This window comes from Janthinobacterium sp. FW305-128, assembly GCF_020858135.1.
GTDB lineage: Bacteria > Pseudomonadota > Gammaproteobacteria > Burkholderiales > Burkholderiaceae_D > Janthinobacterium.
The window spans coordinates 1-57,671 of record NZ_JACYMK010000015.1 but is presented as its reverse complement, the minus strand read 5'-3'; the positions used below and the strand labels follow the sequence as shown (position 1 = coordinate 57,671).

The following is a 57,671-nucleotide window of genomic DNA, read 5'->3' as shown; positions in this document are numbered from 1 at the left end:
GCATCAACGTGACGGTGGGCGCCAACAATGTCTTCGACCAGAAGCCGAACCAGGTGCCGCGCGCAGCGCGCAGCGCCGCCAGCCTGGCGCAGTACGCGGGCGCGTATGACAACTCGGGACCACTGGGCGTGCTGGGCGGCTATTACTACGCCCGCGCCACCGTCTCGTTCTGATTTTCCCATCCCTCTACCGATCATCAAGAACAGGAAATCCTATGTCTGAACACAATCAACACGCCGCCATCGATCTGGAATGGGCGAATCTCCTTTCGCCGCAGCGCCGCACGCTCTTGCGCGGCGGCGGCCTGGTGGCGGCGCTGGCCGCTTCCGGCCTGGCGGGGTCGGCCCTGGCGCAGGATGGCGCGGTAAAACGAGTCAATCCGCCACCCGGTAAAAGCCCATGGGGCGAGCATACGGATACGGCGCCCACGCCGCGCCCCGTCAGCGTGCGCCCCGGCGAGGAAACCTTGCCGAGCAAGCCGCGCGCCTACACGGATATCGAGAGTTATCACGCGCATATCTACTTTGACGAAGACAGTTACCAGAAGGCGGCGCTGATACGCAAGTGGGCGGCCGAGCGCTTCCAGATCGAGCTGGGCGACTGGAATCTGGAGCCGCGCGGCCCGCACGTGACGCCGTCGTTTTACTTTGGCTTTACGAATGACCTGTTACCGGTGATCGTGCCGTGGCTGCAGCTCAACAGCCTGGGCTTGACGATATTGATCCACCCGAATACGGAAGATCCGCGCGCCGACCACCTGTATTACGCGCTGTGGGTGAACCGTTCGCAGCCCGTGAACGGCTATGCGATGAAGAAGCCGGGACCGGGCGAGCCAAGGGTCGAGCAAATCTTTGTCAATACGCGCCCGACGGTGAAAATCGAACGGGCATGAGCGAGACATAAAAGAAAACGCCACGCCAGTATGAACTGGCGTGGCGTTTCGATGGGTATGCCGTGTATCAGCCGTGTTTCTGGATGAATTCGCCGATCTTCGGGCAAATGATCTCGCGCCAGCGGCGGCCCGAGAAGATACCGTAGTGGCCGCATTTCGGCGCCACGAAGTCTTGCTGCATGTCGGCAGGGATGCCGGAACACAAGTCGTGTGCGGCTTGCGTCTGGCCGGCACCGGAAATGTCGTCCAGTTCGCCTTCCACGGTGAACAGGGCCACGTTCGTGATGTCTTGCGGACGCACCAGCTGGCCGCCCACTTTCCAGGTGCCCATCGGCAGGCTGAATTCCTGGAAAACCGTTTTAATGGTTTCCAGGTAGTACTCGGCCGGCATGTCCAGTACGGCGTTGTACTCGTTGTAGAACTGGCGGTGGCCTTCCGCCGGCTCGTCATCGCCCGTCACCAGGTGCATGTAGAACTCGCGGTGGCTTTGCGCGTGGCGGCCAGGGTTCATGGCGATGAAGCCGGCGTGCTGCAGGAAGCCCGGATACACCTTGCGGCCAAAGCCCGGGTAGTTCGGCGGCACCGCGTAGATCACGGTGTTTTCAAACCACGAGAACTTCTTTTCCGTCGCCAGGTTGTTTACTTGCGTGGGCGAGCGGCGCGGGTCGATCGGGCCGCCCATCATCGTCATGGTTTTCGGCATGTGCGGATCTTTTGCCGTCGCCATCAGCGAGATGGCGGCCAGCACGGGCACGGTCGGTTGACAGACGGAAATCACGTGCAAATCAGGCGCCAGCAGGCGGATGAATTCTTGCACATAATAAATGTAGTCATCGAGGTGGAACGGGCCTTCCGTCAGCGGTACCATGCGCGCGTCCGTCCAGTCGGTGATGTAGACATCGTGCTCGGCCAGCAAGCCGCGCACGGTATCGCGCAGCAGGGTCGAGTGGTGACCGGACAGGGGGGCAACCAGCAAAACTTTGGGCTGTTGCAAGCCAGTGGCTTCTTTTTTGAAGTGAATCAGGCGGCAAAACGGTTTTGTCACGACAACGTGTTCGCGGATGTCGACGCTCTCGCCCTGGACGAGAACGGATTTGATGTCGAATTGTGGTTTTTCGTAGTCTTTGCCAAGGCGGTACATCAGCTCGTAGCCGGCTGCGATGCGTTGCGAAAACGGGGTGTGGGCCAGAGGGGAAACCGGGTTGGTAAATAACTTGGAGGACATGTCTGCCCATTGCATCACCGGAGTGAGGAAAGAGCGTTGCAGTTCGTGCAGTTGGTAAAGCATATAGAGTCCTTGTTTGATTCCAAGCGCCAATATCGGCTCAAATATCATAATCCAATTTTACGATATTTGTTGAGGACAAAATGTGCTTTACCGCGCATAGGTCCACTGTTTGCGCATAGTTGTGACAGCGCGCCACAGTTACGTGGATAGAGCTGCAACGATGCTTTAAAAGCAAAAAAAGCAGCGTTTCCGCTGCTTTTTGTCTGTTTTTTGCCGCCACGCCCCTGCGGGGAAGAATATCCATCCCCGCCGGAATTGCCGCCGCAGCTGCCGTGCGCTTAGCGCACCAGCATGTCGAGCTTGTCCTTGACGTCCTTGTATTGCTCCGCTTCCGGCAAGGCAGCCTTCGTCTTGGTGATCGAAGGCCAGTTACGGGCCAGATCGACGTTGATCTTGATGAAGGCTTGCTGGTCGCCCGGCACGTCCTCTTCCGCGAAAATCGCGTTCACCGGGCACTCTGCCACGCAGACGGCGCAGTCAATACATTCGTCCGGATCGATTGCCAGGAAGTTCGGGCCTTCCCGGAAACAATCTACCGGGCAGACATCGACGCAGTCGGTATAGCGACAGGCGATGCAGGATTCGGTGACAACGTGGGTCATAACAGTCCTATCAATTTGGGGGAGGTGCTGTAGCGCCTGCAGGAACCTCGGCGGCGCATACTAAAGCAAAGCATTGTATTTTAAGGCAATTCGCTATTTCTCACAAATCCCGCTTATATACAATACATATAAGCAAATTCATTTTTTGGCAGTGTCATTGCCGCGCAGAGCGGGCAATTCAGCGACTATCCGGGACGTTGCCATGAAGAACGCGGCAAGAACGCGACAGTCGCCCGATGCGGCAGGGAGCAGGGCGGGGGATGTGCTGGCTTGACGTGTGGTGTTTTTGTTTTACTCAAATCAAGATCGGCACAAATAAGTGCCGGAACACTCAGGCGCTGGCGCGTATTTGCGCCAGCAATTGCTGCCATCGTGCATTTTCAGCGCTGCCATCCTCGGCAAACGTGATGGTGCGCCGCGCGGTGGGCGCGTCGACGGTGATCTGCCAGCGGGGAATATCGGCGCCCACGTGTTCATCCGTGGCCTGCGGCTGCGTGAAAAAGCCGCTGCTGGCCAGTGCCGCTTCCAGCCTGGGGCCAGCGGGATGGGCTTGCGTATCGATCTCATACTGTTCGCTCAGGCCGGCAAAGCCGCCGCTGCTGCGGGCTGAAATTTTCATGCTGCTCCTTGCTGTTGTGGGTGGTGTGGGCCGCGTCATGGCCTGCCGCTGCTGCGGCTGGCCTGAAGCGGACGCGCCGGTGCGCTGCCTCGCATGGGACTGTTTACCGGGGACCGTAACTGCGGCACCAGGCGGCCAGCGCTTCGCGCTCCGCTTCGAGCAACTGGTCCGATTCGCTGTATTCCGCATGGTTCATGGTACCGCAGCAGGCGCGCCGGTCTTGCACGGCGCCGTCTTCGTCGACGATATCGGGGGCAAACGTCATTTGCCCCTCCTCCGTCATGGCATTGGCCTTGAGCACTTCGCGCACGGTAAAGCTGTTGCGGATAAAGTCCAGGTAGGCGCCATTGCCATCGGCCTGGGCGATCGTCAGCATGTGGCCGGCCACATCGGCATAGGTGGCGGCCTGGTCCGGCGATGCCACCAGCGCGCGCAGGACCAGGCTGCGCAGGTAGTCGCCGCAGCGGTGCAGCACGGCCGCGTCGTCTTCCAGCTGGGGCTGGCGTTCGTGGGCAAAGATGTCGGCCAGGATGTCGTAGATGGCGCCCGTAAACACTTGCGAGATGGCGTGCACTTCCGTGCCCGCTTCCGACAATTTGATGTCATTGTCGGCATTGCGCAAGCCATTCGGCCGGCCCAGGGCCAGGCCGAACTGCTCCGCCAGGTCGGCCAGGAAGGTTTTATCGTGCAGGTCGGACTTCGTTTGCGCGATCACCGCTTCCACCTGGTCCAGCTGCGACAGGGCCAGGAAGATGGCCGTCAGGTCGCCGAACGATTCGTGCAAGCCGCCCGTTTGCGGCGGATTGTTGCTGAGCAGCCAATTCGGCTTGAGGCCATCGAGCACGGCGTGCCCCGTTTCATGCGAGACGATGTCGAGCGAGCGGCAGGTGTAGACGCGCTCGGTGGCGCCGCTGGGGATGAAGTCGCCGAACTTGAGCGCCTTGTCGCTGCGGCTGTAATACGCATTCATGACGTTGGGCAAGCCATGCGGGAACACGCGCAGCGGTGCCGTATTGCTGGCGCTGTTCCATTGCCAGGGTAGGGGCGGCGCCGTGTCGTTGCTGGCCAGCGCGCGCTGGTACATGGTGAGTGTCATGCGCACGATGGCAAACGTGTGCACGGCGTCGAACTGGTCGGTATTGGGCGAGACGATGAAGTCGCCGAAGGCATTCGGGCTGACTTGCGCGATGCCCGGTTCGCCAAACGTGATGCGCGCGTCGCGCGGGCCTTGCAGGATCAGCCCGGGCAAAAAGGCTTTACGGGTGCCCAGGTCGCTGACGGACGGATCTTGCTTCCAGATCAGCACGCGTGAACCGACGGGCACGGCGGCCAGGTTGCGCACCGTTGCCTCCGTCAGGCGGGGCGGGCCCGGCTGTAAGGTCAGTTGCGCATTCTTGCGGTGCTGGCGGTAGGGCGCCGAGGGTGTAGGGACATAGCCGACGGGCAGGGACACGCATTTGGTCAGTACGGCTTCGACCGGCACGATGACTTTCTGGTCCATGGTAGTTCTCCAAGACACGCGCAACTGGAACTGGAATAGTCTTCCCGCTTGGGCGCATCCGGTTTGATTCCGCGCAAACGATGCGCGGGAAGGACGGGCTTTTTTGGCCGTCCGGCGCCCGCTGCGGCCGTGCCCGCCGCATGGCGGCTGGTATGATGCTGGCCGTATTGCCCCCGTTTTTATAATAAAAGGATCGTTTGATGGCGGATATAAATATAGTTCAGCAACATAAGCTGACAGCAGCAAAGGCGCGCGAAGCGGCGCAGCAAGTGGCCGACAAGCTGGCCCAGGAATATGACCTGGCGTGCGCCTGGGATGGCGATGTGCTGCGCTTCGAGCGCAGCGGCGTCGATGGTTCGCTGACCCTGGAAAAAGAGCAGGCGCAACTGCAAATCAAGTTGGGTTTCATGCTCAGCGCCTTCGCCTCCACGATTGAAGGCAAGATTGCCGAGAAAATGCGCAAGGTGTTTACCGAAGCAGTTTGATGGCATTTGGCCCGCTTGTCTGGCGCCCTGTTTGGTGCTAGGGAGCATGTCGCGGCGATGGGCGAAAAGACGATGAAAACATGTCGCTTTTCGCCTTTTTTACGTCCGACTGTACGCTGGCGAACATTGCTAGCACATTTCTATTTGGAAAGCCATTGGACTTTGATGGCTTTTTGCGTTATACTTGAGTCATATTTACAACAGCTACACCGCGTTTCACCTTCTGCTTCGCAGTACTCTCCGCTCGCTGAGTGGTGAATAATTCTTCGGGTTTTACACCCGCATCCAGTTTAAAAGTAGCTTGGTCGATTTTTTTCGGTCAAATACATTTGGTGCCATGTATTTGCATGGCGCTAGCGTTGTTAAAAGTCCTGAACCACAGCCTCTTTTAGCACGCACACGGCACCCCGGCACCGGCTTTGGCCATCCGCTGGTCACACGCGTGTCACCCCCTGTTTCCTGTCGCTCCCGTGCGCATTGTGCGCCGTGGCGTAGCCGACGCAACAGGGTTTGCTGATTCCCGCCGCAAGCTAGCAGGCTTGCTGGGTTTCATTCCATTCGTCAAATCGAGGGAGAACCACATCGTGGCAAAACAAATCATTATCGACCATGTGTTCAAAGTGTTCGGCGACAAGCCAGAAGAAGCACTTGAACTCGTCCGTCAGGGCGCCAGCAAGCAGGACATCCTGGCCAAGACCGACTGCACCATCGGCGTCTTCGACGCCACCTTTACCATTGAAGCGGGCGAGATTTTCGTCATCATGGGCCTGTCCGGTTCGGGCAAGTCGACCCTGGTGCGCATGCTGAACCGCCTGATCGAGCCCACCGCCGGCCGCATCCTGATCGACGGCAACGACATCAATACCTTGCCGGACGCCCAGCTGCGCGCCCTGCGCCGCAAGGACATCAGCATGGTGTTCCAGTCGTTCGCGCTGCTGCCGCAAATTACCGTGCTCGACAACACTGCCTTCGGCATGGAACTGGCCGGCATGCCCAAGGCCGAGCGCCATGCGCTGGCCCAGCAAGCACTGGAGCAAGTGGGCCTGGATGGCTACGGCGCCAGCTATCCCGACGAATTGTCGGGCGGCATGCAGCAGCGCGTGGGCCTGGCCCGTGCGCTGGCCTGCGATCCATCGATTTTGCTGATGGATGAAGCGTTTTCCGCGCTCGATCCGATTATCCGTACGGAAATGCAATCGGAACTGCTGCGTTTGCAGCAAATCAAGCGCCGCACCATCGTCTTCATTTCGCATGATCTCGACGAAGCCATGCGCATCGGCGACCGCGTCGCCATCATGAAAGATGGCCACGTGGTGCAGGTGGGCACGCCGGAAGAAATCCTGCGCAAGCCGGCCAACGATTACGTGCGCAACTTCGTGCGCGGCGTTGATGCGGCGGCCGTCTTCAAGGCCAGCGATATTGCCCGCAAGAGCCAGATCGTCGTGTCGGAATCGCCGAGCCGCGGTTCGCGCGCCGCGCTGTCAATGCTGGAAGAGCAGGATCGCGCATTTGCCTATGTCGTCAATCCGCAGCGCAAGTTCCTCGGCGTCGTCTCGGCCGATTCGCTGCGCAGTGCGCTCGACGGCCATGTGGGCCCGCTGGGCCTGGCCCATGCCTATCTGCCCGACGTGCAGACCATCGATGCAGACGAGCCCGTCGCCGGCCTGTTCGGCCAGGTGGCGCAACTGCCTTACGCCGTCCCTGTGGTGGCCAATGACGGCAGCTTCCGCGGCGCCATCAGCAAGACGACCTTGCTGAAGTTCCTCGACCGCGACACGCCAGCCATAGCCGAACAACAACAGAAAGGACAAGCATGAACCCAAGCACCGTTTCCACAGTAGAACCTGTTGTTGAACAGGCCGCCCAGATCAATCCCTGGGCGCTGACGCCCCCCACCGACGCCAGCACCGCGTGGCTCGACGCCGCCGCGCCCGCCGTACAGCCGGAACATGCGGCCGGCTTTCACCTGACGCAGATTTTCGACGGCTCGCTGCCGCTGGAAAGCTGGATCAACCAGGGCCTGGGCTGGGTCGTGGCCCATTTCCGTCCGTTCTTCCAGGCCGTGCGTGCGCCCATCGACAGCGTGCTTTCCGGTGTGGAAGGCGTGCTGCTGGCGGCCCCGTCGCTGACGGTGATCGCCATCATCGGCTTGCTGGCGTGGCAGTTCACGAGCCGCACCCTGGCCATCGGCACCGTGCTGGCGCTGCTGCTCGTGTCGATGCTGGGCATCTGGCCGGAAGCCATGACGACCCTGTCGCTGGTGTTGACGTCGCTGGCCTTCTGCCTGGCCATCGGCTTGCCGCTCGGTATTTTCCTTGCCAGCAGCGACCGCGCACAGAATATCCTGCGCCCCTTGCTCGATGCCATGCAGACGACGCCCGCCTTCGTTTACCTGGTGCCGGTGGTGATGCTGTTCGGTATCGGTAATGCGCCGGGCGTGATCGTGACGATCATCTTTGCCCTGCCGCCGCTGGTGCGTTTGACCAACCTCGGTATCCGCCAGGTGCGTCCGGACCTGATCGAAGCGGCCCGCGCGTATGGCGCCTCGCCGTGGCAGTTGCTGACCCGCGTGCAGTTTCCGCTGGCCATGCCGTCCATCATGGCCGGTATCAACCAGTCGCTGATGCTGTCGCTGTCGATGGTCGTGATCGCCTCGATGATCGCCGTCGGTGGTCTGGGCCAGATGGTATTGCGCGGCATCGGCCGCCTGGACATGGGTCTGGCAACGGTGGGTGGCCTCGGTATCGTGCTGCTGGCCATCACCCTGGACCGCCTGACGCAAGCGATGGGCCAGCCACGCCGCGGCGTGCGCCACTGGTACCAGACGGGTCCCGCCGGTTTCGTGCTGCGCCTGGTGCGCGGCAACACGGAGAAAAATAATGTTGAACAGCAAGCAACGCTGGCCAACGCACAATAAGAAAGGATTTACATGCATCAAATTGACAATTTTAAAGTGACGCAAAAATCGCAACGCAAGTTCCAGCTGTTTTCCGCCCTGGCCATCGCCGCCATGGCCCTGACCACCAGCCTGGCCATGGCGCAGACGCCGGCCGCAGCTGCCGATGCGCTGCCCGGCAAGGGCGTCAAGGTGCAGCCGCTGCAAAGCTCGATTGCGGAAGAAACCTTCCAGACCATGCTGGTCGACAAGGCGCTGGAAAAGCTCGGCTACGAAGTGCAGCCGATCAAGGAAGTGGAATACCCGACCGCGCATATCGCCATCGCCAACGGCGACGCCACCTTCATGGCCGTGCACTGGGACCCGATGCACAAGGATTTCTATAACAATGCGGGCGGCGACGCCAAGCTGCTGCGCACGGGCCAGTATGCGGGGCCTGCCGCGCAAGGTTATTTGATCGACAAGGCGACGGCTGTGAAGTACAACATCACGAATATCGACCAGTTGCGCGATCCCACCCTGGCCAAGCTGTTCGACCACGATGGCGATGGCAAGGCCGATTTGACGGGTTGTAACCCCGGCTGGGGCTGCGAAGCGCTGATCGAGAACCACATGGATGCGTACAAATTGCGCGAAACGGTAACGCACGTGCAGGGCAGCTATGCGGCTCTGATCGCCGATACCCTGGGCCGTTACAAGCGTGGCGAACCGATCCTGTACTACACGTGGACGCCATACTGGGTCAGCGGCGTGCTGGTGCCGGGCAAGGACGTGGTCTGGCTGAAAGTGCCGTTCTCGGCCAATCCCGACAAGGTGAACACCCGCCTCGACGATGGCAGCGACTACGGTTTTGCCGTCAACACGGCGCGCATCGTATCGAACAAGGCCTGGGCGGAGAAAAATCCGGCCGCGGCCAAGCTGTTCGAAGTGATGCAATTGCCCGTGGCCGACATCAATGCGCAGAATGAGCGCATGCGCCGCGGCGAAAACACGCAAGCCGATATCGCCCGCCATACGGCCGGCTGGATCAAGTACCACCAGCAAAAGTTTGACGGCTGGATCGCGCAAGCGCTGGCGGCGGCAAAAAAGTAAATTACGGCTGATACAGGCGTAAAAAAAGTGGCTACCGATTTGGTAGCCACTTTTGCGTTAACGGCCTGTTTTGGTGGTTTTTGGTGAGTTTTCAGCCTTTTTCGGCCAGTTTCAGGTGCAAAATGGGGAAAGGCTTGCCAAAGGGGTCGCATTCCGAGCGGCTTTCCTCGATAAATCCCAGGTGGCGGTAAAAGCCGTGCGCTTGCGGGTTGTGCTCGTTGACGTCGACGGCCGTGGCTTGCAGGCTGGCGATGGCGTGCTGGACCAGCGTGCGGCCGGCGCCGCTGCCGCGTTGATCGGGATGCACGAACAGCATCTCGATCTTGGCGTGCTCGACGCACAGGAAGGCGTACGGGACACTGTTGGCATCGCGCAGCACGTGAAGCCGATGGTCCGCCGTCACCCTGGCCAGCTCATCGCGAACGAAGGGCATGAGGAAAGCGATATCGCTGTCGGCGAGGAAATCGTGGGTGGCGCGTACGGACAGGTGCCAGACGTCGAACAAACGGGGCAGGTCGGCGGCATGGGCCAGGGAAATCGGTGATGGTGTCATGCGGAAATAATAACATTGCCCCGGGCTGTGCCGGGGCAGGGGGATGATCAGTCCTTCAAGTCTTCGATCAGGTCGATGTATTGTTGCTGTGCATCTTCCTTCGACGTGCCGGCCAGGGCCGCCCAGGCGTCGAACTTGGCGCGGTTGACGAAGTCGGTCATGCCAGGGCGCTCACCCGTGGCGTCGCCGCTCGAGGCTTGCTTGAACAAGGCGTAGATTTTCAGCAAGGTCATATTGTCCGGACGCTCGGACAGGGTCTTGGAATCGAGCTGCGCTTGGTCGAATTGCTCTTGTAAACTCATGATGGCTCCTGTGTGCTGATGGAATCGCTGGAAAAGTGCGGCAGGCGCGGCGGAGTGGCCACCGTGTGTGCTGCAGTGCCTGACATCATAGTGAAAAAAGCGCGCCGTGCATTAGAGGACACACTCAAAACAAAAGCGCCGCCGCTGAATGAACAGGGGCGGCGCCAGGGACAGTCGCTCGAGCGCTGCGGAGTCTGTTCTTATACGCCCAGCAGTTCGACGTCGAAAATCAGGGTGGCGTTCGGTGGAATTACGCCGCCGGCGCCGCGTGCGCCATAGCCCAGTGCTGCCGGGATGATCAGCTGGCGCTTGCCGCCCACTTTCATGCCTTGCACGCCTTCGTCCCAGCCCTGGATGACGCGGCCTGCGCCCAGCGGGAATTCGAACGGGTCGTTGCGGTCCTTGCTCGAATCGAATTTCGAACCGGCGCTGCCGTCGTCGTTCTGCAGCCAGCCCGTGTAATGCACGACAACATTGTTGCCGGCTTGCGCTTCAGCGCCTTCGCCGACGACGGTATCGATGTATTGCAGGCCGGAAGCGGTAGTGGTGGTGGTCATGATAATCCTTGTGTTGGCGATGAAAGCTTCAGATTGTAGAGCAATGAGTTGCAAAGCGCCATTCCAGGCCCGCTGCAGGGAAAATGGGGAAGTTACGACGAGGTTTGGCGACGGCTTGTATTTAAGGGGGGATTTCACACAATAAATACGGTGTTCCACGTAAAATGCATGTTTTGTATTTAACAGTGATTTCTTCCATGTTCCGCAGTCTACGCCGCCTTGTTTTTTCCTCGCTGTGCCTGGTTTCCGCAATATCGACGGCGCAAGCCGAAGTGGTGGTGGTACTCAATTCCCGTGATGCTACGGTGCAACTGCTGGACCAGAAAACCTACGCCCCCCTGTCCACCTTTGCCGTCGGCAAGGAACCGCACCACCTGATGGAGACGCCGGACGGCAAGTCGCTGATCGTCGCCAGCTCCGTCGGCAACGAACTGATCTTCCTCGACCCCGTGTCGGGCCAGATCCAGCGCCGCATCAGCAACATCCTCGACCCTTACCAGATCGGCTTTTCGCCGGACCAGAAGTGGTTCATCTCGAATTCGCTGCGCCTGGACCGCATCGACCTGTACCGCTACGACGGCAAGAACCTGACCCTGGCCAAGCGCATCGCGCTGCCGAAGCTGCCCAGCCACATGGCCTTCACCGCCGACAGCACCATGGCTTTCATTACGCAGCAGGGCAGCAACCAGGTCAGCGCCATCGACCTGGCCACGCAGACGGTGAAATGGACCATGCCCGTCGGCCCCGCGCCGGCCGGCATCACGATGACGCCCGACGGTAAATATTTGCTGGTCGGCATCATGGGCAGCGATTACGTGGAAGTGATCGACTGGCGCACGCAAAAGACCGTCAAGCGCATCAAGGCGGGCGCCGGCACGCATAATTTCCGCGCGCTCGGCGACAACCGCATGACGTTCGTGTCGAATCGCGTGTCGAACACGATCAACATCATCGACCAGCAAACCCTGGAAAACGTGGGCACCATCAACGTGCCTGGCGGCCCGGACTGCATGGAAATCACGCCAGATGGCAAGACCATGTGGGTCACCCTGCGCTGGATCAAGAAAGTGGCCGTGATCGATTTGACCACGCGCAAGGTGATCAAGACGATCCCCGTGGGCCGCTCGCCCCATGGCGTGTATTTCGCCACGCACTCGCCGCGCATGTGATGACGGGTGTGATGATGAAACGCCTGATTTCCGCGGGCCGTGTGCCCGCCGTGCTGCTGTGCGCCGGCACCATGCTGACGCCCGCGCATGCCGCCGCACCTGCCGCCGCTGCACCAGCCGCAGCATCAGCGCCGGCCGCCTGCAAGGGTACGATCTACATGACGTTCGACACGGGCAGCCAGTCGCAAGCGCAACTGATCGCCGACGTGCTGAACAAGCGCCAGATCAAAGCCACGTTCTTCCTGGCCAACGAAAAGACCACGCGCGGCGACTATTCGCTCGATCCGTCGTGGGCGCCGTACTGGAAAGCCCGGGTCGCCGAAGGCCATGCGTTCGGCACGCATACGTTTGACCACGTGTACTGGAAGAAGGATCTGGCCAACGGCTTGATCCAGGTTAAGCCCCAGTTCGGCAAGGATGGCGGCAAGCTGGCGTCGGTGACGGATAAGCAGTTCTGCGAGGAATTGCGCCGTGTCGATACGCGCTTTCAGGAACTGACCGGACACAAGCTCGACCCGTTCTGGCGTGCGCCGGGCGGCTACACATCGCCGCGCACCCTGGCGGCCGGCAGCGCCTGCGGCTACCAGCATGCGGGCTGGGCGCCGGCAGGGTATTCCGGCGATGAGCTGCCCAGCGACAAGTATCCAAACGCCATGCTGCTGAAGAAAGCGCTGGCGAACTTGCGCAGCGGCGACATTTTTATTGCGCACATGGGCATCTGGTCGCGCAAAGATGCATGGGCGCCCGCCAATCTCGATGCCTTGATCTCCGGCCTGCAAGACAAGGGTTTCTGTTTTGCCACCCTGCGCGAGCATCCTGCCTACGCGCGGAAGAAGGGCCAGCCATGATCGCCGCCGACATCGTCAGTTTCGTCACCCCGGCGATCGATGCCGTGGTCGATGCGTTTGGCGTGGCGCAAGGCTGGCTGTTCCAGACTGTGGTGAATCCCCTCGTCTATCACCTGGGCTTTGGCGAATTTACGGAAGAAGCATTCGAGGGCACGGAATGGCTGCTGATCGGCCTGTGCGAACTGGTGCTGCTGTTTCTCGTGCTGCGCCCGCTCGAAGCCCTGATTCCCGCGCAAAAGATCACGGACCCGCGCGCCCGCTGGAACGACTTCATCTATACGGTGCTGCACCGCATCGGCCTGTTTTCCGTGCTGGTCTTCTTCACGCTTGATCCGCTGATGGATGCCTTGGCAGGCGCCTTGCGTTTCGACAATATCCATCCATTGAATCTGGAGTCGCTGTTGCCCGGCATCAGTCCCTTAGTCAGTTTTATCATTTATTTTGTGATACTGGACTTCGTCGACTATTGCTACCACCGTGCCTCGCACCATTTCGGCTGGTGGTGGGGCTTGCACAGCCTGCATCATAGCCAGCAAAACATGAATTTGTGGAGCGATGACCGCAATCACCTGCTCGACGACTTCCTGCGCGACGTGGTGATGGCGCTGGTGGCGCTCGGCATCGGCGTGCCGCCGGGCCAGTACGTGCTGCTGGTGTCGGTTTCGCGCATTCTGCAAAGCTTGCAGCATGCGAATGTGAGGATACACTTCGGCCGCATCGGCGAGCGGCTGCTGATCTCGCCCCGTTTCCACCGCACACACCATGCGATCGGCGTGGGGCACGAGTCGAAAGGCAAAGGCAGCATGGGGGGCTGCAACTTCGGCGTGGTGCTGCCGATTTGGGATATGCTGCTGGGCACCGCGAATTTCTCGGCCGGCTATGCGCGCACGGGCGTGCGCGACCAGCTGGCCCGTATCGACAGCCAGGGCGTGGGCCGGCCCGGGCGCAACTATGGCCGCGGCTTCTGGCAGCAGCAATGGCTGGGCCTGCGCCGCATGGTGGAATTTGCAAGAATCAAACGAAAAGGACGCCGTTGATGCGTAATGTGCTGAATTCGTATGGCCGTGCTTTCCTGTCGCAATTGCACGGCAGGATATTGCTGCTGAGCATAGCGCCGTTCATCCTGTCGCTGATCCTGTGGGGCGCCCTGCTGTATGTGGGCTTGCAGCCGCTGATCGACAGCCTGCATGCGCTGTTTACGCAATATGACTTCTTCCGCACCAGCGGCCAGGTGTTGGCCACCTTTGGCCTGGGCATGCTGAAAGCGGTGATCGTGCCGTTGATCGCCATGTTCATGCTGTTGCCGCTGATGATCTTGACGGCGCTGATCTTCATGGGCCTGTTCGCCATGCCGGCCATCGGCCGGCATATCGGCGGGCGGCATTTTCCGCAGCTGGAAAAGAAGCATGGCGGCAGCCTGCTGGGCAGCGTCGCCACCTCGCTGGCGACGTTCCTGCTGTTCATCATCGTCTGGGTGCTCATGCTGCCCCTGTACGCGTTTCCGCCGGCCGCACTGGTGGGGCAGGCCGTGCTGTGGGGCTGGCTGACCTACCGCGTGATGGCGTATGACGCCATGGCCGATTACGCCAGCGTGGAAGAGCGCCACGCCATCATGCGCACGCAGCGCTGGCCGCTGCTGGCCATCGGCATGGTCTCCGGCGCGGCCGGCGCCGTGCCGGGCATGCTGTGGATGGGCGGCGTGATGTCGGTGGTGTTCTTCCCCTTCCTGGCGGCGTTCGCCATCTGGCTGTATGTCTTGATCTTTATCTTTACGGGTCTGTGGTTCCAGTATTACTGCCTGGAAGCACTGGCGCGTTTGCGGGGCGTACGCGGCATGACCGACGTGGCGCCGGCGGACGCTTGAGTATTTTTATTGCATTCTACGAGGGAGTTTCATGGCTATCGGATTGATCATCATTGGCGACGAAATCCTGTCGGGCAAGCGCACGGACCAGCATTTTCCGAAAGTCGTGAGCATGCTCAAGCAGCGCGGCTTGCAGCTGAGTTGGGCGGAATACGTGGGCGACGAGCCGGCCCGCCTGGTCGCCTTGCTCAAGCGCAGCTTTGCCAGCGGCGACATCGTCTTCAGCTTTGGCGGCATCGGCGCCACGCCGGACGACCATACGCGCCAGGCGGCGGCCGATGCGCTGGGCTTGCCGCTGGTGCTGCATCCGCAGGGCAAGCTCAATATCCAGCAGCGGATCACGGAAATGGGCGAGGAGGCGGGCGTGCCGGCCGATTTGAACTCGCCGGAAAACCTGCACCGCCTGAAAATGGCGGAATTCGTGCAGGGCGCCGAGCTGATTCCGAATCCGTACAACAAGATTGCCGGCTTTGCCGTGCGCGAACATTATTTCGTGCCGGGCTTTCCCGTCATGTCCTGGCCCATGATCGAATGGGTGCTCGATACGCATTACGCCCACCTGTTCAACCAGGTGCCGCACGCGGAACATGCCTTGCTCGTGTATGAAACGGCCGAATCCTTGCTCACGCCGCTGATGGTGCGCCTGGAAGCGGAGTTTCCGCTGATTAAGGTGTTCAGCCTGCCCAGCGTGGGCGATGCGCAGACGCGCCGGCATATCGAACTGGGCGTCAAGGGCGAGCCCGCGCAAGCGGCGGCTGCCTTTGCCGAGATGCGCGCCGCACTCGATACCTTGCAGGCGGAATACACCACCATTTGAGATGCCGCCAGCCCGGCGCCGGCGGCTTTTTCGCTGGCGTCCAGCCCGCCATGCATCTATGTACGCCAGCGTACGTTCCAAGACGTTGTTTTTTTGCGAAAATCTTCAATGAAGCAAGATTTTTGTGCGCGCTCGTCAGTCGTTTTCATGCCGATGTGGTGGAATGGTGAACAGGGGCCTTGCGTGTCGAACGCGCGGTCGCCTGCCTGTGCAGTAGCGTGTTTTTTTGATTCACCGGTATGGACATCATGTTAAGCAAGTTTTGTTGTGACCGGCCTTGGCTGGCCCTCGTCTTATCCTGCGCGGAGCGGCATCGCTGCCGCCTTTTCCGTGCCGTCCAAACCCAACCTTACCCCAGCATCCCATGAAAGACACAGGCGTCAATCTGGCCGCGCAAGAGCGGCCCCCCTCTGATCCAGCTCCCGAGGCGCCGCCGCCGGCGAGCCCGCCGAAGAAGCGCCGTTCGCGCATCTGGCCGATCTTTGCCATCATCTTGCTGGCGCTGATCGCCGGCGTGGCGTGGTTCGTCATGCGCGAAGTGCGCACGTCGGCCCTGCAGGCCGAGTTTTTCACGCGCCTGGACCGCCAGCTGGCGTTCAAGGTCGAGCCTGGCCCTGCACCGGCGGGCGCCATCCGCTATCCGCAACATGGCCCGTATGACGAGCGGCTTGGCTATGCCAGCCTGCCGGATTTTATTAGCAAGCTGAATGCGCGCGACTATGCCGTCACGGCACAGGCGCGCATGTCGCCGAAAATGGTGCAGCTGGTCGACCGTGGCATCTTTGCCACCTATCACGAGAAAAATCGCGCGGGCCTGACCATCCTCGATTGCCGCGCCGCACCGCTGTTCGCGGCCAGCTATCCCGAGCGCATGTTCGACGGCTTTGCCGAAGCGCCTCCCGCGCTCGTGCAAAGCCTGCTGTTCATCGAAAACCGCGAATTGCTCGACCCGGGCACGCCCAAGCGCAATCCCGCCGTGGAATGGGACCGTCTGAGCAAGGCGATCCTCGACAAGGCGCTGAACCTGTTCGGCGGCCACCGCGGTGGCGGCGGCAGTACGCTGGCCACGCAGATCGAAAAATACCGGCATTCGGAAGACGGGCGCACCAGTTCCATGCAGGACAAGCTGCTGCAGATGATTTCGGCCAGCCTGCGCTCGTACCAGGATGGCGAAAACACCATGGAAGCGCGGCGCAAGATCGTCGTCAATTACCTCAATACCGTGCCGCTGTCGGCAAAGAGCGGCTTTGGCGAAGTCAACGGCATCGGCGACGGCATGTGGGTCTGGTATGGCCGTCCGTTTGCCGAAGTGAAAACCTTGCTTAGTGGAAAAATGGACCAGCCGGGCAGCGCGCTGGCCTACAAGCAGGCGCTGAGCCTGCTGATCGCGCAGCGCCGTCCTTCCCATTATCTGGTGGCCGGCGGCGCCGACCTGGAAGAATTGACCAACAGCCATCTGCGTTTGCTGGCGCAGGCGGGCGTGATTTCGCCGCAGCTGCGCGATGCGGCCATCGCCGAGAAGCTGCGTCCGTCGACGGCGTCCGGCGTGCAATCGGAAGCGTCGACCTCGTTCGTTACGCGCAAGGCCTCGAATGCCGTGCGCAACCACCTGGCCACCATGCTCGGCGATCCGCGCTTGTACAACCTCGACCGCCTTGACCTGAAAGTGGTCAGCACGCTCGACGCGCAGGCGCAAAACGCCGTCACCAAGGTCTTGCGCGAGCTGCGCGACCCGGAAGTGGCGAAAGCGGCGGGCCTGACGGGCAAGGGCATGCTGGGCAATGGCGACCCCGCCAACGTGGTCTACAGTTTTACCTTGCTGCAAAAGGGCGAGCAGGCCAACTTGCTGCGCGTGCAAACGGATAACTTTGACCAGCCGCTCGACATCAACGAAGGCGCCAAGCTGGACCTCGGTTCCACGGCCAAGCTGCGCACCCTGGTCACGTACCTGGACATCATCGACCAGTTGCACCAGCGCTACAGCGGCATGGGCGCCGCCGAGCTGGGCAAGATTGCCGTCGATCCGAAGGACATGCTGTCGCAGTGGGCGATTGCCTATCTGAAGCCGTTGCCTATCGGCGAAGCGCGCAACTTGCCAGCCATGCTGGCGGCCGCCATGGAACGCAAATATTCGGGCAATCCGGGCGAAGGCTTCTTCACGGGCGGCGGCTTGCACCATTTCGGCAACTTCTCCAAGCTCGACGACAGCCGCATCATGACGGTGCAGCAGGCGCTGCGCCAGTCGACCAACCTGGTGTTCGTGCGCCTGATGCGCGACGTGGCCCGCTACTACATGTTCTCGCGCCCCGATTCTTCGGCCTCGCTGCTGGCGGACGCGGACGATCCGCGCCGCGCCCAGTACCTGAGCCGCTTTGCCGACAAGGAAGGGCGCGAATTCCTGCACCGCTTCTATCAGAAGTACCGCGGCAAGAGCGTTGACGAGCAGGAAAAGATTTTATTGGCCAGCATCCGCCCGACGCCCGTGCGCCTGGCGAACATCTTCCGCACCGTCAACCCGAAGGGCACTGTGGCGGAATTCGGCGATTTCCTCAACGCCAACCTGCCGTCGCAAAACGAAGTGCCGCCCGAGCGCGTCGCCAAGATGTACCAGCAGTACGCGATGGAAAACTGGTCCTTGGCCGACCGCGGTTATCTGGCCAATGTGCATCCGCTGGAACTGTGGATGGTGGCGTATCTGCGCCAGCATGAAGGTTCCACCCTGACGCAGATGGTGGCGGCCAGCGAAAAGGAACGCCAGGAAGTCTACAAATGGCTGTTCAACACGCACCGCAAGCATGCGCAGGACCGCCGCATCGCCAACTTGCTGGAAGTGGAAGGGTTCCTGGAAATCCACCGCCAGTGGAAGAAGATGGGCTACCCGTTTGATTCGCTGGTGCCGTCGTATGCGACCACCCTGGGCGCGTCGGCCGACCGGCCCGCCGCGCTGGCCGAATTGATGGGCATCATCATCAACGATGGCGTGCGCAAGCCGAGCGTGCGCATCGATTCCATGCATTTCGCCGCCAACACGCCGTACGACACCATGGTCAAGCGGGGCAGCAAGGTGGAGGCGGAGCAAGTGTTGTCGCCGGACGTGGCCAAGGCCGTCGCCAAGGCCATCCGCGAAGTCGTGTCGGACGGTACGGCGAAACGGGCGAAGACGGCATTCGTCGGCGCCGACGGCGTGCCGATCCCGATGGGCGGCAAGACGGGTACGGGCGACCAGCGTTTCGACGTGTATGGCGCCGGCGGCCGCCTGATCGAGTCGCGCTATGTGAACCGCTCGGCCACGTTCGTATTCAATATCGGCGAGCGCTTCTACGGCAGCATGACGGCGTATGTGCGGGGACCGGAATCGAAGAACTACGATTTCACCAGCGCCTTGCCCGTGCAATTGCTGGTGTCGCTGGCGCCGAGCTTGATGCCGCTGATCGAACCGCCCGCGCCGGCCGAGGGCGTGGCCAGGCAGTGCACGAATTAACCGGCAGTATGCGGATTGAGCAAAACGCCAGCTTCCATGCTGGCGTTTTTTCTTGCTAGCCGGCAAACACGGCCGTTTTATCTTCCAGGCGCGCGTGATAGGCGGCGATGGCCGGATAATCGGGGCGCTGCATCGGAGCCATCAGCCAGCGCTTGACGGACAGGCCCAGCACGATATCGGCCAGGGTGAACGCTTCGCCGCACACGAAGGCTCCCGTACGCTGCAGCTGCTGTTCCAGCACGCCCATCATCTTGTTCCATCCGGCAATACCGGCTGCCAGCTGCGCCGCATCCTGGTGGGCCGGGCTGTGGCGCACCAGCGACATGAAGGCGTAGCGCCAGCTGTTGTTCAAATCGCCCATTTGCCAATCCATCCATTTTTCCACTTCCGCGCGGACGCTTGGCGTGCTTGGAAGCAAGTCGTCGCGGCCCGCCTGGGCGCACAGGTAGCGGCAGATCGTGTTCGATTCCCACAGCACCAGGTCGCCGTCAACCAGCACGGGCACCATGGCGTTCGGGTTCAGGGTCAGGAAAGCCGGGTCGTCGGTACTGCGAAAGCCGCTGCCCCAGTCTTCGCGTTCGTAGGGCAGGTCGAGTTCGTCGCACGTCCACAGGACTTTGCGGACATTGATCGAGGCGGCTTTTCCAAGAATTTTCAGCATGCGGGGCTCCAGAGGGCAGGTGATCGATCTGCCACTGTAGCGGAAATGGCCAGGCCGCGCATGTGAAAGTGCCTTGCATAGTTGGGCTTTTCTTGGCATCGTAGCCACCCATGAAACCTATGCGCCACCACATGTCCAAAATTCTCGCGTTCAGCCGCTTTTCCGTGCGCGATTTCCTCGCCACCGCCGGTCCCACCCTGCTGCTCGTCGGCGCGTTCTGCGCGCTCGCTTACTGGCTGGTCAACCCGGCGCCGCCGCGCCAGGTGAGCCTGTCGACGGGGCAGGACAATAGCGCGTATGAAGAGTTCGGCAAGAAATACGCGGCTACCCTGGCCAGGCACGGCATCAAGGTGACCTTGCAGCCATCGCTGGGTTCGCAGGAAAACCTGCAGCGCCTGAACGCGGGCAAGACCGATATCGCCTTCGTGCAAAGCGGCTCGACCGAGCACGCCGATGTCGAGCGCCATGGCCTCATCTCCCTGGGCAGCCTGTTTACGGAACCCGTCTGGCTGTTCCTGCGCGAAGACAAGGCGGTGACGGAACTGACGCAATTGAAGGGCATGAAGATCAACCTGGGGCCGGAGGGCACGGGCGTGCCCAGCCTGTTCCGGCAGTTGCTGTCCGTGAATGGCGTCGAAGCGAACGAGCTGACCGTGAGTGCCTTGCAAAACACGCCCGCCACGGTGGAGCTGCTGGAAGGACGCATCGACGGCCTGGTGTTCAGCTCGGCGCCGGAAGCGCCGCTGATCCAGATGCTGCTGCAAACGCCGGGCATCAAGCTGTTTGATTTTTCGCAAGCGGAGGCGTACACGCGGCGCCTGCCTTTCCTCACGCATGTCGTCTTGCCGCGCGGCATAGTCGACCTGGGAAAAAATATCCCGGCGCAGGATTATCATCTGATCGCGCCGACCGCCACCCTGGTTGCGCGCGAAGACTTGCATCCGGCCCTCGTCGACCTGTTCGTGCAGGCGGCGGCCGGCATTCACGGCGGCACGGGCTGGTTCCAGCAGCAGGGGCAATTCCCGTCCGCGCGCTACACGGAAATTCCCGTCGCGCCCGAAGCGCTGAAATTCTACAAGGATGGCGCGCCCGTGCTGCAGCGCTATATGAGTTTCTGGCTGGCTAATTTCTTCGACCGCATGTGGGTGCTGGTGGTGGCGCTCGGTGCCTTGATATTGCCCTTGTCGCGCGTGGTGCCGCCCCTGTACGTGTGGCGCATCCGCTCGCGCGTGTACCGCTGGTACGGCCAGTTGCGCACGGTGGAGCAGGCGCTGGAAGACGTGCCGCAAGCGCAGCGCGCACAGGTGTATGCGGAGCAATTGAAGCGGCTGGACCAGATCGAGGACATGGTCAACCAGATCTCGATTCCCCTGTCGTTTGCCGATGGCCTGTATGGCTTGCGCAGCCATATCAACTTCGTGCGCAAGCGCATATTGACCCTGATGGGCGAGCATCCAGAGGCAGGCGAGGCGGCCTGAACGCTTAAGTCGCTTAAACGAGGGTGACCGACAGCTTGCGTCCAAGCAGCGCGGCGGCCCGCTCCAGCGTGGAGAGCGTCACGTCGCTGCTGGGGTCGAGCAGGCGGTCGAGCTGCGAGCGGCTCGTCTGCAACAGGGCCGCCATGCGCGTCTTCGACATCGCTTGCTCCTGCATCGCCTGCGTCAGTTGCCAGGCGATCACTTCCTTGATGGCGCGGGTTTGCGTTTGCTCGAAGATGCCTTCTTCTTTTAAAAAGTCGTCGAGGCTGCTGCCGAGATGGGGAGCGGTGGCGTTCATGTCAGTTCCTTGTAGCGTTTGCGGGCCAGCGCCAGGTCGTCTTCCGGCGTCGTCCGGGTTTTCTTGATAAAGCCGTGCAGCGCCACCAGGCAATCGCCGTGATGGCAGATCAGCACGCGCGCAATGCGGTTGCCGGGCAAGCTGCTGCGCACTTCCGACAAGCCGTGCCCGAGATGCCGGCACAGGGGCATGCCCACGGGCCAGCGCCATTGCGCATGCATCAAGTCTTGCCCGATCACATGGCGCTCTTCAAGCGGCAAGGACTTGAGCCAGTCGCGCACGGGTTCGCCGCCATTGCCGTTCGCATAGAACAGCAGGGTAATCTGCCGCAAGCCGGAAGCATCCATGACGCACCTCTACGTTGTACTATATAAGGTACATTATTTCAAGGAGAATTTGCGTCGCAATGGAAGAAAACGGGCGCGCATGGATGGTTGTAGCCGATGGCGGACCATCGCGTGGCCCGCCAGATCAAACACTGTTCAGATAGTCAGGCGGCCAGCGTCATGCGCCCAGCCACGGCAGCCCGGCCTTGCACCAGCCGCCGATCTGCTTGCGGTGGCCGTCCGCATCCTTGTCGCCTTCAAACCCTTCAAGGATGTCGAAGCAGTTGATATAGCCGTGCTCGGTGGCCAGCTTGGCGGCATGGCGCGAACGCACACCCGAGCGGCACAGGAACAGCAGCACCTCGTCTTTGCCGGCCTGGGCCGCCAGCTGCGCGAGGAAATCGGGATTCGGCACGCCGCCCGGGTAGGTGGCCCACTGCACCGCACCATGCTGGGTATCGGCGATGTCGACCCGGCCTACCCAGTCGCGCTCGGCGTTCGTGCGCACGTCGATGAGCTTGGCGGCTGCGTCCAGTTGCAGCAGCGCGTACGCTTCCTGCGGCGTCACGGCGCCGGCATACGGCGTACCTTCATTGGCCCGGCTGCGGGCGGTGGTCAGGATGTCGGCGGCGGTAGTCATGGTGTCCTCGATGAAAGTGGGCAGGTATGGTCGATTATAGTGCGCCATCCGCGCCCCGCAAACGGGAATGCCATGCTGCACGCTCAATGCACCACAACGAGGCATTTTTTAGAAATCCGCACAAAATGCACGATAATGGTGCGTTATTCGTTTTTTGCACTTGCATAGTGCATTCTTGATTTGATGCAAACTCAGCAGGAAAATCGCGGGCGGGAAAACTTTCATTGGGATAGCCGGGTTTTGCCTTTGGCGGCCAGGTCTCTTCTGGAGCTGGCATGGAATCTGCTATGATCCTTATGAGTTTTGGTGGCACGCAATGTTTGCTTCGCTTCATCAGCCCAGACGCACTAAGGTCGGCTCACCCCACATTCATTTAGGAGATACGCATGGCAATGACAGCCGCAGAAGTCTTGAAGATGGTAGAAGAAAACGAAGTCAAATTCGTTGATTTCCGCTTTGCTGATACCCGTGGTAAAGAGCAGCACGTGACGGTTCCCGTGTCGCACTTCGACATGGACAAATTCGAGTCGGGCCACGCCTTTGACGGTTCTTCGATCGCTGGCTGGAAAGGTATCGAAGCGTCCGACATGATCTTGCTGCCGGATCCAAACACGGCCAATATCGACCCGTTCATGGAAGAAACGACCTTGTTCATGCAGTGCGACGTGATCGAACCGTCGGACGGCAAGGGCTACGACCGCGACCCGCGCTCGATCGCGAAACGCGCCGAAGCCTACCTGAAATCGTCGGGCATGGGCGACACCGCCTACTTCGGCCCTGAGCCGGAATTCTTCATCTTCGACAGCGTGCGCTGGAAGATCGACATGTCGGGCTGCTTCGTCAAGATCGGTTCGGACGAAGGTTCCTGGTCGACCGGCAAGGACATCGAAGGCGGCAACAGCGGCCACCGTCCTACCGTCAAGGGCGGTTACTTCCCGGTGCCGCCAGTGGACAGCTTCCAGGACATGCGTTCGGAAATGTGCCTGATTCTGGAATCGCTGGGCATCCCGGTTGAGGTACATCATCACGAAGTCGCCGGCGCCGGCCAGAATGAAATCGGCACCAAGTTCTCGACCCTGGTCGAGCGCGCCGACTGGACGCAAAACCTGAAATACGTGGTGTGGAATGTGGCGCACAGCTATGGCAAGACCGCCACCTTCATGCCGAAACCTATCGTTGGCGACAACGGTTCGGGCATGCACGTGCATCAATCCGTATGGAAAGATGGCAAAAACCTGTTCGCTGGCGACGGCTATGCCGGCCTGTCCGATTTCGCCCTGTACTACATCGGCGGCATCATCAAGCACGCCAAGGCGCTGAACGCGATCACCAACCCGGGCACGAACTCGTACAAGCGTCTGGTACCAGGTTACGAAGCGCCGGTGAAGCTGGCGTACTCGGCGAAAAACCGTTCCGCCTCGATCCGTATCCCGCACGTGGCCAATCCAAAAGGCCGCCGCGTCGAAGCGCGCTTCCCGGATCCGCTGGCGAACCCGTACCTGTGCTTCGCCGCACTGCTGATGGCCGGCCTGGACGGCGTCGCCAACAAGATCCATCCGGGCGAAGCCGCCTCGAAAGATCTGTACCATCTGCCGCCGGAAGAAGACGCACTGATCCCTACCGTGTGCGCTTCGCTGGAAGAAGCACTGGAAGCCCTGGACAAGGACCGCGAGTTCCTGACCCGCGGCGGCGTGTTCAGCGATTCGATGATCGACGCTTACCTGGAACTGAAAATGCAGGACGTGCAGCGCATGCGCATGACCACGCATCCTGCCGAGTTCGACATGTACTACTCGCTGTAATGGCGCCACGCCGGCAACGTGCCGGTAGTGAATAAAAAAACGCGGGTGAGGCGATGGTCTTGCCCGCGTTTTTTGTTATGGCGCCACAGTGCGTTGTTGTATAGTCGGCCCAGGAACGATGCGGCATGTGCCGACAGGAGTAGAGATTGACCAAGCATTACAGAATGGCGCTGATGGCAGGATTGCTGGGCGCGGCGGCACAGGCGCACGGGCAGTTGTATGTGTGCGCCGATGCGCAAGGACACAAGACGTACACGGACAGGCGGGCTGGCGCGCATTGCCAGCTGCTCGATTTGCCGGGCGCCCTGACGGAGCCGCCACGCAAGACGGCGCCGCTGGCTGGCGCGCCTGCCCGGCCCGCCACACAGGCGGCGGCCACGGCGGCGCCTGCCGCCGGCGCGTTTCCCAAGGTCGATGGCGCCGAGCAGCGCGCGCGCGACCTGGACCGGCGCCAGATCCTGCAGGACGAATTGCGCAGCGAAGAGCAGAAACTGGCGGCGCAGCGCCTGGAATTTAACGGCGGGCAGCCCGAGCGCCAGGGCAATGAGCGCAACTATGCGAAATACCAGGAACGGGTGGCGCAGTTGAAGGACAACATCAGCCGCACGCAGCAAAATATAGACGCCCTGAAACGCGAGATCGCCAATATCCGATGACGAGACCATGACAATAGACAATTTTTCCAGCCGTCCCGCCCATCTGGCTGGCCTTGATTTGCTCGCTTCGGCCGTGATCCTGCTCGACGGCGACGGCCGCATCAGCTATGCCAACGCGGCGGCGGAAAACCTGCTGGAAAGCTCATTAAAGGCGCTGTCGCGGCAAAAGCTGACGGCGCTGTTCCTCAACCCCGAGGAGCTGGCCGGCATCTGCGCGCAGGCGCTCGAACATAAATTTTCCGATTTGCGCCAGGACCTGAGCCTGGAACGCCTGGGGCGCGAGCCGCTGCGCGTGCACAGCATCGTTAGCGCGCTCGACGCACCTAGCGACGGCGTGCTGATCGAACTGCGCGAAAACGTGCAGCAATTAAAACTCGACCGCGAGGAGCGCATCCTCGACCAGAGCCAGGTCAACAAGGAGCTGATCCGCAACCTGGCGCATGAAATCAAGAACCCGCTGGGCGGCATCCGCGGCGCGGCCCAGCTGCTGGAGCTGGAATTGCCGGCCCTGCATCTGAGCGAGCTGCGCGAATACACGCAAGTCATCATCAAGGAGGCGGACCGCCTGCAGACGCTGGTCGACCGCCTGCTGGCGCCGCACCGCCGCCCGCATATCGTGGGCGACGTGAATATCCATGAAGTGTGCGAACGGGTGCGCAGCCTGATCCTGGCCGAGTTCCCCAGCGGACTGACCATTTCGCGCGATTACGACGCCTCGATCCCCGAGTTTCGCGGCGACAAGGAGCAACTGATACAGACCGTGCTCAACATTGCGCATAACGCGGCGCAGGCGCTGGCCGAGCGCATCGAAGCGGGCGATGCGGAGCTGATTTTCAAGACGCGCGTGGCGCGCCAGGTGACGCTGGCCAAGGTCCGCTACAACCTGGCATTAGACTTGCATATCATTGACAATGGACCGGGCATCGCACCCCAGATCCGCGACCGGATTTTCTACCCGCTGGTGTCGGGCAGGGAAGGCGGAAGCGGGCTGGGACTGACCTTGGCGCAAACCTTCGTGCAACAGCACCTGGGCGTGATCGAGTGCGAAAGCCGGCCTGGATACACCGATTTCAGGATCGTTCTCCCCTTGCCATAAGCGAGGAAGTATCCCACCCATGAAATCCATTGCGGGACGCACACACTAATGAAGCCAATCTGGATAGTTGACGACGACGAATCAATCCGCTGGGTGCTGGAAAAAGCCCTGGCGCGGGAAAATCTCGCCACCAAGAGTTTTGCCAATGCGCGCGACGCCATCGCCGCGCTGGAATTTGACACGCCGCAAGTGCTCGTGTCCGATATCCGCATGCCGGGCGCGTCCGGCCTGGAGTTGCTGCAAACGGTCAAGTCGCGCTTTCCCGGCTTGCCGGTCATCATCATCACGGCCTTTTCCGACCTCGATTCGGCCGTCGCGGCCTTCCAGGGCGGCGCCTTCGAATACCTGGCCAAGCCGTTTGACATCGACAAGGCCGTCGAGCTGATCCGCCGCGCGCTGGAAGAAAGCCTGCGCGAGACCAGCGTCGAATCGGGCCCGTCGGAAACGCCGGAAATCCTCGGCCAGGCGCCGGCCATGCAGGAAGTCTTCCGCGCCATCGGCCGTTTGTCGCAATCGAATGTGACGGTGCTCATCACGGGCGAATCCGGTTCCGGCAAGGAACTCGTGGCGCGCGCGCTGCACAAGCACAGCCCGCGCGCGGCGCAGCCCTTCATCGCCCTGAACACGGCGGCGATCCCGAAGGATTTGCTCGAGTCCGAACTGTTCGGCCATGAACGCGGCGCGTTTACGGGCGCGCAGACGACCCGCCGGGGCCGCTTCGAGCAGGCCGAGAACGGCACCCTGTTCCTCGATGAAATCGGCGACATGCCGTTCGACCTGCAGACGCGTTTGCTGCGCGTGCTGTCCGACGGCCATTTCTATCGCGTCGGCGGCCATCAGCCCATGAAGGCGAACGTGCGCGTCATTACCGCCACGCACCAGAACCTCGAGCAGCGCGTGCGCGACGGCCTGTTCCGTGAAGACTTGTATCACCGGCTGAACGTGATCCGCCTGCGCCTGCCCAGTTTGCGGGAGCGGCGCGAGGATATCCCCATTCTGGTGCGCCACTTCCTGGTGCAAAGCGCGCGCCAGCTGGGCGTGGAAGCCAAACGCATGAGCGAACCGACGATGCAGTTCCTCAGCAGCCTCGACTTGCCCGGCAATGTGCGCCAGCTGGAAAACCTGTGCAACTGGATCACCGTCATGGCGCCGGGCCAGACGGTGGAAATCAAGGACTTGCCGCTGGAATTGACGCAGGGGCAGGGCGATGGCGCCGCCACCGCTGCGGCGGGCGAGGCTGCGTCGCCAGCTTTTGCTCACCAGCAGGGCGGCCAAGTCTTCGAAGCGGCCGCGCCCGTCAACGGCGCGCCGCCGGGATGGATCGGCTTGCTGGAATTGCAGGCGGCCGGCATGCTGGGCGCGGGACAGCAGGAAGTCATGGCCGTGCTGGGGAGGCAATTCGAATCGGCCCTGATCAAGACGGCGCTCAAGCATACGCACGGGCGCAAGAACGACGCCGCCGTGCGCCTGGGCATCGGCCGCAACACCATTACCCGCAAGATATCCGAACTGGGCATCGACGGCGCCAAGGACGATTGACGCCTTGCTGGACGGGGACTCTCCCGTCCGTTTTTTCTTGCGGTGTTCCTTGCACGCCACAACACCCACAGCAGGCGATAAGGTAAGCTGACGCCTGCCGGACTGTTTCGTCCGGTCTTCATTTGATTGTGGAACTGTATGCTCATAAACTGCGTGGCCTACCAGGATGGCAAAAAACTGGCCGACTTGCCGATCGACGATATCAGCGATTACGTCGAGCGCCCCGATTGCTTCGTCTGGGTGGCCCTGCTCGACGCCACGCCGGACGAGCTGAAACAGATGCAGCACGAGTTTTGCCTGCACGAACTGGCGGTGGAAGACGCGCAGCGCGGTCACCAGCGCCCGAAGATCGAGGAATACGGCGATTCCCTGTTTGCCGTGGTGAAAACCGTGGAAATGGTCGAGAATGAACTGGTGCTGGGCGAAGTCGATATCTTTGTCGGTGCCAATTACGTGCTTTCGTCGCGCAGCAACAGCTCGCAAGGTTTCCTCGGTGTCCGCGCGCGTGCCGAGCGCGAACCGCATCTGCTGCGCCAGGGCTCGGCTTTCGTGCTGTACGCGCTGATGGACGCGGTCGTCGACCGTTACTTTCCCGTGCTCGACGCGCTCGAATCGGAGCTGGAACTGATCGAGGACCGCATCTTCGACCGTGGTACCGAGCGCGACAATATCGAACGGCTGTATCAATTGAAGCGCAAGGTCATGGTCTTGCGCCACGTGGTGGCGCCCCTGATGGAAGCGGTGGGCAAGCTGCACGGCGGGCGCGTGCCGCCGCTGTGCCACGATACCCAGGAGTATTTCCGCGACGTGCACGACCATCTGGCGCGCATCAACGGCACGCTCGACACTATCCGCGATACGATCAGCACGGCCATCCAGGTGAATCTGTCGATGGTGGCCATCGACGAGAGCGAAGTGAACAAGCAGTTGGCGGCCTGGGCGGCTATCTTTGCCGTGTTTACCGCATTTGCCGGCATCTGGGGCATGAACTTCAAGTTCATGCCGGAACTGGACTGGCATTATGGCTATCCGGCCGCAGTGGCAGTGATGAGCTGTGTCTGCGGTTATATGTATTACTTGTTCAAGCGTTCCGGCTGGCTATAAAAATTTCCTGCGTATCTGTATTATTAAACAATAGCCAGGGGTACAATCGCGGCAAGTCCGTTGACTCGGGCCTTTGCTGAGGATCGCCGCGCCGGCAGCTTTGCCTGCGCTTCCCGTGCTGCGCAGGAGCATTCATGAGTATTCCGTTGTTCGATGTGAATTCGCAAGAACCCCTGTTCGATCCCGAGCAGCGGCGCACCCTGGCGGAAGCGGCCCTGCGCTCGATCACCGCCTCGACGGCGCACGCCCGTGGCGACGACTTCCTGCGCATCCTCGTCAAGGACCTGGCCGAAGCGCTCGACGTGCACTATGTGATCGCCGGGCGGCTGGTGCGCATGGACGATGGCAGCGAAGGCATCCGCACCCTGGCCCTGTGGGGCGGCGATGGCTACCAGCCGAATATCGAATACAGCCTGCAGCACACGCCTTGTCAGGACGTGACTTGCCAGAGCATGTGTTTTCACGGCAGCGATATCCAGCGTCGCTTTCCACTCGATACCCTCCTGGTCGACATGCATGCGGAAAGCTATGTCGGCATGCCGCTGATCGATACCGATGGCAAGACCCTGGGCATCCTGTCGGCCATCGACACGCGTCCCATCGATGAAAACAAGCGCTTGCTGGCGCTGCTGCTGTTGTCGATCTTCTCGGCGCGCGGCGCGGCCGAGCTGCAGCACCAGGAGCGCACCCAACAGCTGGAAGAAATCGTGCGCGTGCGCACCGAGTCGCTGCTGGCGGCGCAGGCCAATCTGATCGAGCAGGAACAGATGGCGGCCCTCGGCTCGCTGGTGGCGGGCGTGTCGCATGAAGTCAACACGCCCATCGGCGTGGCGCTGACAGCCGCGTCGAGCATGGGCAGCTATGCCGACCAGCTGGTGCAGCTGCTGGGCGGCGCCAAGGTCAGCCGCACCGAACTGATCGACATTGCCGAATCCCTGAAAGGCGCGGCGGCCTTGATCGAGCGCAACCTGGCGCGTGCCGCCGACCTGATCGGCAATTTCAAGCAGCTGGCCGTGGATCAGGTCAGCGAATACGTGGCGGACCTGGCGCTGCACGATTATGTGCACGGCCTGGTGTCGGCGCACAGCCCGGAATTGCGCAAGGCGGCGCTCGGTGTGGAGCTTGATATCGCGCCCGATTGCCAGGTACGCCTGGCGGCCGGCAAGCTGTCGCAAATCCTCTCGAACCTGCTGATGAACAGCGCCCGCCATGGCTATCCGCAAGGCGGCCCGGGGCGCATCACGATCCGCGCGCGCATCGAGAAGGAGGGGGAAGACGCCGCCGGGCGCTGGCTGCTGCTGGACTTCTCCGATGACGGTATCGGCCTGGCACCGGCTGTGCGCGAACACATGTTTGAACCGTTCTTCACCACCAAGCGGGGCCAGGGCGGCTCCGGCCTGGGCATGCACATCGTCTACACCATCGTGCAGCAACTGGGCGGCCAGGTGTGCGCGATCGACTGCACTCCCGGCTGTCATATACAAATCAGGCTGCCGCTGGCCAGCTGATGCCGCATGGCCTCGCGGCTAGCCGCGAGCGCGCCTTATCCCTTGTCGCCCCTGCTTTTCATATGTTGTATGTACGCCATACGCATGTTGAGTTCTGTTGACACTCATATTCTTGCCGTGATTCTATGTAGTTGTCTAGTTGACTTTTAGTTGCCTAGTTCCATTTCTGTACACGTGTCCCAGCGAACTTCACGGCGCCTGATCCGGTGCCGTGCGAGGCGTTTCCTTTAGATGAACGAGTGTAATCCGGGTAACAAATCCGGAGTCATATATAACCGTACAAATGAAAAAGGGTTCACCATGCTTAAAGAAACCGTCATCTCTCGTGCAGTTCGCATCGTCTGCGCCGGTGGTATGGCAGCGGCCTTGTCCGTTGCCTCGCAGTCTGCGGTAGCACAAGATGCGCAGGGCGCCGATGCGCAAATCCAGCGCGTTGAAGTCACCGGTTCGTCGATCAAGCGTATCGCTGCCGAAGGCGCCTTGCCGGTCACCGTGCTGACCGCCGAAGCCATCCGCACATCGGGCGCCACTTCGGTCACCGATCTGGTCAAGAAGCTCTCTTCCGCCCAGGGTGCCACGAGCGAAAGTTCCTCGGTTGGGGGAAGCACCTTCGGTTTCTCCGGTATTTCCGTGCATAACGTGGGGGAGACGCGTACGCTCGTCTTGCTGAACGGCAAGCGCCTGGCCCAGTTCGGCGGCCAGACGCTGACGGGTTTCGCCGCTGGCTTCGACTTGAATTCGATCCCTATCTCGGCCATCGAGCGTGTGGAACTGCTGACCGATGGCGCCTCCGCCCTGTACGGTGCCGATGCGATCGCCGGCGTGGTCAACTTCATTACCAAGCACGATACGACGATCGGTGATGTGTCCATCGGCTACTCCGCACCAAAAAACGGTGCGCGTGAGAAACGCCTCAGCGCCACCAAGGGTTTTGGCAACCTGGACGAAGATGGCTACAACGTGGTGCTGACCTTTGGCCACGACGAGCGCGACAAGCTCGCTTCCGTCGACCGCAAGTTCGCCAGCACGGGCAAGGTGCAATTCTCGGCCAATGGCAAGCGCTATCAGAAGCAACAGTTTTCGGCCAGCCCGATTCCGGCCAATGCCACCGATGACAATGGCCAGCTGATCAGCCCTTACCAGAAGGCCAACGGCTCCTGCCCGGACAAGACGTTCCGCGTGATCGAACCGTATAACGACGGCAGCGGCCTGGTCGATGACTACTGCGGCTACGACTTCACCAAGGACCTGGAAATCTATCCGGAGCGCAAGCGTGACAACTTCATGGCATCGGGCACCTTCAAGATCGCCGGCCAGGAAGTGTATGCGGACGTATTGCTGTCACGCACGAAACAAACTTCGCGTATCGCCCCCGTGCCTGGGGCGATCGCTGTCGATGCAGGCACGCCGCTGCATGACAAGTATTTAGTGCCAGCTGGTATTACCGGCGACAGCACGGCTTTTTACCGGCTGTTCGACATGGGCCAGCGTACCTCGAAAGATACGGCCGATTTTGCCAGTGTGGTGGTCGGCACGCGCGGCATTCTGGCCGGTTGGGACTATAACGCTGCTTATAACTTTTCCGAAAGCCGCGTAAAAGGCAGTATTTCCGGCTATCCTGGTGCCATTGCTGTCAATAATCTCACATCGAGCGGCCTGCTCGATCCCTTCGTCGGCCCGGGCAAGCAGTCCACCGCGGCACAGGAAGCCATCAAGGCTGCCGCGTATACCGGTTACTGGGATGGCGGCACTTCGCGCCTGCAAACGATTAACCTGAATGGCTCGACGGAACTGCGCCGACTGCCTGGCGGCGCGATGATGCTGGGCATGGGAGTCAACATCAATCGCGAAGAATTCTCCGCGAAGCCAAGTCCGTTTGCGCAAGGCATCCTGGCCGACCCCGTGAAGGGCACCTTGTGCGGCGGCACGACAGGACTGGAGTGCGACCAGCGTTTCGGCGATGCGGCCAGCAGCCAGCCGTACAGCGCCAGCCGTACGTCGAAGGGCATTTTTGGCGAAGTCATCGCGCCTGTGCTGAAAGAGCTGGAATTGGGCGCGGCCTTGCGTTTCGATGAATTCTCGGACTTCGGCGGCGCCACCACGGCCAAGGCCAGTTTTAAATGGACGCCGGCACCCACCTTGCTGATCCGCGGCTCTGTCGGCAACGGTTTCCACGCACCGACAGTGCCGCAAGTCAACGCCCTGCAGCGCGGCTATGGTGTCACCAGCGAGAAGTACACGTGCACGCCGGCACTGCAGGCGATCGCCACGCGTCTGAATGCACAATGCCAGCCAGGCAATCGCCAGTACGACCAGCTGGCCGGCGGCAACCGCGAGTTGCAGCCTGAGAAATCGAAACAGGCGACCATCGGCTTCCGCTACGAGCCGATCAGCGCCATTACCCTGGGCGCCGACCTGTGGCATGTGCAGATCCGCGATTCCTTCGGTCAGTTGACCGAACAGCTGGTATTCGGCAATCCGTCCAACTTCCCGAAATCCTGGGGCGTCAACAAGGACGTGGGCACGGGTACCACCTACCTGGCCTTCCTGGCGGACAACCAGAATCTGGGCAAGTCGTTTGCCACCGGTGTCGATATCGATATCAGCGCCCGTTACCGTTCCGGCATTGGCCTGTTCACGTCGCAGCTGAACGCGACGCAAATGCTGCGCGAGGATGTGCAGCTGGAACGCGGCGGCAAGTATTATTCGGCGCTGGGCAACTTCGCCGATCTGGGGACGGTGACTTTCCGCACGCGCGGCCAGTGGACGAATACCCTGAAAACGGGCAACTGGGCCAACTCGCTGACGGTCAACTTCCTGTCCGGCTACAAGGACCAGGAAACGTCGGTCGATGTACTTGACGCTTCGGGCGCCGTGACGGGCCAGGAAAAGATCCGCATGCAGGTCGGTTTCTATTCGACGCTCGACTGGCAAACGGTGTGGACGCCAAGCAAGAGCTGGGTGCTTACGGCAGGCGTGCTGAACCTGACCGACAAGAGCCCTCCATTCGTGCCATCGACGTCCGGCGCGAACCGCGGCCAGCAATTCGGCTATGACGACCGCTATTACGATCCGCGCGGCCGTACCGGCTACCTGAATGCCTCGTACAAGTTTTAAAGAGCGGGAGCAGGCATAAAAAAAACCGGCACTGTGAACTCAGTGCCGGTTTTTTTTCGTCCCGCCTGCAGGCAGAGGCTGGCGTAGCTTAGCCGCGCGCCGCCATCGACAGCGCCACCGCCTCGGCCACCTTGATGCCATCGACGGCCGCCGACAGGATGCCGCCCGCATAGCCAGCGCCTTCGCCTGCGGGGAAGAGGCCCCGTGTATTCAGGCTTTGGAAGTCGTCGTCGCGGCGCTTGATGCGGATCGGCGACGAGGTGCGCGTTTCAACACCTGTCAGCACGGCGTCGGCCTTGTAATAGCCCTTGATCTGCTTGTTGAACGCCGGGAAGGCTTCGCGCAGGGCCGTGATCGCGTATTCGGGCAAGGAGGGTGCCAGGTCCGTCAGATGCACGGCCGGCTTGTACGACGGTACCACGCTGCCAAATTCCGTCGAGGCGCGGCCAGCCACGAAGTCGCCGACCAATTGTCCAGGGGCATCGTAGTTGCCGCCGCCCAAGGCAAATGCGCGCTCCTCCAGCTCGCGCTGCAGGGCGATGCCGGCCAGCGGGTCGCCCGGGTAATCGGCCGGCGTGATGCCGACGACGATGGCGCTGTTGGCGTTGCGCTCGTTGCGCGAGTACTGGCTCATGCCGTTCGTCACCAGGCGGCCCGGTTCCGAGGCGGCGGCCACCACCGTGCCGCCCGGGCACATGCAGAAGCTGTAGACGGAGCGGCCGTTGCTGGCGTGATGCACGAGCTTGTAGTCGGCCGCGCCCAGGATCGGGTGGCCGGCGCTGGGGCCGAAGCGGCAGCTGTCGATCAACGATTGCGGGTGTTCCACGCGGAAGCCGATCGAGAACGGTTTCGCTTCGATGTACACGCCGCGGCGGTGCAGCATCTCGAAGGTGTCGCGCGCGCTGTGGCCGATGGCCAGCACGACGTGGTTGCTGGCGATGGTTTCGCCATTGTCCAGCACCACGCCGCGCACCTGGCCGCCATCGCTGCCTGGCTCGATGTCGAGATCGACCACCTTGCTGCTGAAGCGGTATTCGCCGCCCAGCCGTTCGATATTCGCGCGCATTTCTTCCACCATCTTGACCAGGCGGAAAGTGCCGATGTGCGGCTTGCTCACGTACATGATTTCTTCGGGCGCGCCGGCCTTGACGAATTCCGTCAGCACCTTGCGGCCGTAGTGCTTGGGATCCTTGATCTGGCTGTACAGCTTGCCGTCAGAGAAGGTGCCGGCGCCGCCTTCGCCGAACTGCACGTTCGATTCCGGGTTCAGTTCGCGCTTGCGCCAGAAACCGAAGGTGTCGACCGTGCGCTCGCGCACCTGCTTGCCCCGTTCCAGGATGAGGGGGCGCAAGCCCATCTGTGCCAGGATCAGCGCCACGAACAGGCCGCAGGGGCCCGTGCCGATGACGATGGGGCGCGGTTCATTGGTATGGCCGGCCAGCTGTTCGCCGCCGGCGACGAATTTATAGTCGGTATCGGGCGCAGGCATCAGGTGGATATCGTGGCCCAGGCGCGCCAGCACGGCCGCTTCATTCTTGACGTCCACGTGCAGCGAGTAAATCAACACCACGGCGCTGCGCTTGCGCGCGTCATAGCTGCGCTTGAAGACGGTAAAGCCGAGCAGCTCATCCGCGGCAATGCCGAGGCGCGCCAGAATGGCGGCGGGCAGGGCCGCTTCGTCGTGTTCGAGGGGGAGTTTTACTTCGTTGAGTCGCAACATGGTGTGTATTTTTAAAAATTGCCGGGCTCCGTATCTAGCGGAGAGTGTGCGGTGCCGCGTGACGGCATCCGGGCGCTATTTTACCTCCACATCGTTCACTGCTTCGTTTACCCGGACTTTTTTCGGGGGGGGGACAGGCGGCAGTGCCGTCTGTTCGCATGGTCGCCACCGTGCCGTGGCGCGATATGGCGGCGTTTCCTGGCTGCTACAAACTGGTGCAAAATCGGCGCGTTGCTGGTGCATCCGCCGCCCCTTGTTGGGGCGTGCAAATCGGGGCCAAATTTTCCCCGTAATTTGTGTTGCTTTTTTGTTGTGGCTGCTTGATTTTGTTGACGCCTTGCCATTGCGTGTGATTTGATAGTGTTTTGTTTCTTGCAGGTGCAATTCTGTATCTTTGCTTCGCACGCATTGAAGGAAATGAGCAGCGCTGACTCTTGCCGCTGTCGCGTCATCAATGGAATGCAGGATTTATTTTTGAGATGATGACGAGATATTTTTTTATATGGAACTGTCCTGAAAAAATCTGATTGATTTATTGCGGGATGGATGTGCAATATATTTTACCTCGTCCCGTAAAATAATTTCGTCTTGCGCGTCATTTATTTTTCGGGCTTTTTATATTCATCTTTTTTTAGAAACAACTCTTCCTGCAGCATTCTGATGCCATTGGTGCAAAGCCACTGTTTGCAGGCATTCCAAGTAAATTTGATTATCGTCCGCGAGTGTTTTCATTCAGCCTGGATGCGCTTCTGCTCGTCTATTTTTTGTATAAATTGAAGTGTTGCGCCAACAGAACAGTTTTTCTAATTTTATTGACCAGTCCGTTTCAATATGTTTCGATGTGTCATTCTGTTTATTTTGCGTATGCAAAGTGGATCGAGAGGATGCCTTGTATGAAGGGATTACAAGGTGATGAGAGTAAAAAGCGTTCAAAAACGCATAAGTGTGAGTGATAAACTCCTTTACCAAAGCAGTAATACTGCGCTCATAAATAAATAGGGAATGACATGTTGAGAAAAACTGTAATAGCACGTGCATTAACGATCGCTTTCAGCGCATCGGTATTGAGCGCTGCGATTGTTCCAACGGTAATGGCACAGTCGAATGCCACGGGCAATATCATCGGCAAGATCGCGCCGGATGCCAGCGCATCGGTGCAGATCGTCGGTGCTGACAATGGCTTCAAACGGACCATTTCGCCCGATGCAAGCGGTACTTTCCGCATCACCTCCCTGCCAGTTGGCAACTACAAGGTGACCCTGCTGAAAGGCTCTTCCGTCGTCAGCTCGCAGGATGTGGAAGTGCGCATCGGCCAGGAAAGCGAAGTGGCGCTGCAGCAGGTGCAAACCGTGAACGTGACGAGCCGCCGCCGCGCGATCGATGTCACCAGTTCCAACTCCGGTTCTTCCTTCAATTCGCGCGAACTGGCTACCCTGCCATTGGCGCCTACGGTTGCCAACATCGTGCAATTGGCTGGCGGCACCACGCGCGCCGACTCGCGCTACGGCAACAACGCCGCCAGCTTCGGCGGCTCCAGCGCGTCGGAAAATGCGGCGTACATCAACGGTTTCCCCGTCACCAACAGCCTGTATCAGGTTGGTTACTCTTCCCTGCCTTTCGGCTCGATTGCTGAAGCGCAAATCATCACCGGCGGCTATGGCGCCGAATTCGGACGTTCGACGGGTGGCGTGGTCAACATCACCACCAAGAGCGGTACGAATAACTGGGAATTCGGCGCCGGCTTTACCTACGCGCCTGATTCGCTGCGCGGCAAGGCCAAGAACATCATGTTCCCGAATACGGGCGCCAATCCCAAGACGGATGGCAAGATCTACAACTACCGCGAAGGCGACAAGCTGACCGAGAAGGTCTATAACGCCTATGTCAGCGGCCCGCTGATCAAGGACAAGCTGTTCATCTATCTGGGTGGCGAATTTACCAAGATGGACCGCGAAACGGCGCGTCTGGCATCGACCAGCCAGGTGAACAACCAGACCGGCTGGCTGGTGCAGAAATCCGATGTGCCGCGTTATATCGCCAAGATCGACTGGAATATCACCGACAACAACCGCCTCGAATACACGCACATTTCGGACGAGTCGAATGTCAACGATCAATACTACGGCTTCAACTACGACACCAAGCAGCGCGGCTATGTGCAGAACGGCGGCGCCAGATTCAAGAACTATTCGGCAGGCGTGCTGTTCCTCAACGCCACCGGTGCCGCGCTGGCGGCAGCCCAGGGCTCGAACATCGACATCCTCAAGCTGACCAGCTATGTGACCGACGATCTGACCGTGCAAGCCCTGGTTGGCCAGGCGAAGACGCAACGCGAGCAAAATCCGTTCGGCTACATTCCAGGCTTGCGTCCAATCGTCGTTAGTTCTCCAGAGTTTAAGGTACCAGGCCTGAATTATTCGCCTAGCCAAGTGCAGGGTTTCAGCTCGGCCCTGCTGCGCGACGGCGCGCAAGACACCAACCGCGGTTATCGCCTGGATCTGGAATACAAACTGGCCAAGCAGCATACGATACGCGGCGGTCTTGACCACAACAAGATCAATGCCCTGAACGGTACGGAAGCGGCTGGCGGCGGTACCTGGACGTATCTGAAAACCGATCCGAACACCGTATTGTCTGGCCACAATATCTCGCCGGCAGCTGGCGGCGGTTATGGCACCCAAGGTTACTACGTGCGTGAAAACCTGCAGCGCGGCGGCTCCACCCCGACCGTCGAGCAGTCGGCGCAATACATCGAGGACCGCTATCAGGCCACCGAAAATCTGGTCGTGACCCTGGGCTTGCGCAATGAGTCGTTCAAGAACATGAACGGTATCGGCGAAACCTTCGTGGAACAGAAAAACATGCTGGCACCGCGCCTGAATGCGGCCTGGAATGTGTATGGCGACGGTTCCCTGAAAGTCTTCGGTACGGCTGGCCGCTACTTCATGCAATTGCCGGCCAACATGGCCGTACGTTTTGCCGGCGCTTCGCTGAACACCGACCGCTTCTACACCTACACGGGCGTCAACCCGACCACGGGCGCACCGCTGGGCTTGAACCCGATCAGCAATGTCGTGTCGGCTAACAATGAATTTGGCCAGGAAAAACGCGCCAATGAGCTGGCTTCGACCAACTTGAAGGCCCACTTCCAGGACGAGATCAACCTGGGCTTCGAGAAGGCGCTGACGCCTGACTTCAACGGCGGTATCAAGTTCACCTATCGCAAGCTGAAAAACACGATCGATGACTACTCGGATCCACGCGCCATTTCGGCCAAGCTGACAGGCGCTGAAAAAGAGTACTTCGACGATCATGGCTGGAACGGCGCCCTGTTCAATCCAGGCAAGGACAACACCTTCATGATCCCGGTGGGACCAAACGGTGCACAGCGCGCGGTGACGATTACGGCTGCCGATGCCGGCTTCCCGGAAAAAGCCAAGCGTACCTATACGGCGCTGGAATTCATGCTCGAACATCCGATGCGCAATGGCTGGTACGGCAAGATGAACTACACCTGGTCGCGCAGCGAAGGCAATCAGGAAGGTCAGACCAAGTCGGATAACGGCCAGGCCGACGTGGGCTTCAGCTCGGGATGGGACTTCCCTGAGACGATGATCAACGGCAGCGGCTTGTTGCCGAACAACCGTACGCACCAGTTGAAAACCTATGGCTACTATGAGTTCACGAGCCAGTTCGGCGTCGGTGGCAACTTGCTGGTGGCAACGGGCCGTCCTATGTCGCGTACTTGCAATATCCCAGCGTCCATGGATCAACAGGGCTTGGGCTTGTCGCAATACGGTTCGATCTTCTTCCTGTGCCCAACCGGCCCGAACGGCCGTGGCGCTTACGGCACGCTGCCAACGGAAATGCGCCTGGACTTGAACTTCATCTACAAGCCAGAGCAGATCAAGGGCATCGTGTTTAAAGTCGACGTGCTGAACGCAACCAACCGTCAAGTGGCGCAATCGATCGACGAGGCTTACAACACCAGCGCCGCTGGTACTGCCGTCAGCACGACCGCCGGCATGGTCAACTCCTACTCGAGCCCGCGCACCGTGCGCTTGTCGGCCCAGTACAGCCACAAGTTCTGATGTGATTCCCTCCTTGCCGGTTGACAGTCGTCAGCCGGCGGAGACGGGGATGCACGGACGGATATAGCAAAGGCATCATCAGTCATGCCAGTAAAATGCCCCGCAAGCTGCAAAGCTTGCGGGGCATTTGTTTTGGCGGCACGCTCGGTGCCTGATCGTCGTACGCTGGCTTACATCCCGCCCCACAAGGCGCCCAAGGTGGCCAGCGCCGTCAGGCCCGCCGTTTCCGTGCGCAGGATGCGCGGCCCCATAGCCAGGCCGATGGCGCCGGCGGCCAGGGCCGCCTTTTCTTCCGCTTCCGAAAATCCCCCTTCCGGCCCCACCATCACGGTGATCGCCTGCGGCGGCTGGTGACGCGCCCAGTCGGCCAGCGACTGCTCCGCACGCGGCGTCAGGATGATGCGTTTATGTAAATCCTGCTGGCTGCTCCAGCTATTAAAATCTTGTAATGGCGCCAGCTGCGCCAGGCGGTTGCGCCCGCATTGTTCCGATGCGGACACGATGATCGCTTGCCAATGGGCCAGTTTTTTCTCCGCCCGCTCGGCGGACAGGCGCACGACGCAGCGTTGCGCCGCCAGCGGCACGATGCCGGCCGCGCCCAGTTCGATGGCTTTTTCGATGATCCAGTCCATTTTGGACGCTTCCGGCAGCGCTTGTGCCAGGGTCACGGCGTAGGGCAGTTCCGCTTCGCGCGCCGTGTGGGACTTCAGTTCGGCGCTGGCGCGTTTTTTCTCGACGTTGCACAAGACAGCCGTGTACTCGCCGCCCTCGCCGTTGAAGACGGTGATGGCCTCGCCCGGCATAAGGCGCACCACATGGACGTGGTGGGCGACGGCGTCGGGCAGAGCGATGGTGGCGCCTATGGCGAGTGGCTGGGGACAGAAAAAACGCGGCATGCAACATCCTGGCGGAGAGAAACAATGGGAGGTGCCGCGCCGCGCGCGGGTGGGGCGCGCGCGGCAGCGACTCGAGAGTGCAATTTTAGTGCCGCTGCGCGCGGCCGGGGGAAATTCTTGCCGCTGGGCCTGCGCGGCGCATCCGGGACGGGAAATTGCGTGGAGATAACAAGCTGACTAAAACGAAATGTTGTTTTTTGATTTCATAAATCATTGCATTATTGACAGTGATACTTTTGGCGTGGTTTGATGACTATACAAGTTGTGTTGAACGACATCAATTGTTTCCAGCAATGTCGTCCGTGATGTGATTCGGTATGGCATGGGGAGACGCCGCACGTTTCAATGCCCGGGCCTATGACCCCGGGCGCGTTGCGGCCAGCTTAAATTGGTTGGACAAGCATGCCACTGTAGCGGGAGGGGCCTTGCAGTTTTTCGCAAGACCATGAGAGATTTAAGTGATTATAAAAATACAAACTAATCGCTTATCAAGTGATATCAGGGATCATGAAAAGGAATAAGTTATGATGTTTCGCGAAAAAAAGAGTGTGCAGGTGGTGAGATTGGCGTTGGCCGCGTTCGCCGGCGTCGCAACGATGAGCGTGCATGCGCAGGAAGCGATCGATGCGCCGGTGCCTAAGGTGCAGCGCGTCGAAATCACCGGTTCGAGTATCAAACGCATCGAAGCCGAAGGTATTTCCCCGATCACCGTGATGACGCGCGAATCGATTGCCCGTTCGGGCGCGACGTCGGTGCTGGATCTGATGCGCAACCTGACTTCTGCGGGCGGTAACGGCGGTGAGCTGGCGACATCGAGTTCCTTCCGAAACGGCGCCACCAGCGTCTCGCTGCGCGGTCTGCCGACCCTGATTCTGTTGAACGGCTATCGTCTGCCGGCGTCCGGTTCGGACGATTATAGCGGCCAGACCTCGGTCGATCTGAACGCCATTCCGCTGTCGGCCATCGAGCGCATCGATGTGCTCAAGGACGGCGCCTCGGCCATCTACGGCACCGATGCCGTCGGCGGCGTCATCAACTTCATCCTGCGCAAGGATTACCAGGGCTTGACCCTCGACGCCAGCACCGGTTCGACCACCTATGGCGACGGGCAAAACCATAAGGTGTCCGTGTCCGGCGGTTTCGGCGACCGTGACGCACAGAAATTCAACGTGACGTATTCGGCCTCGTACGAAAAAACCAAGGCTATCCACGGCGTCGACCGCGATTGGGCGAACAGTACCGATTTCACCGGCCACAAGGGCGGCCTGTATCAGGGTGGCGTGTACGGCGCCAAGGGCCGCGATCCCGGCACCATATCGCTTGGCGGTTCGCAGCGCATGCCCGATCCGGAGTGCGACGCTGCCCACAGCAAGCCCTATCCGGATGCGCCGGAATGGGTGGCTGCGCCGAATCGCAGCTCCTGCATGTATTCCGCCGCTGAGTCGATAGACCTGGTGCGCCCGTCCACACGCTACGGCGGGGCGGTCACGGCGAACTGGGATTTGACGCCGGATGTGTCGTTGTTCGCCAATCTGTTTTACAACCACTTCGACACGCGCGTCCAAGGTTCGCCGGCCTGGATCCAAAATGCCGACCGCTCCGGCGTGCTGCGTGTGGCGGCGAACAATCCCTTCAATACCTACGGCGTGCCGGTCAATATCCGCCGCCTCTTCCCTGCCGCCGAGGGTGGTACGGGCACCAATGTAGACACCACCTGGCTGGTTGGCGGCGCCACCGGCCGCGCAGCCAACTGGGATTGGACCGTGTCTGTGGGCCACAGCCAGGAGAAGGGCGAAACGCGCGTGTACGGCTCCTTCATGCACGATAAATTGCAGAGTTACCTGGCGCAGGGCAAGTTCAACCCCTTCGGCGGCAACCATAATTCGGAGCAGATCATCAACGAACTGACGGCCGACCAGTACACCAAGACCAAGTCCTCGACGGACTTTGCCAAGGTGACCGCTTCCAGCGAATTTGGCCAGCTGCCCGGCGGCAAGATCGGTGTGGCCGTCGGTGCCGAGTACAAGCGCGAGAAGCTCAGCTACGATCCGTCGCAGGCTTGGCGCGATGGCGCGATCGGCATCTATTCGACCCTGCGCGGCATCGACGGCTCTGAGTCGCTCGGCGCCGTGTTCGGCGAGTTGGCCCTGCCGCTGCTGAAAAATCTGGAAGCGCAGGCGGCCGTCCGCTATGATCGCTACCAGTTGGCTGGCGGTACCACCAACCCGAAGCTTGGCCTGCGCTGGACCGCCTTGCCGACCTTGATGTTCCGCACCAGCTACAGCACCGGTTTCCGCGCGCCGACACTGTCGCAGCGCTTTAACGAAGGCCGCGGCGGTTTCGTCGCGACCAAGGATCCGAAGCGTTGCATCGTGGGTGACGCGTATTTTGACACCGCTTGCAGCGGTTCGGCGCTGTCTCTGCTGTCCGGCACGAAGGATTTGAAGCCCGAAAAATCGAAGCAGTTCAACCTGGGCGTGGTCGCCGAACCGATCAAGAACCTGACGCTGGGTTTAACCTACTGGAATATCAAGTGGAACGATCGCGTCGAGAATCTTGACAACGAAACCGTGTTGGCGGGCGAGGATGGTCAGTACAAGGACGCCGTCACGCGCTATGCCGTCACGGCGGAAGACCAAGAGAAGTATAACGCGCTGAGCGCCGCCCAGCGCGCGACGCTGGGTCCGTTGGTAGGTCGCCTGAAGCAGCTGCAGGTTGGCCTGATCAATCGCAGCAAGGTCGTCACCGACGGTCTGGATGTCGAAGCGTCGTACACGCTGCGCACGGCCGAGATGGGGCGTTTCAAGGTGTTCGGCGAGGCGAGCTACACGCTGTCCTACAACCGCACGCTGCTGCCTGATGATCCGGCGATCAATTGCCCCAACAACACGGCTTGCGAGGCAGGTGAATACGGCTATCCTAAGCTGCTGGCCAAGCTGGGTGTCAACTGGGACCGCGGTGCTTGGGCGGCGACGACGAGCGCCAACTTCACTTCGCATTACCACGTGGACCGGACACCGTCGGCGACGATCAACCTTTACTACGACGAGTACGCGAACGGCCTGATGATCCCGAGCGCGACCCTGGTTGACGCCTCGCTGTCCTACAGCGGCTTCAAGAACCTGGTGCTGCGTGGTGGCGTCAATAACGTGTTCGACCGTGCGCCGGCATTCGATCCATCGTCGAACATCGGCTACGACACCGCCTACGGCAATCCGCGTGGCCGCTACATCTACATGTCGGCGTCGTACTCGTTCAAATAACGTGAGGGTGGACTGACGGGTGGGGCGGGCCGATTTGCGGCGCGCCCCGCAGCGGCGTACGTCGCGAAAAACCGGGCCTGGCCCGGTTTTTTTTCGCCCCTGCCGGGCGCAAGCGGCACAAGCTGCGGCGGCGCGCGTTGCGCGGTTTGATTTTTCCCCTTGCTGGTCTGGTAAAATACATAGCTCTGACTGCGCCCAGCTGCGCTGCAAACGAATTTAAACTCCGCGACTGACCCACACCATCATGACAACTACGCTCCCGACTACCAAAATGGCCAATGCGATCCGCGCACTGGCAATGGACGCTGTACAAAAGGCCAATTCCGGCCATCCAGGCATGCCGATGGGCATGGCCGAGATCGCAGTTGCCCTGTGGAGTGGTCACTATCGCCACAATCCCGCGAACCCGAAATGGCAAAACCGCGACCGTTTCCTGTTGTCGAACGGCCACGGCTCGATGCTGCACTACGCGCTGCTGCACCTGACGGGCTACGACCTGTCGATGGATGACATCAAGGCCTTCCGCCAGATGCATTCGAAAACCCCGGGCCACCCGGAAGTCGATATCACGCCCGGCGTGGAAACGACCACCGGCCCGCTGGGCCAGGGCATCGCCAACGCCGTCGGCATGGCCCTGTCGGAGCAATTGCTGGCCGCTGAATTCAACAAGCCTGGCCACGACATCGTCAACCACTACACCTACGCTTTCGTCGGTGATGGCTGCCTGATGGAAGGTATTTCGCACGAAGTGTGCGCGCTGGCCGGCACCCTGGGCCTGAATAAACTGATCGCCCTGTACGATGACAACGGCATTTCCATCGACGGCAAGGTCGAAGGCTGGTTCACGGACGACACCCCGGCCCGTTTCGAAGCGTACGGCTGGAATGTCATCCGCGCCGTCGACGGTCACGATGTGGCCGCCGTCGCTGCCGCCATCGCCGCCGCCAAGACCGCATCGAAGCCAACCCTGATCTGCTGCAAGACCATCATCGGCAAGGGTTCGCCGAACCTGCAAGGCGGCGACAAGGTCCACGGCGCCGCGCTGGGCGACAAGGAAATCGCTGCCGTGCGCGAATACATCGGCTGGGATGCTGCCCCGTTCGAAATGCCGGCCGACGTGTACGCCGCGTGGGACGCCAAGAAGCAGGGCGCCCTGCTGGAAGCGGACTGGAACGAGCGCTTTGCCGCCTACAGCCGCGAATTCCCGCAGCAAGCCGCTGAACTGACCCGCCGCATGCAAGGCGAACTGCCACAGGCATTCGAAGCGGCCCTGAGCGCCGCCATCGCGTCCTGCGTCGAGAAAAAAGAAAACATCGCTACCCGCAAGGCCAGCCAGAACGCCATCCAGGCACTGGCTTCGTCGCTGCCGGAATTCCTCGGCGGCTCGGCCGACCTGACCGGTTCGAACCTGACCAACTGGAAAGAGTGCGTGGCCGTGCGTTCGGGCCAGCCTGGCAACCACATCAACTACGGCGTGCGCGAATTCGGCATGAGCGCCATCATGAACGGCATCACCCTGCACGGCGGCTACATCCCGTTCGGCGCCACGTTCCTGACGTTCTCCGACTACAGCCGCAATGCGCTGCGCATGGCTGCCCTGATGAAACTGCGTTCGATCTTCGTGTTTACCCACGATTCGATCGGCCTGGGCGAAGACGGCCCGACGCACCAATCGGTCGAGCACGTCTCGTCGATGCGCCTGATCCCGAACCTGGACAACTGGCGTCCGTGCGACACCGTCGAGTCGGCTGCCGCCTGGGGCGCCGCCGTGCGCCGCAAGGATGGCCCGTCGACCCTGATCTTCTCGCGCCAGAACCTGCCGTACCAGGAGCGTAGCGCCGAACAGATCGAGAACATCTTCCGCGGTGGCTATGTGCTCAACGACGTGCTTGAGCCCAAGGCGATCCTGATCGCCACCGGTTCCGAAGTGGAACTGGCCGTCGCCGCCGCCAGCGCGCTGGCCTCGGAAGGCATCAACGTGCGCGTCGTGTCGATGCCGTCGACCGACGTGTACGACCGCCAGGACGCCGCCTACAAGGCCAGCGTGCTGACGAAAGGCGTGCCGCGCGTGGCCATCGAAGCGGGCGTGACCAGCTTCTGGTACAAATACGTGGGCCTGGAAGGCGCCGTGGTCGGTATCGACACGTTCGGCGAATCGGCGCCTGCCGGCGTGCTGTTCAAGCACTTCGGCTTCACGGTCGAGAACGTCGTCGCCAAGGTGAAAGCCGTTATCGCTGGCTAATATTGATTTTTAACGGTCCTGGCGATGTTGTCGCCGGGGGCGTGCATGTACCTTCTTTTTTAATCAGGAGCAGAGTATGACGATCAAAGTTGCAATCAATGGCTACGGCCGCATCGGCCGTAATGTGTTGCGCGCTTTCTACGAAGGCGGCAAGAAACAGGATATCCAGATCGTTGCCATCAACGACCTGGGCGATGCCAAATCGAACGCCCACCTGACCCGCTACGATACCGCGCACGGCAAGTTCCCGGGCACGGTCACCGTCGAAGGCGACAACATGATCGTCAATGGCGATCCGATCCGCGTGTTCGCACAGCGCAACCCTGCCGAAATCCCATGGGGCGAACTGGGCGTGGACGTCGTGCTGGAATGCACGGGCTTCTTCACCACCAAAGAGAAGGCTTCGGCTCACTTGAAGGGCGGCGCGAAAAAAGTCATCATCTCGGCACCCGGCGGCAAGGACGTCGATGCGACCGTCGTGTTCGGCGTGAACCACTCGGTGCTGAAATCGACCGACACCGTCATCTCGAACGCGTCGTGCACCACCAACTGCCTGGCACCGCTGGTCAAGCCATTGAACGACGCCATCGGCATCGAAACGGGCCTGATGACCACCGTGCACGCCTACACCAACGACCAGGTGCTGTCCGACGTGATGCATGAAGATCTGCGCCGCGCCCGTTCGGCCACCATGAGCATGATCCCGACCAAGACGGGCGCCGCCGCCGCCGTGGGCCTGGTGCTGCCTGAGCTGAATGGCAAGCTGGACGGCTTCGCCATCCGCGTGCCGACCATCAACGTGTCGCTGGTCGACCTGTCCTTCATCGCCAAGCGCGACACCACCGTGGAAGAAGTCAACGCGCTGATGAAAGCCGCGTCGGAAGGCGCCCTGGAAGGCATCCTGACCTACCAGACCGAACCGCTGGTCTCGATCGACTTCAACCACAACCCGGCTTCGTCGAACTTCGATTCGACCCTGACCAAGGTGTCGGGCCGTCTGGTGAAAGTATCGTCGTGGTACGACAATGAGTGGGGTTTCTCGAACCGCATGCTCGACACCACCGTCGCACTGATGTCGGCCAAGTAATTTTGTGACCGCATAAGAAAAAACGCCCTTCGGGGCGTTTTTTTATTCATGGCTGTGCGAATAAAAACGGCGCCGGTAGAAGCGCCACAAGACGCGCAAGTCGCGCAGCACGGGCACGCCCGATAGCAGGGTCAGCACGCCGGCGAGCAGGATGGTGGCGGCGGGAAAGCCGATGTGCTTGAAGGCCAGTGCGCCGCTGACGCCGCCGATGAAGAAGCAGCTGATCAGCAGGCTGTGCGTCCTGAGCTTGCCGCGGTTGACCTTGACCATGCGGTCCGGCAGGTGGCGCCGGTTGTAATACGCCATCTTGCCCAGTTCGATGCCGATGTCGGTCGACAGCCCCGTCACATGCGTGGTGCGGATGACGGCGCCCGAAATCTTGGTGATGATGGCGTTCTGCAAGCCCATGACAAAGCACAGCAGCAAGATGGTGACGGGGCCCAGCACGTCGGGCATGGCGGCCAGGTAATTGCCCGTCAGGCCGAACAGCAGCAACAGCGCCGCTTCCAGCAGCAGGCTGGCGGCAAACTGGCTGTGCAGCCGGCGCCGCTTGCCCCAGTTCACCATGATGGCCGTGACGGCCGCGCCGCTGACAAAGGCCAGCCAGGCGCCCAGCGCGGCCAGGGCTACCGTGACGTTGCCCAGCGCCAGGTCGTCCGCCATGCCCGAGACGATGCCCGTCATGTGCGAGGTATAGCCGCCGATGGCAAGAAAGCCGCCCGCGTTGACGGCGCCCGCCACCAGCGCCAGCACGCAGCCCAGCTGCAGATTGGCTTGCGTATCGCGCGCCGATCCGCTCAGACGGGACAGGTAATGGAGCGGCATGCGGGCGCGTTTTCCTCTTGCCGTGGCTTATTTATAGATGCCGGAACCGACGATCATATTGTCGACCCGTTCGATGTAGCCGGATTTTTGTTCGACCACCTTGGTCAGGGGATTGGGCCACTTGAAGTCTACCCAGCCGCGTCCGGCCGGCGTGCTGGCCGTGGCGATCAGCGACTTGATGACGGCCTTGCCTTCATTGTCCTTCAGGTCGATCAGGTTCTTGCCGACCATCTTGGGATTGTTGCCGTGCGCCAGGGTGACGCCATTCATGTCGTACACATAAATGTACAGGTCGCGGTCATGGAAGCTGGTGTTGGCGGGATCGGCAATGGCGGCAAAGGCCTTTTCCTTGCCGTCGGCCTTGATCATGGCCACGGCGCGCTTGGTCATGGCGATGGCTTCATCCGCGCTGCCTCTGGGGGCGGCCCATGCCGTTGCCGGCATGGCGCAGAGGATGAAACTGGCAACGAGGGCGTGGATGCCCGTTTTTACACTTGCCGTTTTTACACTTGTCTTCATACGCTGTCTCCTGGTATGGGCAACCCCGGCGCGGCCTGTTGTACGGCACCACTGGGAAGTGGAGTTGCCTGTACGTATCATACGCCGGCGCCGTGCTTATGCAATCGTCGCGGGAAAGATCGTGTACCACAGGCGCATCACGTTGTCCGCATGCACGCGCACCCGTTCCGGTTCCACCCGGGCCAGGTCCTGCCCTTGCAGGCGCAGCTGGTGCTGCAGCTTGCGCAGCGCGCGGTAGGCGTCGGCAACGAGGGTCGCCAGTTGCGCGTCGATCAGTCCCAGTTCGCCGCACAGGCGCAGCAGGGCGATATTGCCCGAGTTGGCCGTCAGCTGCGGATACTGCGCCGCATGCTGCAGCACCAGGTATTGCACCATGAACTCGATGTCGATCATGCCGCCCGGATCCTGTTTCAGATCAAAGCTGCCGGGACGGGGCGGATGCGCATCGAGCATCTTCTTGCGCATGGCCACCACTTCGCCCTTGAGCGGACCGTTTTCCGGGCGTTCCTTGCGCAGGATCGTGTCGCGGATGCGCTCGAAATGCTTGCCGATGCTGACGTCGCCCGCGCAAAAGCGCGCGCGCGTGAGCGCCTGGTGTTCCCACACCCAGGCCGCGCTGCTCTGGTAGCGCTCGAACGCCTGCACGCTGGACACCAGCATGCCCGAGGCGCCATCGGGGCGCAGGGCGATGTCGATGTCGAACAGGATGCCGGCCGAAGTGTGCGAGGTCATCCAGGTGATGAAACGCTGCGCCAGTTTGGCGTACAGGCCGGGTGCTTCCTGGTCGTCGTCGTCGAACAGGAAGATGACGTCAAGGTCGGAGACATAGCCCAGTTCTTTGCCGCCCAGCTTGCCATACGCGATGACGGCGAATTTCGGCACCTCGCGGTGGCGCGCAGGTAACGTTTGCCACACGGCTTGCACGGTGGCGGCGACGATGATGTCGGCCAGCTGCGACAGGTAATCGGCCAGCTTTTCCACGCTCAGGTCGCCCGCCAGGTCTTGCGCCAGGCACTGGAACAGCTGCGCGTGGTGCATTTCGCGCAGGATATCCATCTGCCGCTCCGTGTCGCCGGGGGCGTCGTCGAGCTGGCGCTGCAGGTCCAGCGCCAGCGCGGCCGGGTCGGGCACCGTGTTGCGGATGCGTTCATCGAGCAGCTCGTCGAGCAGGATCGGGTGCTGCGTGAGGAAGGTGGCGGCCCAGCCGCTGGCGCACACCATGCGCACCACGCGCTCGAGCGTGTGCGGGTACTCTGTCAGCAATGACAGATAGGCCGAGCGGCGCGCAATGGCTTCCAGGAAATCGAGCAGCCGGCCCAGGGTGGCCAGCTGGCTGGCATTGCCGTTGGACACGGAGCAATCGGTGATCAGGGGCAGGGCGGAATTGACGAGGGCCACCAGACGCGTGCGGCTCGCTTCGGGCAGGGATTGCAGCCGGGGCGCCTGCCACGTGGCCAGCAAACGGCGCGCGCAGGCGGCCGGTTCATGGAAACCCATGGCGGCAAAGCGCGCCTCGATGGCTTCCTGCTGGTCGGACGCGGCGCAGTCGTTCGACGTCTGCGGGTCGATGCCCGTGTCGGCCGGCGGCGTGCCGCTGCTCTTGTCGCTGAACATTTCGTCGAACTGGCCGGCGACAAACACGCGGTGCGCTTCCAGCTGGGCCAGCAGGGTAGCGACGTCGGGCAGGCCCATCATCTGCGCCACCACCAGGCGGTCGGCGTCATTCGCGGGCAGGGTGTGTGTCTGTGCATCGTCAAGATACTGCAGCCGGTGTTCGAGGTTGCGCAGGAAAGTGTAGGAACCAAGCAACTGTTCCACGATGGCCGGTTCCAGCAAGCCCTTGTCCGCCACCGTACGCAGGGTGGCGCGCGTGGAGCGCTCGCGCAGCTCGGCGTCGCGCCCACCGCGTATCAATTGGAATACTTGCGCGAGGAATTCGATTTCGCGGATACCGCCACGGCCCAGCTTGACGTTGTTGCTGCGGTCCGGATGCAGCCGTTCCTGGCGGTTGACCTCGGCGCGGATCTGGCCGTGCATGGTGCGGATGGCGTCGATGACGCCGAAATCGAGGTAGCGGCGGAAGACGAAGGGGCGCACGATGGCGTCGAGCGAGGCGATGTCCTCCGGCTTGCCCGTCACGGCGCGCGCCTTGACCCAGGCATAGCGCTCCCATTCGCGTCCCTGCACAATCAGGTATTGCTCGACCATGCCCAGACTGGCGGCCAGCGGACCCGAGTTGCCGTTCGGACGCAAGGCCATGTCCACGCGGAAAGTAAATCCGTCCTGTGTGATCTCGGCCAGGGCGGCGATCAGTTTCTTGCCCATGCGAATGAAAAACTCGTGGTTGGACAGGCTGCGCTGGCCCGGCAAGGTCGCTTGCGTGTCGCCATCTTCCGGATACACAAAGATCAGGTCGATATCCGACGAGACGTTGAGCTCGCCGCCGCCCTGCTTGCCCATCGCCAGCACCATCAAAGCCTGTTCCTCGCCTGATTCCTCGCCGACAGGCATGCCGTGCAGGGCCACCATTTCGTCCATGATGGCGTCCACATGCGTGCGAATGGCGAAATCGGCAAAGCCCGTCATGGCCGTGACGACTTCATGCAAGTCGGCCTGACCGCCAAGATCGCGCGCGATCAGACCGCAGACGAGCAGATTGCGCAGGCGGCGCATGGCCCGCTCGGGCGGCAGCGGCGGCATGGCGGCGTTCGATTGCTCGGCCAGCGCGGCGGCAAAGTCGAGCCCGTCCAATGGTGCGCGCACCAGTTGCGCTACCTGCGCGGCGCGCTCGGGGGCGGCGTCCAGCCAGCGCTGGTAGAAACGGGAGGCGGAGATCAAAGGCTGTGTGCTCATGGTATCGGTAAGGGTCTCGTGGATGCTGCGTGCATGTTCTTGTTTAACTTGGCGGCGAACGGCGGGGGATGCGGTAAAATTGTGCCGCCGGCCCAATACCGCCGGTAGTGCGTGCTCTTCCGAACGATGGTAAGGGAGGCTTTGCTCAGACGCAAGCGCAAGGATGCAGGCGCGCACCACGAATGCAGACGATTTTTGCCATTATTTGACGCCGGGCCAGTTTATTAGCTTATTGATGCAAAAACCGCCAGAAGCAAGCGTGACAGAGCATGTGCCCTTGGCCCTGCGCTGGCAGCGGCTGCGTGCCGCCTATCGCCTGGCCAACCTGGCCACCCACCATGTGCTGGGTTTTACCATCAAATTGGTGCTGCTCGCGTATTTCGCCTTCGCCGTGCTGTTTTTATTCCTGCGCTACGCGATCCTGCCGAATATCGATTATTACAAAGGCGATATCGAGCGGGCGGCCAGCCGCGCGCTGGGCAACCCTGTCAGCATTGCGCGTATTTATGCCTCCTGGCATGGCGTGCGGCCCAATCTCTTCTTCGGCGACGTGACCCTGCGCGACCAGGCGGGCCGCCAGGCGCTCAGCCTGCCGAGCATATCGGCCACCGTGTCGTGGTGGAGCGTGCTCGGTTCCGTGCGCTTCACCACCCTGGAAATCACGCGGCCCGACCTGGACGTACGGCGCAGCAAGGATGGCAAGCTGTATGTGGCCGGGGTGTTGATCGACAGCGCGCAAGGCAGCGATGGCAAGGGCGCCGACTGGCTGCTGTCGCAGCATGACATCATCATTCGCGACGGCAAGGTGCGCTGGACGGATGAAGCGCGCGGCACGCCGGAGCTGGCTTTGTCGCAGGTCAATCTGCTGCTGCGCAATCGCTGGCGCAGCCACAGGCTGGGCTTGCAGGCCACGCCGCCCGCCAGCCTGGCCGCGCCCATCGATGTGCGCGCTCACTTCACGCATCCGCCTTTCAGCACGCGCATCTCCGATGTATCGATGTGGAAGGGCGAGCTGTACGCGGACCTGAAAAACGCCGACTTGGCCGCCTGGCGCCGCTACCTCGACTATCCATTCGAACTGAGCCAAGGCAAGGGCGCGCTGCGCGCCTGGTTGAGCCTGGATCACGCGCGCCTGGCCGGCTTCACGGCCGATGTGGGCTTGACGGATGTGCAGGCGCAGCTGGGCGAGCATATCGCGCCGCTCGACCTGCTGTCGGTCAGCGGACGCATTTCGGCCAAAGAAGAGCTGTCGGCGCAGGTGCCCGACGGCAAGCCCACCTTTGGCGCGAATGGCCATCAGGTGGAATTGACAAATTTCGCGGTGGAAACCCGCGATGGCCTCAGCCTGCCGCCCACGACCTTGTCCGAGCGTTTCATCGCGGCCACGAAGCGCAAGCCGGCGCGCACGGAAATCACGGCCAAGTCGCTCGATTTGCAAACCCTGGCCGCACTGGCCGACAAGCTGCCGCTGGGCGAGCAGCAGCGCCAGCGCCTCGACGCTCTGGCGCCGCGCGGGCGGCTGCAGGATTTTTCAGCGCAATGGGAAGGAGAGATGGGCACCCCCGCCAGCTACCGTCTGCGCGGCAAGCTCATCGATCTGGGCCTGAATGCGCAGCCGGCGCGCCTGGCCGTGGCGAAGACGGCGACCAGCCCCGCGCAGGCCGCCGCACCGGCTATTCCCGGTTTCGAACATTTGACTGGCAGTATCGACGCCAGCGACAAGGGCGGCAAGGTCGATATCGATGCACGGGGATTGGTATTGCAATTGGCCTCCTATTTGAGTGAGCCGGCCTTGCCGTTCGAACAGTTCGAAATGGAGGCGCGCTGGGCTTTCCAAGCAGACAATATGCTACAAGTCGACCTGGACAGGCTTGATCTTAATCAACAAGGCATGCGAGTCGCCCTGCATGGTTCGCATCGGATGCCGCTCGACGGCAAGAACCTGGGCCAGGTCGACTTGGCGGGCACCATCGATAATTTCGAGATCAACACCATCGGCCGCTACCTGCCGCTGCAAACGCCCGAGCATCTGCGCCACTGGCTGACGGGCGCGCTGGAAGGCGGCATGGCGCACGATGTCAGCCTGCGCCTGCGCGGCGAACTCGAGCATTTTCCGTTCAAGGCCGATACACCCGCCCAGCGGAATGCCGCCCAGCGCAATCGCGGCGACTTCCGTATTGCCGGCAAGATCGAGAATGGCAAGCTGAACTATGCGCCCGGCGAATTTGCCGAAAGCGGCCCGCTGGCGGGCAAGGCGCCCCTGTGGCCGCAGGCGGAAAAGATCAAGGGCAGTTTTGTGTTCGAGCGGGCGCGCATGGAAATTCGCGGCGACACGGCCACCACGGGCGGCGTGGCCTTGACGAATGTCAAAGCCGTGATCCCCGACCTGACCGTCTTCGACACCTTGCTTGACATTGAAGGCAATGCGGCTGGACCGATGCAGGAATTCCTCAAGTACGTGACGGCCAGCCCCGTGCTGGGCTGGATCGAGCATTTCACGGACGAAACGACGGCGACGGGCAACGCCAGGCTGGCCCTCAAACTGCACTTGCCGATCGAGCGCATGCTCGAGTCGACCGTGCAGGGCAGCTTGCAGCTGGCGGGCAACGACGTGGTGCTGTTCCACGACATGCCGCCCGTGCTGGGCACGCAGGGCAAGATCGAGTTCAACGAAAAGGGCGTCAACCTCAATGGCTTGAATGGCAGCCTGCTGGGCGGGCCGCTGGCCATCTCGGGCGGCACGCAGGCGGACAGTTCGATTCAAGTGAAAATCGCCGGCAACATGACCATCGACGGCTTGCGCAAGACCTATCCGGCGCCCGTGCTGCAGCGCCTGGCGAAACATTTGAATGGCGGCGCGCGCTACAACGGCTTGATTACGGCGCGCGACCACCAGGTGGTGGTCAATGTCGAGTCGCCGCTGACGGGCCTGGGCCTGGATTTCCCCGCTCCCCTGAAAAAGCCGGCCGGCGACAGCCTGCCCGTGAAATTCACCCTGACGGGCAATGCGGCCAACGGCGCGGGCCTGCGCACGGATGATATCCGCGTCGCGCTCGGCTCCGGCATCGCTGCCCGCTACCAGCGCCAGAAGCAGGGCAAGGACGCCTGGCGCCTGGTGCGTGGCGGCATCGGCGTGAACGTGCCGGCGCCCGAGCCCGATAGCGGCATGATGCTTAACGTCAACATGAAAACCCTGGACGTGGACAGCTGGATCGCCATCGGCAGCGAGATCGCCGGCAGCGCACCGGCGTCCGGCGACAGCGGCGCCGCCGACGATGCGCCCGATATCGCGCAATATGTGGTGCCGGACATGATGGCGGCCCGTGCCAGCGAACTGATGCTGGGCGAGCGCAAGCTGGAAAACGTCGTGGTCGGCGCCACGCATCAAAAGGATGTGTGGCAAGCCAATATCGACGCAAAACAAGTGTCGGGCTATGTGACGTGGCTGGAAACGCCGTCCGGCCTGGGCAAGATGACGGCGCGCCTGTCGTCGCTGATCATTCCGGAGTCGGCCGCCAACGACGTCAAGAATTTGCTGGAAGGAAAGAGTGGCGCCCAGTCGATCCCCTCGCTCGATATCGTTGCCGAGCAATTTGAACTGTTCAACAAGAAGATCGGCCGGCTGGAGTTGCAGGCCTATAACACGATGGCGGCGGGCGGGCGCGAGTGGCGCGTGGGTAAGCTGCAACTGTCGAACCCCGATGGCGCGCTGAGCGGCAGTGGAAAATGGGTCATCAAGGACGGACAAAGCACGACCAGCCTGCGTTTCGGCCTCGATATCGTCGATGCGGGCAAGCTGCTCGACCGCTTCGGCTTTGCCGACACGGTGCGCCGCGGCAAGGGCCGTCTGAGCGGCGATATCGCCTGGAATGGCTTGCCGTATTCGCTAGACATTCCCACCTTGTCGGGACAGATCGAGATGAAGGTGGAATCGGGCCAGTTCCTCAAACAGGACCCGGGCGCGGCCAAGCTGCTGGGCGTACTCAGCCTGCAAGCCTTGCCCCGCCTGCTGAAACTCGATTTCCACGACGTGTTTTCCGAAGGCCTGGCCTTCGACGGCATCACGGCCAACGCCAGCATCAAGCGCGGCGTGGTGACCACCGATAACCTCAAGATGCATGGCGTGGCGGCCACCGTGCTGATGGACGGCACGGCCGATATCGCCAATGAAACGACGAATTTGCACGTGGTGGTGATCCCCGAATTCAACCTGGGCACGGGGCCGCTCGTGTACGCGCTGGCCGTCAATCCCGTCATCGGCCTGGGCAGTTTCCTGGCGCAATTGTTCCTGCGCGCTCCCGTGATGAAGGCACTCACCTACCATATGCAGATCGCCGGCCCGTGGAAATCGCCCGTCGTGACCAAGCTTGATGGTGGTAAATTGGAACCTGTCGCCATGCCCGCAGCGGCGGCGAACGATGCCGTGGCGAAATAAGTGCCATTCGGCAAGGTCGAATGTACAAGAGGTGAAATGATGCATACAGTTGCAGCAGTACAAATGATTTCCTCGCCTTCCGTGGAAGACAACCTGGCCACGGCGCGGCGCCTGGTGGCGCAGGCCGCCGCCGGTGGCGCGCAACTGGTGGTGCTGCCCGAATACTGGGCCATCATGGGCAAGCAGGAAACGGACAAGCTGGCCCATGCGGAACAGCCTGGCAGCGGCCCCATCCAGGATGGCATGGCGCAGATGGCGCGCCAGCACGGCATCTGGCTGATCGGCGGCACCTTGCCCCTGATTTCCGGCGAGGAGGGCAAGGTCCTGAACACCACGCTGGTGTACGACCCGCAAGGCGAGCCGGCCGGCCGCTACGACAAGATCCACCTGTTCGGTTTTACGCGCGGCACCGAGTCGTACAATGAATCGCGCACCATCGTGCCGGGCGCGCAGGTACGCGCTATCGAGACGCCGTTCGGCCGCGTCGGCCTGTCCATCTGCTATGACCTGCGCTTTCCCGAGCTGTACCGCGCCATGGGCGATTGCGCGCTGATCGTCGTGCCGGCCGCGTTTACCCATACGACGGGCAGCGCCCACTGGGAAGTGCTGCTGCGCGCGCGCGCCATCGAAAACCAGTGCTATGTGCTGGCCTCGGCGCAGGGCGGCCTGCATCCGAACGGCCGCCGCACCTGGGGCCACAGCATGCTGATCGACCCGTGGGGCGAAGTGATCGCCGTGCTGCCGGAAGGCGAGGGCGTGGTCAGCGGCGAGATCGACCTGGTGTTTTTGGCCGGCGTGCGCGAGTCCCTGCCCGCGCTAACCCATCGGACGATGTAAATTGAATGTTGAGAAAAGATAGCCATGATTCCATTTGAACCCAATCTGTCCAGCCTGGCCGTGGCGCGCGATATCCTGCTCACGCCGTTCGGCCTGGACGAAGACAAGCTGCTCAAAGCCCTGGGCACGATGTTTACGCACAAGGTCGACTATGCCGACCTGTATTTCCAGTCGACCAAGAGCGAAGGCTGGAGCCTGGAAGAGGGCATCGTCAAGACGGGCAGCTTTTCCATCGACCAGGGCGTTGGCGTACGCGCCGTGTCCGGCGACAAGACGGCGTTTGCGTACTCCGATGACATTTCCGAGCGGGCCCTGCTGGAAGCGGCAGCGGCCACGCGCACGATTGCGCGCGCGGGCGCCGGCAAAATCAAGATCGCGGGCCGGATGCAGCCGCAGGGCGGACGCTCGCTGTACCTGCCTAACGATCCGCTCGCCTCGCTCGATGCTACGGCCAAGGTGCAGCTGCTCGAGCGCGTGGAAAAGATGGCGCGGGCGAAAGACCCCCGGGTGGTGCAAGTGATGGCGGGCCTGGCCGGCGAGTACGACGTGGTGCTGGTGCTGCGCAGCGACGGCGTGCTGGCGGCCGACATCCGCCCGCTGGTGCGCGTGTCGCTGACTGTGATCGCGGAACAGAACGGCCGCCGCGAAACGGGCTCGGCCGGCGGCGGCGGGCGCTTCAGCTACGACTATTTCAGCGATGCCGTGCTGGAGCAATATGCCAGCGATGCCGTCAATTCGGCGCTGGTGAACCTGGAAGCGCGCCCCGCGCCCGCCGGGCCCATGACCATCGTGCTGGGACCGGGCTGGCCCGGCATCTTGCTGCACGAAGCGATCGGCCACGGCCTGGAAGGCGATTTCAACCGCAAGGGCTCGTCCGCGTTTTCGGGCCGCATCGGCGAACGCGTGGCGGCCAAGGGCGTCACCGTGGTCGATGACGGCACCCTGGCCGGCCGGCGCGGTTCGCTCAATATCGACGACGAGGGCAATCCCACGCAGTGCACGACCCTGATCGAAGACGGCATCCTGAAGGGTTACATCCAGGACACGATGAACGCGCGCCTGATGAAGATGCCCGTGACGGGCAACGCGCGCCGCGAATCGTTCGCCCACCTGCCCATGCCGCGCATGACGAATACGTATATGCTGGGTGGCGACCAGGACCCGGGCGAGATCCTCGCTTCCGTGAAAAACGGCTTGTATGCCGTCAACTTTGGCGGCGGCCAGGTCGACATCACGAATGGCAAGTTCGTCTTCTCGGCCAGCGAAGCGTACATGATCGAAAACGGCAAGCTCAGCTATCCGGTGAAGGGCGCCACCCTGATCGGCAACGGCCCGGACGTGCTCAACCGCGTCTCCATGATCGGCAACGACATGCGCCTCGACTCGGGCGTGGGCGTGTGCGGCAAGGAAGGGCAAAGCGTGCCCGTGGGCGTGGGGCAGCCGACCTTGCGCCTCGACGGCATCACGGTCGGCGGCACGGCCTGATTTTGCTGAACACGGGGCGGCCAACACGGTTGTCGGATTACGCCCTCCGGGCTAATCCGACCTACTTTCTCTGACATGGCGCTGGCGTAGGTCGGGTTAGCGCAAGGCGCGTAACCCGACACCACTGCCGGCCGCGTCAACACGGTTGTCGGATGACGCGTGGCTGCGCCCCGCTAATCCGACCTACCTGCTGTGAGGTCAACGCGATTGTCGGATTACGCCCTCCG

The 57,671-nt window shown here is 61.5% G+C and carries 43 protein-coding genes (1 of these 43 running past the window's edge); 27 read left to right on the top strand and 16 right to left on the bottom strand.

Annotated features, from left to right (window positions below; all coding sequences use genetic code 11):
- On the top strand, window positions 1-173 hold the final stretch of the coding sequence (locus tag IGS60_RS26320; RefSeq protein WP_230506631.1) for a TonB-dependent siderophore receptor. 2,359 nt of this gene lie to the left of the window's left edge; only the last 173 of its 2,532 coding nucleotides appear in the window; the start codon falls outside the window, past its left edge; its stop codon occupies window positions 171-173.
- A gap of 41 nt (window positions 174-214) precedes the next feature.
- A complete protein-coding gene (locus IGS60_RS26315) occupies window positions 215-892 on the top strand; it encodes a DOPA 4,5-dioxygenase family protein (RefSeq protein WP_070291131.1) in 678 nt (225 codons plus the stop codon).
- A 67-nt stretch (window positions 893-959) separates the two neighbouring features.
- Here the strand turns inward: IGS60_RS26315 and IGS60_RS26310 are convergent, their stop codons facing one another.
- The 4 genes from IGS60_RS26310 to IGS60_RS26295 all read right to left on the bottom strand — a co-directional run bounded on the left by IGS60_RS26310 (window position 960) and on the right by IGS60_RS26295 (window position 4,902).
- Window positions 960-2,180, bottom strand: coding sequence for a polyhydroxyalkanoate depolymerase (locus tag IGS60_RS26310; RefSeq protein WP_070219273.1), 1,221 nt, complete (start codon window positions 2,178-2,180; stop codon window positions 960-962).
- Window positions 2,181-2,458: 278 nt separating this feature from the next.
- On the bottom strand, window positions 2,459-2,782 hold the full coding sequence (gene fdxA / locus IGS60_RS26305) for a ferredoxin FdxA (RefSeq protein WP_010395176.1): 324 nt from the start codon (window positions 2,780-2,782) through the stop codon (window positions 2,459-2,461).
- 331 nt (window positions 2,783-3,113) lie between these two features.
- A complete protein-coding gene (locus IGS60_RS26300; protein ID WP_070219272.1) occupies window positions 3,114-3,401 on the bottom strand; it encodes a protealysin inhibitor emfourin in 288 nt (95 codons plus the stop codon).
- Window positions 3,402-3,504: 103 nt separating this feature from the next.
- Window positions 3,505-4,902, bottom strand: a complete 1,398-nt coding sequence (locus tag IGS60_RS26295; RefSeq protein ID WP_070219271.1) for a hypothetical protein — start codon at window positions 4,900-4,902, stop codon at window positions 3,505-3,507.
- Window positions 4,903-5,102: 200 nt separating this feature from the next.
- Here IGS60_RS26295 and IGS60_RS26290 point away from each other — a divergent pair, with 200 nt between their 5' ends.
- From IGS60_RS26290 to proX, 4 genes are all read left to right on the top strand, one after another.
- A complete protein-coding gene (locus tag IGS60_RS26290; RefSeq protein WP_070219270.1) occupies window positions 5,103-5,387 on the top strand; it encodes a polyhydroxyalkanoic acid system family protein in 285 nt (94 codons plus the stop codon).
- Window positions 5,388-5,971: 584 nt separating this feature from the next.
- Window positions 5,972-7,204, top strand: coding sequence for a glycine betaine/L-proline ABC transporter ATP-binding protein ProV (proV, locus tag IGS60_RS26285; protein ID WP_070219346.1), 1,233 nt, complete (start codon window positions 5,972-5,974; stop codon window positions 7,202-7,204).
- Complete coding sequence (proW, locus tag IGS60_RS26280; protein WP_070219269.1) at window positions 7,201-8,304, top strand: glycine betaine/L-proline ABC transporter permease ProW; 1,104 nt, start codon at window positions 7,201-7,203, stop codon at window positions 8,302-8,304. The genes proV and proW overlap by 4 nt, the downstream gene beginning before the upstream one ends.
- A gap of 12 nt (window positions 8,305-8,316) precedes the next feature.
- On the top strand, window positions 8,317-9,375 hold the full coding sequence (gene proX / locus IGS60_RS26275; RefSeq protein ID WP_230506630.1) for a glycine betaine/L-proline ABC transporter substrate-binding protein ProX: 1,059 nt from the start codon (window positions 8,317-8,319) through the stop codon (window positions 9,373-9,375).
- 91 nt (window positions 9,376-9,466) lie between these two features.
- On the opposite strand, the gene IGS60_RS26270 is transcribed toward proX, so the two are convergent.
- From IGS60_RS26270 to IGS60_RS26260, 3 genes are all read right to left on the bottom strand, one after another.
- Window positions 9,467-9,928, bottom strand: a complete 462-nt coding sequence (locus IGS60_RS26270; protein WP_230506629.1) for a GNAT family N-acetyltransferase — start codon at window positions 9,926-9,928, stop codon at window positions 9,467-9,469.
- Window positions 9,929-9,975: 47 nt separating this feature from the next.
- Window positions 9,976-10,230, bottom strand: coding sequence for an acyl-CoA-binding protein (locus tag IGS60_RS26265; protein WP_070219266.1), 255 nt, complete (start codon window positions 10,228-10,230; stop codon window positions 9,976-9,978).
- Between the two features lie 200 nt (window positions 10,231-10,430).
- A complete protein-coding gene (locus IGS60_RS26260; RefSeq protein ID WP_034760263.1) occupies window positions 10,431-10,787 on the bottom strand; it encodes an FKBP-type peptidyl-prolyl cis-trans isomerase in 357 nt (118 codons plus the stop codon).
- Window positions 10,788-10,984: 197 nt separating this feature from the next.
- Here IGS60_RS26260 and IGS60_RS26255 point away from each other — a divergent pair, with 197 nt between their 5' ends.
- The 6 genes from IGS60_RS26255 to IGS60_RS26230 all read left to right on the top strand — a co-directional run bounded on the left by IGS60_RS26255 (window position 10,985) and on the right by IGS60_RS26230 (window position 18,966).
- A complete protein-coding gene (locus tag IGS60_RS26255) occupies window positions 10,985-11,956 on the top strand; it encodes a cytochrome D1 domain-containing protein (RefSeq protein ID WP_070291134.1) in 972 nt (323 codons plus the stop codon).
- A 71-nt stretch (window positions 11,957-12,027) separates the two neighbouring features.
- Complete coding sequence (locus IGS60_RS26250; protein WP_230506688.1) at window positions 12,028-12,804, top strand: polysaccharide deacetylase family protein; 777 nt, start codon at window positions 12,028-12,030, stop codon at window positions 12,802-12,804.
- The gene (locus IGS60_RS26245) at window positions 12,801-13,841 is read left to right on the top strand and encodes a sterol desaturase family protein (RefSeq protein WP_230506628.1); all 1,041 of its coding nucleotides are present in this window, start codon (window positions 12,801-12,803) and stop codon (window positions 13,839-13,841) included. Before IGS60_RS26250 ends, IGS60_RS26245 begins: the two co-directional genes overlap by 4 nt.
- Window positions 13,841-14,668: an EI24 domain-containing protein gene (locus IGS60_RS26240; protein ID WP_230506627.1), complete on the top strand. Its 828-nt coding sequence runs from the start codon at window positions 13,841-13,843 to the stop codon at window positions 14,666-14,668. The genes IGS60_RS26245 and IGS60_RS26240 overlap by 1 nt, the downstream gene beginning before the upstream one ends.
- Window positions 14,669-14,699: 31 nt before the next feature.
- Entirely contained in the window at window positions 14,700-15,485 is a 786-nt protein-coding gene (locus IGS60_RS26235; protein WP_230506626.1) for a molybdopterin-binding protein, read from the top strand.
- Window positions 15,486-15,849: 364 nt separating this feature from the next.
- Complete coding sequence (locus tag IGS60_RS26230) at window positions 15,850-18,966, top strand: transglycosylase domain-containing protein (RefSeq protein WP_230506625.1); 3,117 nt, start codon at window positions 15,850-15,852, stop codon at window positions 18,964-18,966.
- Window positions 18,967-19,021: 55 nt separating this feature from the next.
- Here the strand turns inward: IGS60_RS26230 and IGS60_RS26225 are convergent, their stop codons facing one another.
- The gene (locus tag IGS60_RS26225; protein WP_230506624.1) at window positions 19,022-19,627 is read right to left on the bottom strand and encodes a glutathione S-transferase family protein; all 606 of its coding nucleotides are present in this window, start codon (window positions 19,625-19,627) and stop codon (window positions 19,022-19,024) included.
- A 131-nt stretch (window positions 19,628-19,758) separates the two neighbouring features.
- Between IGS60_RS26225 and IGS60_RS26220 the strand changes: the two genes are divergently transcribed.
- Entirely contained in the window at window positions 19,759-21,105 is a 1,347-nt protein-coding gene (locus tag IGS60_RS26220) for a TAXI family TRAP transporter solute-binding subunit (RefSeq protein WP_230506623.1), read from the top strand.
- Window positions 21,106-21,118: 13 nt separating this feature from the next.
- Here IGS60_RS26220 and IGS60_RS26215 read toward each other — a convergent pair whose 3' ends face one another.
- The 3 genes from IGS60_RS26215 to IGS60_RS26205 all read right to left on the bottom strand — a co-directional run bounded on the left by IGS60_RS26215 (window position 21,119) and on the right by IGS60_RS26205 (window position 22,369).
- Window positions 21,119-21,403, bottom strand: coding sequence for a helix-turn-helix domain-containing protein (locus IGS60_RS26215; RefSeq protein WP_230506622.1), 285 nt, complete (start codon window positions 21,401-21,403; stop codon window positions 21,119-21,121).
- Window positions 21,400-21,750 (bottom strand): type II toxin-antitoxin system RelE/ParE family toxin, encoded by a 351-nt coding sequence (locus IGS60_RS26210; RefSeq protein ID WP_070219259.1) that lies wholly within the window; start codon window positions 21,748-21,750, stop codon window positions 21,400-21,402. The genes IGS60_RS26215 and IGS60_RS26210 overlap by 4 nt, the downstream gene beginning before the upstream one ends.
- Before the next feature lie 157 nt (window positions 21,751-21,907).
- Window positions 21,908-22,369 carry a rhodanese-like domain-containing protein gene (locus IGS60_RS26205; protein ID WP_070219342.1) on the bottom strand — a complete coding sequence of 154 codons (462 nt, stop codon included), beginning with the start codon at window positions 22,367-22,369 and terminating at the stop codon, window positions 21,908-21,910.
- A 386-nt stretch (window positions 22,370-22,755) separates the two neighbouring features.
- On the opposite strand from IGS60_RS26205, the gene glnA reads away from it, so the two are divergent.
- From glnA to IGS60_RS26170, 7 genes are all read left to right on the top strand, one after another.
- The gene (glnA, locus tag IGS60_RS26200; protein ID WP_070219258.1) at window positions 22,756-24,171 is read left to right on the top strand and encodes a type I glutamate--ammonia ligase; all 1,416 of its coding nucleotides are present in this window, start codon (window positions 22,756-22,758) and stop codon (window positions 24,169-24,171) included.
- A gap of 146 nt (window positions 24,172-24,317) precedes the next feature.
- A complete protein-coding gene (locus tag IGS60_RS26195) occupies window positions 24,318-24,827 on the top strand; it encodes a DUF4124 domain-containing protein (RefSeq protein WP_306798520.1) in 510 nt (169 codons plus the stop codon).
- A gap of 7 nt (window positions 24,828-24,834) precedes the next feature.
- Window positions 24,835-25,923, top strand: a complete 1,089-nt coding sequence (gene glnL, locus IGS60_RS26190; protein ID WP_230506621.1) for a nitrogen regulation protein NR(II) — start codon at window positions 24,835-24,837, stop codon at window positions 25,921-25,923.
- Between the two features lie 48 nt (window positions 25,924-25,971).
- Window positions 25,972-27,462: a nitrogen regulation protein NR(I) gene (gene ntrC, locus IGS60_RS26185; RefSeq protein WP_230506620.1), complete on the top strand. Its 1,491-nt coding sequence runs from the start codon at window positions 25,972-25,974 to the stop codon at window positions 27,460-27,462.
- Between the two features lie 138 nt (window positions 27,463-27,600).
- Window positions 27,601-28,566 carry a magnesium/cobalt transporter CorA gene (gene corA, locus IGS60_RS26180; RefSeq protein WP_034760218.1) on the top strand — a complete coding sequence of 322 codons (966 nt, stop codon included), beginning with the start codon at window positions 27,601-27,603 and terminating at the stop codon, window positions 28,564-28,566.
- Between the two features lie 134 nt (window positions 28,567-28,700).
- Window positions 28,701-30,074 (top strand): GAF domain-containing sensor histidine kinase, encoded by a 1,374-nt coding sequence (locus IGS60_RS26175; protein WP_230506619.1) that lies wholly within the window; start codon window positions 28,701-28,703, stop codon window positions 30,072-30,074.
- Between the two features lie 300 nt (window positions 30,075-30,374).
- Complete coding sequence (locus IGS60_RS26170) at window positions 30,375-33,191, top strand: TonB-dependent siderophore receptor (protein WP_230506618.1); 2,817 nt, start codon at window positions 30,375-30,377, stop codon at window positions 33,189-33,191.
- 88 nt (window positions 33,192-33,279) lie between these two features.
- Here IGS60_RS26170 and IGS60_RS26165 read toward each other — a convergent pair whose 3' ends face one another.
- Entirely contained in the window at window positions 33,280-34,911 is a 1,632-nt protein-coding gene (locus IGS60_RS26165) for an NAD(P)/FAD-dependent oxidoreductase (RefSeq protein WP_230506617.1), read from the bottom strand.
- 1,091 nt (window positions 34,912-36,002) lie between these two features.
- Here IGS60_RS26165 and IGS60_RS26160 point away from each other — a divergent pair.
- On the top strand, window positions 36,003-39,002 hold the full coding sequence (locus IGS60_RS26160; RefSeq protein ID WP_083287270.1) for a carboxypeptidase regulatory-like domain-containing protein: 3,000 nt from the start codon (window positions 36,003-36,005) through the stop codon (window positions 39,000-39,002).
- A 170-nt stretch (window positions 39,003-39,172) separates the two neighbouring features.
- On the opposite strand, the gene IGS60_RS26155 is transcribed toward IGS60_RS26160, so the two are convergent.
- Complete coding sequence (locus IGS60_RS26155) at window positions 39,173-39,898, bottom strand: 16S rRNA (uracil(1498)-N(3))-methyltransferase (protein ID WP_070312782.1); 726 nt, start codon at window positions 39,896-39,898, stop codon at window positions 39,173-39,175.
- A gap of 524 nt (window positions 39,899-40,422) precedes the next feature.
- Between IGS60_RS26155 and IGS60_RS26150 the strand changes: the two genes are divergently transcribed.
- The 3 genes from IGS60_RS26150 (at window position 40,423) to gap (ending at window position 46,490) form a co-directional block, all read left to right on the top strand.
- On the top strand, window positions 40,423-43,161 hold the full coding sequence (locus tag IGS60_RS26150) for a TonB-dependent receptor (protein ID WP_230506616.1): 2,739 nt from the start codon (window positions 40,423-40,425) through the stop codon (window positions 43,159-43,161).
- Between the two features lie 244 nt (window positions 43,162-43,405).
- Window positions 43,406-45,403, top strand: a complete 1,998-nt coding sequence (gene tkt / locus IGS60_RS26145) for a transketolase (RefSeq protein ID WP_230506615.1) — start codon at window positions 43,406-43,408, stop codon at window positions 45,401-45,403.
- Between the two features lie 76 nt (window positions 45,404-45,479).
- Window positions 45,480-46,490 carry a type I glyceraldehyde-3-phosphate dehydrogenase gene (gene gap, locus IGS60_RS26140; RefSeq protein ID WP_010395244.1) on the top strand — a complete coding sequence of 337 codons (1,011 nt, stop codon included), beginning with the start codon at window positions 45,480-45,482 and terminating at the stop codon, window positions 46,488-46,490.
- Window positions 46,491-46,532: 42 nt separating this feature from the next.
- On the opposite strand, the gene IGS60_RS26135 is transcribed toward gap, so the two are convergent.
- The 3 genes from IGS60_RS26135 to glnE form a co-directional block, all read right to left on the bottom strand.
- Complete coding sequence (locus IGS60_RS26135) at window positions 46,533-47,315, bottom strand: YoaK family protein (RefSeq protein WP_070219248.1); 783 nt, start codon at window positions 47,313-47,315, stop codon at window positions 46,533-46,535.
- 27 nt (window positions 47,316-47,342) lie between these two features.
- Window positions 47,343-47,834 (bottom strand): cache domain-containing protein, encoded by a 492-nt coding sequence (locus IGS60_RS26130; protein ID WP_083287269.1) that lies wholly within the window; start codon window positions 47,832-47,834, stop codon window positions 47,343-47,345.
- A gap of 96 nt (window positions 47,835-47,930) precedes the next feature.
- A complete protein-coding gene (glnE, locus tag IGS60_RS26125) occupies window positions 47,931-50,864 on the bottom strand; it encodes a bifunctional [glutamate--ammonia ligase]-adenylyl-L-tyrosine phosphorylase/[glutamate--ammonia-ligase] adenylyltransferase (protein WP_368858623.1) in 2,934 nt (977 codons plus the stop codon).
- Window positions 50,865-50,946: 82 nt separating this feature from the next.
- On the opposite strand from glnE, the gene IGS60_RS26120 reads away from it, so the two are divergent.
- From IGS60_RS26120 to tldD, 3 genes are read left to right on the top strand one after another with little or no spacing between them, the layout of a single operon-like run.
- Window positions 50,947-55,122, top strand: a complete 4,176-nt coding sequence (locus IGS60_RS26120; protein ID WP_368858622.1) for a YhdP family protein — start codon at window positions 50,947-50,949, stop codon at window positions 55,120-55,122.
- 36 nt (window positions 55,123-55,158) lie between these two features.
- Window positions 55,159-55,959, top strand: coding sequence for a carbon-nitrogen hydrolase family protein (locus IGS60_RS26115; protein ID WP_070291147.1), 801 nt, complete (start codon window positions 55,159-55,161; stop codon window positions 55,957-55,959).
- 24 nt (window positions 55,960-55,983) lie between these two features.
- Entirely contained in the window at window positions 55,984-57,444 is a 1,461-nt protein-coding gene (gene tldD / locus IGS60_RS26110) for a metalloprotease TldD (RefSeq protein WP_230506611.1), read from the top strand.
- Window positions 57,445-57,671 lie beyond the last annotated feature (227 nt).

Coding starts and splice junctions, on each gene's coding strand:
- IGS60_RS26315 (WP_070291131.1), top strand. CDS start 215: ATGTCTGAACACAATCAACACGCCGCCATCGATCTGGAATGGGCGAAT.
- IGS60_RS26310 (WP_070219273.1), bottom strand. CDS start 2,180: ATGCTTTACCAACTGCACGAACTGCAACGCTCTTTCCTCACTCCGGTG.
- fdxA (WP_010395176.1), bottom strand. CDS start 2,782: ATGACCCACGTTGTCACCGAATCCTGCATCGCCTGTCGCTATACCGAC.
- IGS60_RS26300 (WP_070219272.1), bottom strand. CDS start 3,401: ATGAAAATTTCAGCCCGCAGCAGCGGCGGCTTTGCCGGCCTGAGCGAA.
- IGS60_RS26295 (WP_070219271.1), bottom strand. CDS start 4,902: ATGGACCAGAAAGTCATCGTGCCGGTCGAAGCCGTACTGACCAAATGC.
- IGS60_RS26290 (WP_070219270.1), top strand. CDS start 5,103: ATGGCGGATATAAATATAGTTCAGCAACATAAGCTGACAGCAGCAAAG.
- proW (WP_070219269.1), top strand. CDS start 7,201: ATGAACCCAAGCACCGTTTCCACAGTAGAACCTGTTGTTGAACAGGCC.
- proX (WP_230506630.1), top strand. CDS start 8,317: ATGCATCAAATTGACAATTTTAAAGTGACGCAAAAATCGCAACGCAAG.
- IGS60_RS26270 (WP_230506629.1), bottom strand. CDS start 9,928: ATGACACCATCACCGATTTCCCTGGCCCATGCCGCCGACCTGCCCCGT.
- IGS60_RS26265 (WP_070219266.1), bottom strand. CDS start 10,230: ATGAGTTTACAAGAGCAATTCGACCAAGCGCAGCTCGATTCCAAGACC.
- IGS60_RS26260 (WP_034760263.1), bottom strand. CDS start 10,787: ATGACCACCACCACTACCGCTTCCGGCCTGCAATACATCGATACCGTC.
- IGS60_RS26255 (WP_070291134.1), top strand. CDS start 10,985: ATGTTCCGCAGTCTACGCCGCCTTGTTTTTTCCTCGCTGTGCCTGGTT.
- IGS60_RS26250 (WP_230506688.1), top strand. CDS start 12,028: ATGCTGACGCCCGCGCATGCCGCCGCACCTGCCGCCGCTGCACCAGCC.
- IGS60_RS26245 (WP_230506628.1), top strand. CDS start 12,801: ATGATCGCCGCCGACATCGTCAGTTTCGTCACCCCGGCGATCGATGCC.
- IGS60_RS26240 (WP_230506627.1), top strand. CDS start 13,841: ATGCGTAATGTGCTGAATTCGTATGGCCGTGCTTTCCTGTCGCAATTG.
- IGS60_RS26235 (WP_230506626.1), top strand. CDS start 14,700: ATGGCTATCGGATTGATCATCATTGGCGACGAAATCCTGTCGGGCAAG.
- IGS60_RS26230 (WP_230506625.1), top strand. CDS start 15,850: ATGAAAGACACAGGCGTCAATCTGGCCGCGCAAGAGCGGCCCCCCTCT.
- IGS60_RS26225 (WP_230506624.1), bottom strand. CDS start 19,627: ATGCTGAAAATTCTTGGAAAAGCCGCCTCGATCAATGTCCGCAAAGTC.
- IGS60_RS26220 (WP_230506623.1), top strand. CDS start 19,759: ATGTCCAAAATTCTCGCGTTCAGCCGCTTTTCCGTGCGCGATTTCCTC.
- IGS60_RS26215 (WP_230506622.1), bottom strand. CDS start 21,403: ATGAACGCCACCGCTCCCCATCTCGGCAGCAGCCTCGACGACTTTTTA.
- IGS60_RS26210 (WP_070219259.1), bottom strand. CDS start 21,750: ATGGATGCTTCCGGCTTGCGGCAGATTACCCTGCTGTTCTATGCGAAC.
- IGS60_RS26205 (WP_070219342.1), bottom strand. CDS start 22,369: ATGACTACCGCCGCCGACATCCTGACCACCGCCCGCAGCCGGGCCAAT.
- glnA (WP_070219258.1), top strand. CDS start 22,756: ATGGCAATGACAGCCGCAGAAGTCTTGAAGATGGTAGAAGAAAACGAA.
- glnL (WP_230506621.1), top strand. CDS start 24,835: ATGACAATAGACAATTTTTCCAGCCGTCCCGCCCATCTGGCTGGCCTT.
- ntrC (WP_230506620.1), top strand. CDS start 25,972: ATGAAGCCAATCTGGATAGTTGACGACGACGAATCAATCCGCTGGGTG.
- corA (WP_034760218.1), top strand. CDS start 27,601: ATGCTCATAAACTGCGTGGCCTACCAGGATGGCAAAAAACTGGCCGAC.
- IGS60_RS26175 (WP_230506619.1), top strand. CDS start 28,701: ATGAGTATTCCGTTGTTCGATGTGAATTCGCAAGAACCCCTGTTCGAT.
- IGS60_RS26170 (WP_230506618.1), top strand. CDS start 30,375: ATGCTTAAAGAAACCGTCATCTCTCGTGCAGTTCGCATCGTCTGCGCC.
- IGS60_RS26165 (WP_230506617.1), bottom strand. CDS start 34,911: ATGTTGCGACTCAACGAAGTAAAACTCCCCCTCGAACACGACGAAGCG.
- IGS60_RS26160 (WP_083287270.1), top strand. CDS start 36,003: ATGGCACAGTCGAATGCCACGGGCAATATCATCGGCAAGATCGCGCCG.
- IGS60_RS26155 (WP_070312782.1), bottom strand. CDS start 39,898: ATGCCGCGTTTTTTCTGTCCCCAGCCACTCGCCATAGGCGCCACCATC.
- IGS60_RS26150 (WP_230506616.1), top strand. CDS start 40,423: ATGATGTTTCGCGAAAAAAAGAGTGTGCAGGTGGTGAGATTGGCGTTG.
- tkt (WP_230506615.1), top strand. CDS start 43,406: ATGACAACTACGCTCCCGACTACCAAAATGGCCAATGCGATCCGCGCA.
- gap (WP_010395244.1), top strand. CDS start 45,480: ATGACGATCAAAGTTGCAATCAATGGCTACGGCCGCATCGGCCGTAAT.
- IGS60_RS26135 (WP_070219248.1), bottom strand. CDS start 47,315: ATGCCGCTCCATTACCTGTCCCGTCTGAGCGGATCGGCGCGCGATACG.
- IGS60_RS26130 (WP_083287269.1), bottom strand. CDS start 47,834: ATGAAGACAAGTGTAAAAACGGCAAGTGTAAAAACGGGCATCCACGCC.
- IGS60_RS26115 (WP_070291147.1), top strand. CDS start 55,159: ATGATGCATACAGTTGCAGCAGTACAAATGATTTCCTCGCCTTCCGTG.
- tldD (WP_230506611.1), top strand. CDS start 55,984: ATGATTCCATTTGAACCCAATCTGTCCAGCCTGGCCGTGGCGCGCGAT.